The following is a 54,141-nucleotide window of genomic DNA, read 5'->3' as shown; positions in this document are numbered from 1 at the left end:
ATGACGCAGCCGTCGCCGATGCGGGCACCGACGCGCAGATAGCCCTTGACCAGCGGCGGCATGGCGGCGATCGCCGCCTTGGCGTTCACCGCCTCGATCGGCATCAGGTCCATCGAACAGTAGCGTCCCGGAACCGCGCGAACATCCCAGGCGGAGTTGGTGCGGCAATGATGGGCGAGATAGGTCAGCGCCTCGGCATGCGCCGCCGGCACGATGCCATGGAACGAGGCGCAGCCGGTCATCACGCCGATGTCGTAGTGGTTGATATAGGCCCAGATGCCTTGCCAGAGCGCCTCGATGGTGCGTTTGGAGCGGTATTCCGGCAGAACGCAGGAACGGCCGAGTTCGAGGAAGCGCTGGCCGGGATGCCGCGCAATCAGCTTGGTAAGCTCGAACTCGCCCTCGGAATAGAAGCCGCCGGCCGTCGCGGCGATTTCCTGCCGCAGCAGGCGGTAGGTGCCGACGATGCGGCGGTGCTCAGGGCCGGGAAGGGAATTGTCCAACACCAGAAGGTGATCGCAGAGCGGGTCGAACCGGTCGGCGTCGCGCCGGTCCTGCGCCTGGAACAGGTCCTTCCTCGCGCCGAGCTCGTCGTAGAATACCCGGTAGCGCACTTCCTGGGCGGCGGCGATCTCGGCCTCGTTGCGCGCGAGCCGCACTTCGAGATTGCCGATGCGGCCCAGCGGAGCGCCGCTTGCGACGGCGTCGGCGGTACGAGCGGCGAGCAGGGCGCCGCCGGCATTCGGCCGAGTGTCACATTCAGGCACGACTGTATGCACGAGTGATTCTCCTTCGAGCCATCCCTCTTGGCACGGGGATACGGTGTAGGTGCAACAGGATTGTGACAGTACCGTGATACGACGTGGCGGGCAATACTTTGTCGGCTGGGCAATACACTCAACCGGCTATCTTGTGATCGCGAAAGCCAAGCAAGCCAAGGCGTTCAACGGTTAGAAATTTCCTCAGGCGGCAACCTGGCCCTCGACCGCCTGGACGAGCGCGTCCGGGTCGAGCGGCTTGGTCACGAAACCGCTGGCGCCATGGGCAAGCACGGCATGCCGGGTCTTTTCCTGGCTGTCGGCCGAAAGCACCATGATCGGAATCGGGGGCATGGCCAGGGACTCTTCGTGGCGACGGATGGCGGCGATCGCGTCCAGCCCGTCCATGACAGGCATATGCAGGTCCATCAGCACCACATCGAAGCGGAACTTGAGGCCGGCATCGGTAACGGCATCGACCGCGGCCTTGCCGTTGCCGACGATCTTGACGCGGTGTCCGGCCTTGAGCAGCGTGGCGCGGGCGAGCATGGCGTTGATGTCATTGTCTTCCGCGATCAGCACCGACAGGCCCTGGTCGCGCTTGCGCACCGAGGGGGCACCGCGCGGCTTCGGCAGCGGCTTGGCTAGCGCCGAGCCATGGCTGGTCAACAGCACACGCAGCAGGGTCTCGCCCCGCACCGGCCGGGCCAGGAAGGTGGCATAGCCGCTGGCCCGGAATTCGCCGAGCATGCCGCGATCCGTCGGCGCAATCAGGGTGATGGCCTCGCAGTCGGTAAAGCCAGAATCGCGCAGCCGCTTGAGCAGCCTCCCGTCGCTGTTTTCGAGCGCAGCGTCGATCAGGAGCACGTTGCAGCCTGCAGCCCACGGGGTGGCCTGGCTCGGTGTCGCGGCAATCTCGACGATGCCGCCATGGGCCTTGATCGCGCGGGCGATGGCATCGGCCTCGATGGCGTTTTTCGACACGATTACGGCCCGCCGGTCGGCAAGGATGTTGTGGCGATGCGGCGGCGGCTCGGTCGCGGCGACCGCCGGAAGCTCCAAGACGAATTCGGATCCTTCGCCGAGCCGGCTCGAGACCGAGATCGAGCCGCCCATCGCCGTCGCCAGCCGCTTCGAGATGGCAAGCCCGAGGCCGGCGCCGCCATGCACCCTGGTCGAGGTGCCGTCGGACTGCTCGAATTCCTCGAAAATGCGCTCCATGTCCTCTTCGCGCAGGCCCGGGCCGGTGTCGGCGATGGTGAAGCAGATACGGTCAGTGGTTTCGCTGCGGGCGCGCGCCACGGTCAGCAGCACCCCGCCCGTGTCGGTAAACTTCACCGCATTGCCGATGAGGTTGAGCAGCACCTGGCGCACGCGGCCTGGATCGGCGGTGATCATCTGCGGCACATCGGGCTCGACATGGCAGCCGAGGCCGATGTTCTTGGCGAAGGCCTTTGCGGCCAAAAGCTCGATGATGTTGTCGGCGATCTCGCGCAGCGAGGTCGGCTGGGGCTCGGGTTCGAAGCGGCCGGCCTCGATCTTGGAATAGTCGAGCAGGTCCTCGATGAGCGCGAGCAGCGCGCTGGCCGAGGTGGAAACGGCGCCGACATAGGTGCGCTGTTCGGGCGAGAGGTCGGTATCGGCAAGCAGCTTCGCCATGCCCATGATGCCGTTCATCGGCGTGCGGATCTCATGGCTGACGGTGGCGAGGAAGCGTGACTTGGCCTGGCTGGCATATTCGGCCCGTTCGCGCGCGGTGATCAGCGAGGATTCGGCGCGCTTGCGGGCGGTGATGTCGCGGGCGATCGCCCGGTGCGAGACCGCGCCCGTGTCCTTGTCGCGCACCGACAATTCGATCCAGGAGAACCAGCGTGGTCCGTTCGGGGTGCGGATCGCGACATCGGTCGAGCTCAGGCATTCATGATCGGAGAAGGCGGCGTCGGGAACGATGCCGACATCGATGCCAAGCTCGGACAAGGTCTTGCCGGCAAGATCGCGCGCATCGAGCTCGACAAGCGAGGCAAAGACGCTGTTGGCATAAACGATGTGGCCGTCGCGATCGCGATGGACGACGAGGTCGCCCAGCGCGTCGATCAGGCCGCGGAAGCGCTCCTCGCTCTCCTGCATCTCCCACATGCGGTCGGCGAGGGTTTCGATCTCGGCGCGGCTGCGCGCGGCGGTCTCGTCGAGAAGCGCTGCGGTGCGCCGCTCGTCGCGGCGGCTGCGCAGATGCATGGCAAGGCCGGCAAAGGCTATGGCGGCGAGGCCGGCGGTGATGATGAGCGGCGCCCCGGTGAGATGCGCGAGCCCCGCCATAATGGCGATGGCAACGATCGTCAGGAACGGCAAGCCTTGGTGGCCGGCTGCGGGCAATTCGGGAGCCAACGGCGGCGCGACGAGCACCTGCCGCTTCGGCGCATCGGCGATGAGCCTGTGAGCGCCGGCGGCTTTGCTGTCCTGTCTGATGTCGGAGTCCGCGACCATGCGCAGATCATGCCAGACAGAAATTATGGAAGGCTGGGAGGGATCGTTCGAATTTTAGCTATTTGAGCGGATCCGGCTGTCCGCATGCGCGGGCGAAACCGAGCTTCGCGAGGTCGTTGCGAGCTACATATCGACAACGACACGACCCCTGACCTTGCCTTCGACGATATCGCGCGCGGCGGCGACAATGCCGTCGAAACCGATCGTGCGGGACAATGTCGACAGCTTCTTGGAGTCGAGGTCGGTGCCGATGCGGCGCCATGCTTCCAGGCGTACCGGCTTCGGCGCCATTACCGAATCGATGCCGAGCAGCGAGACGCCGCGCAGGATGAAGGGCGCGACGCTTCCGGGCAGATCCATGCCGCCGGCCAGGCCGCAGGCGGCGATCGCGCCGCCATAGGAGGTCATCGACAGCACATTGGCCAAGGTATGGCTGCCGACCGAGTCGACGCCGCCTGCCCAGCGCTCCTTGGCGAGCGGTTTCGGGGGCTGGCTGAGCTCTTCGCGCGAGATCACCTCGGCCGCGCCAAGGTCGATCAGATAGGGGCTCTCGGCGTTGCGGCCGGTCGAGGCGATGACATGATAGCCGAGGCTCGACAGGATCGAGATGGCGACCGAGCCGACGCCGCCGGCAGCGCCCGTCACCACCACGGGACCGCGGTCCGGCACGATTCCGTGCCGCTCCAGCGCCATGACCGAGAGCATTGCCGTGTAGCCCGCCGTGCCGACAGCCATAGCATCATGCGCGCTCATGCCCTCGGGCAGCGGCACCAGCCAGTCGCCCTTGACGCGGGCGCGGCCGGCATAGGCGCCGTAATGCGTCTCGCCGACGCCCCAGCCGTTGAGGATTACCTTGTCTCCCTTGCGCCAGTCGGCATGCGAGGAGGAGATCACGGTGCCGGCGAAATCGATGCCTGGAACCAGCGGCCAGCGGCGCACGACCGGGGCCTTGCCGGTGATGGCGAGCCCGTCCTTGTAGTTCACCGTCGTCGCCTCGACGGCGACAGTGACATCGCCTTCCATCAGGTCGGCCTCGGCGAGGTCGACGACATCGACGGACTGCTTCTTGTCCGCATCGCGCGACACGAGGATGGCTTTGAAGGTGTCGGGCATGATTTTCTCCTCGCCTCTGGCTGATGAGGAAGTCTGCGGTTTCAACAGCGTGAGGTCAATTGCCAAGGTCCTGGGACTTGGCTTCGCGCCGCCAGCCGATCAGTTCGTCGAAGACGACAAGCGCTGCGCCGACCGAGATGAAGGTGTCGGCGAGATTGAAGACCGCGAAGGACCAGACGGGCGTGTGGAACAGGATGTAGTCGATGACGTGACCGTAGACGGCGCGGTCGATGAGGTTGCCGAGCGCGCCGCCGATGATCAGCGCAAAGCCGATACGAGCGACGACATGGCCGGCCGACGTGCGCGTGGCGAGATAGAGCACGAAGGCGACGACGAGCACGGCGATGACTACCAGGCCGGTATCGCCGAAGGACTCGAACATCGAGAAGGCGATGCCGGTGTTGTAGGTGCGAAACAGCGCCAGGAAGGGCAGGAGGTCGACCTTCTCCTGAAAGGCGAGACCGTTCTCGACCAGCTGCTTGATCCACTGGTCGAGCGCAATGGCGATGACGACCAGCACGACGTAAGGCGACCAGGATTTCATTTGGCGGTCCTCATCGGATGTCATTGGCAGGCTCGAGCTTCAACGCGCCGCGCCGGATCTCGAACAACATCACGCCGGTGGCGACCGCCAGATTGAGCGAATCGGCCCGGCCTGCCTGGGGAATTCTGAGCAGCCGGTCGCAGCTTTCGGCGAGACTGTCCGGCAGGCCCTGCTGCTCGTTGCCCATCAGCAGCAGGACCGGTCCCCTGGAGAAATCGACCGAGCGATAGTCGACCGCGCCCTTGAGATGGGTTCCGGCGACAAGGCCGGAGAAATCGCGGCGCCAGGCGAGGAAGGCCTGCTCGGTCGCCCTGGCGACCGGCACGGCGAAGATCGAGCCCATGGTGGCGCGCACCGTCTCCAGCGAGAACGGGTCGGTGGTGTCGCCGACCAGGATGACGCCCTTGGCGCCGACGGCGTCGACGGTGCGGATCACGGTGCCGAGATTGCCGGGGTCGCGCACCCGGTCGAGCGCCACCCAGACATCGCCGTCCCTGGCGCGGATGTCCTTCAGCGGCACCGTCTGCTGCGCGAAGACGCCGACCACCATTTGCGGGTTCTCACGGCGGGTGACGGCAGCGAGCACCTTTTCGGAAACTTCGAGCACCATGCCGCCGGCGGCAACGGTCCGCGCGGCGACTTTTTCGACGGCCGGGTTGCCGCGTCCGGCCTTGGCGAAGACCAAGGTCCTGATCGACCAGCCGAGGTCGAGGGCATCGATGACCAGCTTCAGGCCCTCGGCCATGAAGGCGTTCTGCTGGTCGCGGAATTTTTTGAGCGCCAGCGCCTTGATGTCCTTGACCAGGGGATTGGCAAGGCTGGTGACTTCCTTGACCTGCCCGACAGGGCGAGCGCCGTCATGTGCCGTCATTCAAGCCACCCAGCGCGAGAACAGCGAGGTCGACAGCGCGCGGCCGGCGGATTTCTCGCGAATGATCAGCTCGCCGGATTCGACCGTGCCGCCCATACCGGCGAAGGTATCGCGCATCAGCGCATGGATGGCGAAGAAGGAAGCGCGGATCGAATAGGCGGTGAGGACGACGGCGAGCGGTTTCGGCGTCAGGATCGAGCGGCAAAGCTCGGTGAGGCCCGGCAGGTCCTCGAACAATTGCCAGACCTCGCCCTTGGGTCCGCGGCCATAGGCCGGCGGATCGAACAGCACGATGTCGTAGCGGCTGCCGCGGCGTTCCTCGCGCTCGGCGAATTTCATCGCGTCCTCGACGATCCAGCGGATCGGCTTGTCGGCAAGGCCGGCCATTTCCTGGTTCTCGCGCGCCCAGCCGATCGCCTTCTTCGAGGCATCGACATGGGTGACCTCGGCGCCGGCGCGGGCCGCCACCAGCGAGGCGAGGCCGGTATAGCCGAACAGGTTAAGCACCTTGACCGGGCGTCTCGCCGACGCGATCAGTCCCGCCATATGGTCCCAATGAGAGGCCTGCTCCGGAAAGACGCCGACATGGCGAAACGAGGTGAAGCGGCCGAGATAATCGATGCCGTCATGCTTCATCGGCCAGGTTTCGCCGAGCGGCGTTTTGGGAAACCGCCAGCGGCCGATGCCCTCTTCGTCGGTGTCGCCGGTGAAGATGGCGTCGGCGCGCTCCCATTCCTTCGCCGGAAGGGCCCGCTGCCAGATTGCCTGGCCCTCGGGGCGCACGATGCGGTACGGGCCGTATTGCTCGAGCTTCTCACCGGCGCCGCTGTCAAGCAGGGCGTAATCGGCGTTCGGCGCGACTTCGAGGATTAATGGCAGGCGCTCGGCAGGCAACGCGCCTTCGCGGCGCGCAAGCACGCGCGGCGCCGGCTTGGCTTCCTGCCGCTCCGCCGGCTTTGTTTCGCGGCGCTCGGCAGGTGCGGCCTGCTGCCGTCCGGCCGCGAACGCATCACGCGGGCGGGGCTGTTCCGCCCTTGCGGGATGCGGGCGGCCATCGCGGCGTTTGTCGCGAAAAGATTTCAAGAAAGGTCATCTCCGGCGGTTCGGCCCGCTTCTGCCACAGCTCAGCCCACCGGCGCAACAAAGCCTGGCTCATTCAATGGTGCTGTAATCAACCATGCCGGATACCGAGCAGGCCGAAACAAAGCGAAACGAAGCCAAGCGCCTTCGCCGCGGCCACCGCCATGTGGCCGGTCTCCCAACGCAGCCGGACGGCCTCGAAATTGTCCGGGATCGGTCCGGGCGCCCAGGTCGCAAGAATGTCGTTGGCCGGCTTGACCAGTCCGAACCAGAGCGCCAGCGAGACGGCATAAAGCAACGCGGCGACGAGCACGAGCCAGAAGGCTGTCGCTTGGCCGCGCAGCATCCAGGCAAGCAGCGCTGGACAGAGGATCGCAGCGACATCCAGCGGTGCTCCGATCACGGCAAAGAGCTGGAACTGCGCATTGAAGACCGTCGCCTCGCGCCAAAGCGCCGGCGACCATTTCGTCAGCCTCGGCAGCGATTCCAGCACATGGGCAAAGGACGGCCCAAGGCTGAGCGCCGCGACGAAAGCGGTCAGCACCGACCAGAACAGCAGGGTCCCGCGCATCTCCATTGTGGGAGAACGGGAACGGGACGCGGGCGTTCCGTGGCAGAAGGTCGCTTGCCGCGATGTGCAGGCCAGCCCTATTGTCCGGCACGCCGGTTAGCCATTCATGTCCCGTTCAGCCCGCCTGCTCGACCTCGTCCAGATCCTTCGCCGCCATCGCCGGCCGGTGAGCGGCCGCACGCTTGCGGACGCAATCGGCGTATCGATCCGCACCCTCTATCGCGACATCGCGACGCTGCAGGGGCAGGGCGCGCCAATCGAAGGCGAGGCGGGGCTTGGCTATGTGCTGAAGCCCGGCTTCATGCTGCCGCCGCTGATGTTCACCGACGAGGAGATCGAGGCAATCGTGCTCGGCTCGCGCTGGGTGGCTAAGCAGCCGGACAGAAGGCTGGCGGCGGCCGCGGCGGATGCGCTGGCCAAGATCGCGGCGGTGCTGCCGGATGATCTGCGCGACGATCTCGACGCTACGACACTGCTTGTCGGGCCGCGCTCGGAAAATGCCGAAGCGATCGACCTCGGCATCGTGCGGCAGGCGATCCGCGACGAGCGCAAGCTTGGCTTCCTCTACCGTGACGCCGGGGGAGCGGCATCGAAGCGCCTGGTCTGGCCGTTCGCGCTCGCTTTCTTCGACAAGGTGCGGGTGATGGTGGCGTGGTGCGAAACGCGCCAGGATTTCCGGCATTTCCGCGCCGACCGGATGTCCGGCCTGACAGCGACAGACATCCGCTATCCGCGCCGCCGACAGGCAATGCTGAAGGAGTGGCGGGCTACGCTACCCGCGCCCGGCCAGAACGGTACGAAAGGCGGCTCCGGCTGATCGCTGCCGCCAGAATCTGGGCAGTCGGTCAGTTTGAAATGGACCCTTTGAAGTCACTCCTTGCAATGCCATATTTGGCGCAATGGCTACATGGAGCGAAGGCACTGACATTTTTGCTTGCCCTAACTGCAAGGCGCGCTACCGCGCGCACTACAAGGATTTCCCTGAGAGGGACAAAGGGCAGTTTAATTGCACGGTGTGCAACGAGGTCGTTTACAGTTGGAAGGGGACGCGCGACTACATGAGATGGGAACTGATAGACGCTCAATGACAGCAAAGCGCCCGAAGCGCCCGCGTGACGTCAACCAGCCCGCCAACTACATGCCGACTTACCGAACACTGAATTGCCTCACGACGCTGAACAAATCGAGATGGCTAAGCGAGGTCGAGCCGACTGATTGATCGGTTGCAAAGCTCGCGCTGAATCACTTGATGCCGATGAAAGGTCAAAATGGCCAGACGTGCAGCAAATGCTCGCTCGTCACGGCCACCGAACAATTCGTAGGCCAGAGCGCGGCTTTTCAATTCCGTACATCGTGCAGATGTCGTCCGGCAAGAGCGCGAACAAGTCAGCCAAGTCGTCAAGTGAATAGCCCAACTCATTAATATGAGCGTCAATGAGGCGACGATTGAGCGTTGTAGGTTCGACGGGGAAATTCAATTCTTGCGGCTCACCACGACTTTTGTACCCCATGGCGCTGTATCGCTTCCACAGGAGCTGTTTCTGCCCCGGGCCGACATAGCCAAGCTCGTCTGCTGCATACAAAAGAGCCGCCATCGACACCCGCCACTCAGGCTTAAGTCGGGCTGCCAATTGCAGGTCGATACGGCGGCCCTTGAAGTATGGGCGGATATCATCGGCGGGGATCAGGAGGCCGCTGGCAAATTCGTTGGCTTCCTTCTCCATATCTGGCGATGGAACGCTGTGCATAACCAAGTGCGCGAGTTCGTGCGCCAACGTGAAGCGCATCCTATCAGCTGGCAAGTTGCCATTCAAAACGACTATTGGGGGAAGCCCAGCGAGCCGAAGTGTAAGGCCGTCGACATCGATCTTTTCCAAGTCACTGTGGAAAACGAAGATGCCGGCGCGCTCGACATAGTCGGTCAGGTTGACCAGCGGTCCGGCTGGTATGCTCCACGCTCGGCGTACGAGCTTGGCAATCTCCCGGCAGTTCCTGCCGTACTCTCCGGGTTCGTATTGTGGGATTTTCAGTTCGGGCTCGAAGATGATCGATGGCATCAGTTCTCGAAGATGCATCGCGCGAATGTTTGCTCCCGCCAATACCCGGTCGACCTCGCGCTGCGACACAGACTGCCTTTTGCGCCACATCGGGTGAAAGCTGAGCGGGATACCAGACGGATGGTAGTTCTTTTCGAAGAAAGGCGTACGGACTGATAGCGCCTCGGCGCAACTATCGATTACAGCCTGTGACGGCTGGAGTGCGCCATTCTCGGCGCGCGACAATATGGCTGCGTCCACGCCGATACGATCCGCCAGTTCCTTCTGGTGGAATCCTCGAAACTGCCGCGCCAAGCGCAGCATTGCTCCATTAAAGCCGGGCATGACTTACTTCTGCTGATCGTCCTTCCGGTCCTTATGGGCGACCGGAAGCTTGATGATAGTTGCTGCTGTGCCCGATGCCGGCGCCAGCGGCGGCGAAATCGTACCGACAACCGGGGCATCCCCGGCGTCATCATTGGCAACGTAGCTCCAGATCACCGACTCACCGAACCGGGCCGCGACGAGGATAGTCTCAATCTTGGTTTCCAGCTCGTTAAGGACATAGCCGAAATCGACAGTATGGATTTCGGGAAACTCGTCGTATGCGTACGGCAGCGAAGAGACGTTAGTGAAAGCCAAGGTCGCCTGCGTCGGCTGGGCGCGCGTATATCCGCGCTTATCCATCTTTTTCAGCCGCACAACCACCTGCTTTTTCAGCAGCAGGCGGATGGTTTCATGGCCTTCGAGCAAGCGAACTTCGGAGGAGCCGGCATAGGCGGACCGCACCGCGTTCATAACGTTCTGATGCATGTTGACCGCGACAGTGCGCTTCAGGTCAAAACTGCCGCGATCAGGATTGCGCGAAAGCTTGTCCCATGCGTCGTGGATGATCTTGCACAGCTCCGGCTCGTACGAGCCGATGACGTGGCGAATAAAGGGTTCTGTCGGAAACATGCGCGGACGATTCTCCGTTACCTTTGGTGGAGTATCGGCTCTCAAAATACCAAATTCAAGGGAAAAATTGACAAAGTTCTTGACCGATGTCGAACATCGTTGCGCCTATTGAGGCGAAGGAGCCGAAAGGCGGCGGTGCGCGGTCCTTATAAAAACGTTCCGCGTAAGGGCGCGAGTGCCGATCAGGAGCGGTATCGCATTTACCCTACGGATTTTCACCGTACCGCATCATGCTGCGGCTGGCTTTACCCCATATCAAGTCGCCATTGTCTGCCTGTCCAGACCCGGTGGCGTATGGTTTACCCTCTGGGTTTTCCGGTCGGCGTCATGTGGAGCTTAAGACGAAGCTTCATGACAACCTCCTTTCAGCAACCCGGCAAGATTGCCGGATGCCTATCTAGTTAAGATTGTCGCTGCGGACTTCAAAGCAATCCACTGCCAGAATCTGACAGCATGCCCGCGTATGGTCTCCAAGGTTCAGACACTTTGGAGATCAGATATGACCACGCCGAATTTCGTGATCCTCTATGTCGACAGCCCGGAAAAGAGCGGCGCGTTCTACGCTTCACTGCTCGGACGCGAGCCGGTCGAATCCTCGCCGACCTTCGTCATGTTCGTGCTCGACAAGGGGTTCAAGCTCGGCCTCTGGTCGCGCCACACGGTGGAGCCGGCTGCGGCGGCAGCGGGCGGTGGCGGCGAGCTCGTGCTTGCCGTCGAGAACGCGGCAGCGGTCGATGCCACCCATGCGGATTTGACTGGCAGGAGCCTCAACATTCTGCAGACCCCAACCGATCTTGATTTCGGCCGCACCTTCGTCGCGCTCGATCCCGACAATCATCGCCTGCGCGTCTACTGGCCGAATGGGCAGTAGGCAGTAGGCAGCAGGCCTATCTTCCCTATTGCCTACTGCCCAATCCCTACTGCCTATTTGAGCGCCTTGTAGACGGCGACGCCGGCGGCGAGATCCTCTAGCGCCGCGCCGACCGACTTGAACAGTGTGATCTCGTCATCGGTTTGCCGGCCCTGTTTCTCGCCGCGCGCGAGCTCGTGCAGGTCGGCGACAATCGCTTCCGGTTTCAGCACGCCGGAGGCCAGCGGCTGGACGATGTCGCCTGCCTCCTTGGTGGCGCCGGCGCGGGTGTCGACATAGACGCGGGCACGGACAATGGCGTCATCATCGCTTTCGCGCATCGTCGGCGTGAAGCCGCCGACGAGATCGACATGGGCGCCCGGCTTCAGCAGCGCGCCCTTGACCAGCGGCGTGTTCGAGATGGTCGCGGAAGCGACGATGTCGGCCTCGGCAAGCTCCGCATCGAGATCGCCGGCGGCACTTGCCGGAAGGCCTTCGGCGCGCAAGGCCGCCGCCACTTTTTCGGCATTGGCAGGCGTGCGGTTCCAGATGCGGATGGATGTGATCGGCCTGACTGCAGAATGCGCCTTGGCAAGGAAGGGCGACAGCGCGCCGGCGCCGATCACCAGAAGCCGCGAGGCGTCCTTGCGGGCGAGATAGGAGGCGGCGAGCGCGGAGGCGCAGGTCGTGCGCCACTGGGTCAGCCGCTGGCCGTCGATCAGCGCCTGCGGCTCGCCAGTGACGCCATCTAGCAAAAGATAAAGGCCCATGACCGCCGGCTTGCCGATGGCGTTGTTGTCCGGCGACACGGTGACGATCTTGACGCCGATATGGCCTCCCTCGGACGTGCCGGCGGCGTTGAAGTCGGTCCAGGCCGGCATCAAAAGCAAGGTCGAGGCGGCGCCGTCCGGCCGCTCGACGCCATGATGGTGGCGAACCGGCTGCACGGCGCCATCGCGGAAGGCGGTGCGCAGAGTCTCGACAAGGCCCGGAAAGGTCAGCGCGCGGTCGACCTGTGCGGCCGAAATGGTCAGCATTGAAAGCTCCGTGGTGTCGAAATGACGCTCGACTGTCTTCTACGCAATTCCGGACGGAAAACCGCTACGCACTTTGCCTGGAGTTGCTAAAGCGCGTCGCGCTGAAAACAGATTCAGGCGACGCGCTTTAAGCCTTTGTTCGATGCATGTCGTTGTCCCAGAACCGCTGCGCACTTCTGGGCGACATGCATTAGTTCGTCGGGCTGGGCAGCGCCGGTCCCTTGGGCGCTACGGGCGTGCGGCTCACCGCCTGGCGCAGACTTTCCGCCTCGAGGCCGCGCTGGCGCGCGAGCTTGCGATAGCGCCCCTGCTTCACCCAGGTGGCCAGGCTTCCGACGACCATGCCGATGGCCAAAGCCAGGAACAGGAAGATGAAAAGCGGCAGGCTCAGCGTCAGCGCGGGATTGCCGGGATGAAATGGATCGACCGTGAAGGCGACAGGGCCGCGGTTAGCGACGGCGAGCGCGATCAGGATGATAGCCAGCGGCACGAAAACCACGACGAGGATGAAGCGATTGAACATCAAATCTCCATGGAGAGGCTTCTGAAGCGCGCATGTCCTTGTCCCGAAACCGGTCTCCGCTTCCGGGAGACATGCCTTAGGCATCAAGACGCCGTCTCAACCCGCCGGCCCGGCGCCTATTTGCCGCCGTTCAGCCTTTCGCGCAACTCCTTGCCGGTCTTGAAGAACGGCACCCACTTTTCCTCGACCTCGACGGATTCGCCGGTGCGCGGGTTGCGACCGGTGCGGGCCGGACGGTTCTTCACCGAAAAGGCGCCGAAACCGCGCAACTCGACCCGGTTGCCCTCAGCAAGCGCGTCGGTGATCTCGTCAAAGATCGCGCCGACGATGTTTTCGACGTCGCGCAGGAAAAGGTGCGGGTTGCGTGCAGCAATGATCTGCACAAGCTCGGATTTGATCATAGAACATTCCCCGTAAAACCACTGCAACCGATTATCAGGATGATTTTATTGCTTTTTCGGCTCGTCCCAACGGCACCTTAAGGGTGCCAGACCGAAACGAGACCGTCAAGAAACAAGCGGTCGGCGCCGAGTTCGTGAATGATATCGCCGCCGGCATCCGGCAGGCCGAGCGCCTTGGCCGCCACTTTTGCCATCGACTGGGAAAACAGGAAACCGCCACGCCTGTCCTTGTCCTTCCACTCGACGACCTTGAGCTTGCTGTTCACGCCCTTCGTCGCCAGCCAGTCGATCGCCTCCTGCTCGCCGCCGACGGCGTCGACCAGGTGGTTGGCCAAAGCCTGGCGGCCGGTGAAGATCGAGCCGTCGGCAAGCGCCAGCGCCTGCTCATGCGTCATCTTGCGGCGATCGGCGACGATGCCGACGAACCAGTCGTAGCTGTCGAGGATCAGCTTGCGCACCATGGCGCGCTCGTCGTCATTGGTCGGCTTGAAGGGCGAGGGCGAAGCCTTGAGCGGCGACGATTTCACCTCCTCCAGCTTGATGCCGAGCTTGTCCATGAGACCGCTGACGTCAGGGTATTGGATCAGCACGCCGATCGAGCCGACGATCGACGTCTTGCGGGCGACGATGTGGTCGGCTGCACTTGCGATCATATAGCCGGCCGATGCCGCCAGCGTGCCGACTTCGGCCACCACCGGCTTGTCACCGGCAAGCTTGCGCACGGCGTCGAATGTGGCCTCGCCGCCGACCGTGGTGCCTCCGGGCGAATCGATCGAAAGGATGACGCCCTTCACCTCCGGCGACTTGCGGATCGATTCCAGCCTTTTGAGCAGCTCCTCGTCCTCGGTGATGGTGCCTTCGACCTTGACCTTGGCGATGTGGGGGACCGCCCGGCCGGTAAAATTGTCGTCATAGACCCAGGTCGAGAAAGCGATGATCGTTGCCGCCAGAACCAGAAACGCGACCACGCGCCAGAATGTCAGCTTGCGGCGCAAGCGGCGGCGGTCGATCAAGTCGTCGGCTCTCATTGCCATTGTCAGCCTCATGGGTGGTGGGAAAGCACGCTTTTAAAGCAAGCTTCTACACACGGCTACCGTTTCCTGGCGCGGGTCATCCGCTTCACAGAAGGGTGACCCCTCTACTTTCTTGTCCTGATGCAATTCCTGTCGGAAACCGCTCGCAGCTTTCCCGGAACTGTTCCGAAAGGCCCGGCTTCGGCCTCCGGCGGTGACGCCGGGCTCACGAAAAATTAACGCAAGCAGTCCTTATCTGCTATGAAGTACAGGCCGTCTCGCCGAATTCCTTTCGATTTTGCGCGCGGCAGCTGTCACATTTTTGCAGTTTTCCTCCGCTTGTGCTTGCTTGTAGGTGCCGGCATACCACCTATAGGCGGTGTTTGGGCGGGCAAAGGTCCATTAGAAAAGTCATGTTGGCGCGATCTGACGAAACGAGCGATGCCGGTGAGGCATCGGCTCCCGCGAACCAAGGCGGCACGCGTGGCGATGCGTTCAACCGCGCCCGGCGGCACTCGCGCCGCGTCCGCGTGCTGAAATTTGCGGTACCGCTGCTCGCGGTCGCGATCGCCGTCGCCTTTCCGGTCTATTCCTACCTCAAAGCGCCGCTGTCGGTATCGGTGCAGGCCGACGGCACGGCGTTTTCCGATGGCAAGCTGGTGATGGCCAATCCGAAGCTCAACGGCTTCACCAAGCAGAAGCTGCCATATTCGCTGACGGCGACCAGGGCGACGCAGGATGTTGGCCAGCAGGCCGTCATCGACCTCGAAGGCATCAACGCCAGACTGCCCGTCGCCACTGACAACATCGTCTCGGTGGATGCCGCGCACGGTATCTACAATCGCGACGCCAACACGATGGATCTGACCAGCGACGTCAGCGTGACGACGACCGACGGCCTGATGGCGAAGTTCAAATCGATCTTCCTAGACATGGGCAAAGGCTCTATGAAGACGAGCAATCCGGTCGACGTCAGCCGTGGGGGGTCGCGCATCACCGCGGACTCGATGTCGGTCGAGGACAATGGCAGGCTCGTGGTCTTCGAGAGCCGGGTTCGCGTCAACATAGATCCAACTGCGCTGAAGGCAGCGGGGGTAAACGGTGGAGAACAGAATGCGTCGCAGTAAATCCGCATGGCTTCCGGGCGCTGCTTCCGCATTGCTGTTTTTGGCAACGGCGCATTCGTTCGCGCAATCGAGCGCGACCAGCCAGATTCCCGGGCTCAAGCTGTCGGGTGACCAGCCGATCCAGATCGAAAGCGACAAGCTCGAGGTCCGCCAGGCCGACAGCATGGCCGTGTTCAGCGGCAATGTGACGGTCAATCAGGGGCCGACCCTGCTCAAGGCCGGCAAGATGACGGTCTACTATGTCAAGGATGCCAATGCCGGCAAAAGTGCCGCAGCAGGCGCATCGGCGATGACGGGCGCCGCCAATATCGACCATCTCGAGGTCGAGAACAAAGTCTACATCAAATCGAACGACCAGATCGCCACCGGCGACACCGGCAAATTCGACATGAAGACGCAGGTGCTGGTGCTTTCCGGCAAGGAAGTGGTGCTGTCGCAGGGCGACAATGTGCTCAAGGGCTGCAAGCTCACCGTGCAGATGAAGAGCGGCCTCGGCAATGTCGAAGGCTGTCCTCGCGTCATCATGATGTTCAAGCCGCAGAAACAGGACGCGCAGCAGGGAGCGTCGAGCAAGTAATGGCCGGCGTGACTTCGCTGCTGGCCCGTCTCCCGGGACGGGCAGCCGCACAACCCGCTGCGCCGGCGACGGTCGGCGCCGACAAGGCGAAGTTCAAGGGCACCCTGATCGCCAAGGGGCTGACCAAGAGCTACAAGGGCCGCAAGGTGGTGAGCGGTGTGACGCTCGGCGTGCGCGCCGGTGAGGCTGTCGGCCTGCTCGGCCCCAACGGCGCTGGCAAGACCACCTGTTTCTACATGGTCACCGGCCTTGTTCCCGTCGACGAAGGTTCGATCGAGATCGACGGCTTTGATGTCACCTCAATGCCGATGTACCGGCGGGCCCGCCTCGGCATCGGCTATCTGCCGCAGGAAGCGTCGATCTTCCGCGGCCTGAATGTCGAGCAGAACATCCGGGCCGTGCTGGAGGTGGTGGAAAAGAGCCGCAAGGAACGCGAGCGCACGCTCGACGAGCTGCTCGAGGAGTTTCACATCAGCCATCTGCGCAAGGCGCCGTCCATGTCGCTGTCGGGCGGCGAACGGCGTCGCCTCGAAATCGCGCGGGCGCTGGCGACGCGGCCTGCCTATATGCTGCTCGACGAGCCCTTCGCCGGCATCGATCCGATCGCCGTCGCCGACATCCAACAGCTCGTTCGCCACCTCACGGCGCGCGGCATCGGCGTCTTGATCACCGACCACAATGTGCGCGAGACGCTCGGCCTGATCGACCGCGCCTACATCATCCATGCCGGTCAGGTGCTGACGCATGGCCGCGCCGACGAGATCGTCGCCAACGCCGATGTGCGGCGTCTCTATCTCGGCGAGGGTTTCACGCTCTGACTGCGGGTTTCGACGCGGTTCGATGGCCGCGTCACGGCTTTCGGTCATTTTAGCGCTCGATAACGCTCCGGTAAGCCGCAACTGCTAGCGTTTTGCTTGACAAGCAAAAGCCGGGCCAGTTTCTATGCCCGACCGAAAAACAGTCGACGCGTAGACGAGGCGTTTGAAGTCCATCATGGCGCTGGCAGCCAAACTGCAGCTCAGACAATCCCAGTCGCTGGTGATGACGCCGCAGCTGATGCAGTCGATCCGGCTGCTGCAGCTCACCCATGTCGAGCTCGAGCGCTTCATCGACGAGGAGATCGAGCGCAATCCGCTGCTGGAACGGGCCGAGCCGCAGGACGATGCCGCCGGCGATCTATCCCAGAAAGGCGAGACATCGCCGGAAAAGGACAGAGAAGGCGACTGGTTCGAGGGCGAGATGGAGTGGAGCGCGGAAGCGATCTCGCAAAAGCTCGATTCTTCCCTGGAGAACCTGTTTCCAGACGACCCAGGCACCAGCGAGAGGCTGGGGCCGGATCTCACGGCGCAATGGAAGTCGGCCGCCGGGGGCGGCGCGGGCGCAGCATCGTCCGAGGGGTTCGACGTCGGCGACATGGCCGCGGCCGCCATCACGCTGCGCGAACATGTCGGCGAGCAGATCGCGCTTGCCTCCTTGAGCCCCGGCGAACGCCTTATCGCGGGTGAGCTAGCCGAAGGGCTCGACGAAGCCGGGTACCTGCGCACCGAACTCGACGAGATCGCGGTTCGGCTCGGCACGGACGGCGCGGCGGTGGCGCGGGTGCTTGGCGTGTGCCAGACCTTCGAGCCAGCAGGACTTTTCGCGCGCGACCTTGCCGAGTGCCTGTCGCTGCAACTGGCGGTGCGCGACCGGCTCGATCCGGCGATGAAGGCGCTGGTCGCCAACCTCGAGCTTCTGGCGCGGCGGGATTTCCAGTCGCTGAAACGCATCTGCGGCGTCGACGAGGAAGACCTGCTCGACATGCTGGCCGAGATCCGCGCGCTCGATCCGCGGCCCGGCCTGGCGTTTTCGGGCGGCGCGAGCGACGCGATCGTCGCCGATGTCGAGGTGCGCGCCGCCAATGACGGCAGCTGGGCGGTGGAGCTCAATGCCGATACGCTGCCTCGCGTGCTGGTGGACAATGTCTATTTCGCCCGCATTTCGAGCCATGCCAAGGACCAGGCGGAAAAAGAGTTTCTCGCCGAATGCCTGCAGAACGCCAACTGGCTGACGCGCAGCCTCGATCAACGGGCCAAGACCATTCTCAAGGTGGCGTCCGAGATCGTGCGGCAACAGGACGCTTTCCTCGTCCATGGCGTGCGCCATCTCAAGCCGCTCAACCTGCGTACGGTGGCCGACGCCATCGGCATGCATGAATCGACGGTCAGCCGCGTCACCGCCAACAAATATATGCTGACGCCGCGCGGCGTCTTCGAGCTGCGCTATTTCTTCACCGCGTCGATTGCCTCCGCGGAAGGCGGCGAAGCGCATTCGTCCGAGGCCGTGCGCGACCGCATCAAGCAGATGATCGACGAGGAAAAGCCCATCGACGTGCTTTCCGACGACGCCATCGTCGACATGCTCAAGGAAAGTGGGGTCGACATCGCGCGCCGCACCGTCGCGAAATATCGCGAAGGCATGAACATTCCCTCGTCGGTGCAGCGGCGGCGGGAGAAGCGGGCGCTCGCGAACGCCGGCCGCTAGGCCGATGCGAATCTCGACAAGTCCTGGCCGGTGCGAGACGGTGCTGATTTCCCACAATTCCCGAGTTTCATTGACAAGCCGCAATGAAGTGTCTAGAAGCCCGCCCGCATGGAGCAGGGCGGTGATGCCCGCTAGCGAATGGGTCCGTCAGACACGGCCATGGACGGCCAAGAAGGCGACTTGTGATCAACCGGAAAGTTCGGGTCTAAAATCGGCGCGCATGCCGCTGCAAAGCTTGTGCGCGCGCACCACGGGTATAAACTCGGGAACAGTTTGAAGCCTGAGCAAGGAAGGTCAGTTTTCAGATGAATCTACGCATTTCGGGAAAACACATGGACATCGGCGATGCGTTCCGCACACGCATCAACGACCGGGTCGGCGAGGCGATCGAGAAATATTTCGATCGGGGTTTTTCAGGACATGTCACGGTCATCAAATCGGGGTCGCGTTTCTCCGCCGACTGCATGGTCCGGCTCGATTCCGGCGCTTCTTTGCAGGCGACCGGCGACGCCCAGGACCCGACGCTTGCCTTCGAGGCGGCGGCCGACCGCCTGGAAACGCGGCTGCGGCGCTACAAGCGCCGGCTGAAGTCGCGTAACACCGGCAACGGCAATGGCGAAGAGCCGACCGACATCGCCTACACCGTGATGGCTCCCCTCACCGATGACGAGGAAGACATTCCGGAGGACTTCGCTCCGGTCATCGTCGCCGAATCAAGCTTGACGCTGCGGACCATGTCGGTGGCTTCGGCGGTCATCGAACTCGACAACAGCGACAGCCCGGTCTTCCTGTTCCGCAACGCCGGAACCGACCATCTCAACATCGTCTACCGCCGGCCGGATGGCAACATCGGCTGGATCGATCCGTCGACGACCAAAGTCGCGCAAGGATAAAAAGCCAGCCGCGCAAGGGGGCGACGACTGGCGCGGCAGGCGAGCAAGGGATTTTTCAAGCATGGATCTCAGCGATCTCATCAGCGTTCCGGCGATCATGCCGGCGTTGAAGGCGAATTCCAAAAAGCAGCTTCTGCAATTGCTGTCGGAGAGGGCGGCGGCGATTTCGGGGATTCCGGAGCGAGAGGTGTTCGACACCATCCTGCAGCGCGAGCGGCTGGGCTCGACCGGCGTCGGCAACGGCATCGCCATTCCGCACGGCAAGCTCGCCGGCGTGAAGCGAATCGCCGGCGTCTTCGCCCGGCTGGAAACGCCGGTCGATTTCGAGGCGCTGGACGACCAGCCGGTCGACCTGGTGTTTTTGCTGCTTGCGCCGGAAGGCGCCGGCGCCGACCATCTCAAGGCGCTGTCGCGCATCGCGCGCGTGCTGCGCGATGCCGACACGGTGGCCAAGATCAGGGGAACGCGCGACGCGGTGGCGATCCACGCGCTCTTGTCTGATACGCAGGCCTCGCACGCGGCCTGACGTTTTGGGATCGAACCTGGTTTTTGGGATGAAACCCTAGAGGGGCCGCCGGGAGCGGCCCTTTCCATTTCAGGCTGCCAGCAATCGCCTTAGTGAATGGCGACAGTGGTCAGGTCGTTCTCCAACGCACCCGCCAGTGCCCGGTCACGGGCGTCGGAAAGCAGAATCGGCTGGCCGTTGGCGGCAAACAGCGCCCACAGCTCCAGGCCGGGCGCGATCTCGCCGAGGCCGGGGAAGCGGCCGCGCAGGTCGTCGCTCGACACTTTCCTGAGATAAGCGACCGAACCTTCGCCGAGATGGGCGAGTTCGCCGCTGGTCATGGTGATCGTTTCGTCAGTTCTGGTCATTTCAAGCCTCCTTGGCGCGAGGACGCCAGGATCGGCCGCCTCGCATAGAGCCATCGGCAAAGGTCAGTCTTTCACCGATATGTTTATTTTCCGTACCATCCGCTCGGACTCCGGCCGATCGAGATCGATCGACAGCAGACCGTTCTTCAGTTCTGCCGCGATCACCCGCATGCCGTCGGCCAGCACGAAGCAGCGCTGGAACTGGCGCGCGGCGATGCCGCGGTGCAGGAATTCGCGCTCGGTGTCGTCGGTCTGACGACCGCGCACGATCAGCTGGTTTTCCTCCGTGGTGACATCGAGGTCGCTTTCTGCAAAACCGGCAACCGCCAGCGTGATGCGCAGCCTTTCGGCCTTGCCGTCGGCGGCATTGAGGCGCTCGATATTGTACGGAGGATAGCTGTCGCCGGACTTCGCCAGACGCTCAAGCGTCTTTTCCATGGCATCAAAACCCAGGAGAAGCGGGCTGGAGAAAGGCGTCATTCGACTCATTGTTACACTGTCCTCTGAAGAGCGACACAAACTGGAAAAACCCGGATGGCATTTTTCCCGATGGTCTTGATATGGTCCGTCGCGCGATCAAGTTCAAGCCGCCAAATCAGGATGGCGTTTCGTCGAACCGTCATCTTCATCCAGCCTTTCATTGGAGCATGATTTCGTCCGAAAACCGGTTCCCACCTTTCGGGAACCATGCTCTAAAACCCGCCCAAAAAGACTTCCCAAAAGGAATTGAAATGCCCCAGTCCAGAAAGATCATCATCGACACGGATCCCGGCCAGGACGATGCCGTCGCCATATTGCTGGCGCTCGGCAGTTCCGAGCTGGAGATCGTCGGCATCACCGCGGTAGCCGGCAACGTGCCGCTGAGTCTGACCCAGAACAACGCCCGCAAGATATGCGAGCTGGCGGGCCGGCCCGACATCAAGGTCTATGCCGGCGCCATCCGGCCGCTGGCGCGCGAACTCGTCACCGCCGAGGAAGTGCATGGCAAGACCGGCCTGAACGGCCCGCAGCTGCCCGAGCCGACCATGCCGTTGCAGGAACAATATGCCGTCGATTTCATCGTCGAGACGCTGATGCGCGAGGAAAGCGGCACCATCACGCTCTGCCCGCTCGGACCGCTCACCAACATCGCGCTGGCGCTGATCCGCGAGCCCAGGATCGCGCCGCGGATCAAGGAAATCGTCTTGATGGGCGGCGGCTTCTTCGAGGGCGGCAATGTCACGCCGGCCGCCGAATTCAATATCTATGTCGACCCGCAGGCCGCCGATCTGGTGTTCAAGTCGGGCATTCCGATCGTGATGATGCCGCTCGACGTCACCCACCAGGCGCTGACCACGTCCGAGCGCATCCAGGCCTTCCGCAAGCTCGGCACCAAGGTCGGCACCGCGACCGCCGAGATGCTGGAGTTCTTCGAGCGCTATGACGAGGAAAAATACGGCACCGATGGCGGGCCGCTGCACGATCCGTGCGTGATCGCCTATCTCGTCAAGCCGGAGCTGTTCAAGGGCCGCCACTGCAATGTCAGCGTCGAGACGACCTCCGAGCTCACCATGGGCATGACGGTGATCGACTGGTGGGGCGTCACCAAGCGCAAAAAGAACGCCATGGTGATGCGCGACATCGACCATGACGGCTTCTTTGCGCTGCTGGTGGAGAGGCTCGGGCGGCTTTAGCGCCTTTCCTTCCCCCCTTGTGGGGGAAGGTGGATCGGCGCGAAGCGCCGAGACGGATGAGGGGTGCTCCAGCGGAGTGAGACGTCGGCATTCCCTGGAACACCCCTCATCCGTCGCCTTCGGCGACACCTTCTCCCACAAGGGGAGAAGGTGAGGTGCTATTTCGCCTTCGAGAACGCCAGCCACAGTCCGCCGCCGACCAGGAAGCTGCCGCTGATGCGCGACATCAGCTTGACGCGGCTGGCCGACAGAACGCGCCCGGCGCGGCCCGCGGCAAGGGCATAGGTCGAATCCGACATGGCGGCGAAGATCATCGCTGTCAGGCCCATGACGACGATCTGCAGCGAATAGTCGCCCTGCGGGGCGATGAACTGCGGGAAGAAAGCGCCGAAGAACACCAAGGTCTTCGGATTGCTGATCGCCACCAGAAAACCCTGCAGGAAGAAGCCGCCGCGCGGCTTTTTGGCCGAGCCGTCGGGGTTCAGCGCGCTTTTGGAGCGAAACATCTGCACGCCCATCCAGATGAGATAAGCGGCGCCGAGCAGCCGCACCCATTCGAACCAGAGGCCCATGCCGGCGATCAGCGTGTTGAGGCCGATGCCGACGATGGCGATCATGATGGCAAGGCCGGCCTGGGTGCCGGCGACGTTGGCCAAGCCCGCGCGCGAACCATGGCGGATGCTGTTGGCGATGATCAGCGTGACCGTGGGACCCGGCACCAGGATGATGACGATGCAGGCGACGACGTAGGTGGCGTAGAGTTCCAGCGACATGATTTCCCTCGAACAGGACAGCGCCGACTTGGGCGGAGCGCGATCAATGCACGGGATCGACGCCGGCGCAAGCTGGCCGGGCAGGGCGGCCCGTCACGCGGCCCCCGCCGCCCATGGCAGTGTCGCCTCATAGGCGGCGCCGGCCTTGAGCACGGCGAGATCGCCGCGCGGGCGGCCGATCAACTGCATGCCCATCGGCCGGCCCTTCTCGTCGAAGCCGGCCGGCACGTTGAGCGCCGGGCAACCGCCCAGCGTGGCGAAAGCGGAGACCTGCATCCAGCGGTGATAGCTGTCCATGGCCCGCCCCGCGACCTCGCGCGGCCAGTGGGTGGTCACGTCGAAGGGGAAGACCTGAGCGGTGGGCAGCGCGATCAGGTCGAAGCGCTCGAACAGCGCAAGCAGCGTCCTGTGCCAGGAGGTGCGCCGGACGGTCGCGGCATGGATCTGCGGGGCGGTCAGGCGCATCGCCTGCTCCACTTCCCAGATAGCCTCAGGCTTCAGAAGCCCGCGTTTTGCCGGATCATCGTAATGCGCCTTCAGCCCGCAGCCGCTGCTCGCCTGGCGCAAGGTGACAAAAGCCTGCCACAGCGCCTCGAAATCGACACCCGGAACCAAGGCCTCGCTGTGGAAGGAAGCATCGGCGAAGCGGGCAAGCGCGGCCTCGCAAAGGTCGAGCACGCCCGGCTCCGTCGGCAGGTGGCCGCCGAGGTCGCCCAACCAGGCGATGCGGCCGCCTGACGCTTTGGCGCGCAAACCTTCAAGGAACGAGCCCGTCTTGTCGTGCGAAAGCGGTGCATGCGGGTGATAGCCGGCCTGCTCATCAAGCAGCAGCGCGATGTCGCGAATGTTGCGGCCCATCGGCCCTTCGACGCCCATCTGAGAATGAAAGACATCGACGTCCGGGCCGGCAGGCACAAGACCCTGCGACGGACGGAAACCGTAAACATTGTTGTAAGCCGCCGGATTGCGCAGCGAGCCGCCGAAGTCGCTGCCGTCGGCGACCGGCACCATGTCGAGCGCCAGCGCCACAGCCGCGCCGCCGCTCGAGCCGCCGGCGGTCAGCGCCGGGTCGAAGGCGTTGAGCGTCGGCCCGAAAACCGGATTGTAGGTGTTGGAGCCCAGGCCGAATTCCGGAACATTGGTCTTGCCGATGATGATAGCGCCGGCTTTGCGGATGCGCTCGACGAAGAAGTCGTCCGTGTCGGGAATGAAATCGGCAAAGATCGGCGAGCCGAAGGTGGTTCTGAGCCCCTTGGTCTGGGCAAGGTCCTTGATGGCGATGGGCAGGCCGTACAGCGATCCGGCCTCGCCGCCTTGCGCCAGATTGGCATCGGCCCTGTCGGCCTCGGCAAGGACATCGGCGCGCTCGCGCAGCGAGACGATGGCGTTGACCAGCGGGTTCACCGCCTCGATGCGGTCGAGGAAGGCGCCGGCCACCTCGCGCACCGACAAACGGCGCTGCCTGATCTCGCCTGCGAGCTCGACGGCGGAAAGGCGGCAGATATCGCCGGCCGGCGGCACTGCGTGCTTCGTTATCGGACGCATGGCCGCTACCGCGCCGCCGCCAAAGCCGCGTCGACATCCTTGGCCAGCGGGATCGCCGGTTGCGCCCCTGGCTTCAGGCAGGCGAGCGACCCGGCCGCGGCGGCGCGGGTGAGCGCATCCTGAAGTGAGAGACCGGACGATAGGCCGGCGCCGAAATAGCCGCAAAACGTATCGCCGGCGCCGACCGTATCGACCGGGGTGATCTTCAGCGCCGGAACGGCAAGGAAATCGCCCGGTGTGGCGGCCAGCACCCCGTCGCCGCCGAGCGTGACGACGATGATGCGGCCCGTCTTTTTGGCATAGTCGCGCATGCGGGCCGGGCGGTCGCGCCCCGAAAGCGCGAGCGCCTCGCCATAGAGATCGAACTCGGTTTCGTTGGCGACGGCATAGTCGGCCTTGCCGAGGAGGCCGGCGGCTTCGGCACGGAACGGGGCGGTGTTGAGCACGCTGACGGCGCCCGCCGCGCGCGCCGCGTCGAGTGTGGCCTCGACCGTCTGCAACGGGATCTCGTGCTGCAAGAGCACGACGTCGCCTTTCCTGAGATAGGCCTTGGCGACATCGCCCGGCACCACCGAATCATTGGCGCCCGCCACGACGGCGATGACGTTTTCCCCGTCGCCGCCGACCAGGATCAACGCCGTGCCGGTGGAGGCGAAGCTCTCGCCGACACCGGACAGATCGACAGCGCCAGCCTTGAGAAGGGCGAGTGCCTCGGCGGCAAAACTATCCTTGCCGACCGCGCCCACCATGCGCACTTGCGCGCCGGCGCGCGCCGCGGCCAGCGCCTGGTTGGCCCCCTTGCCGCCGGGCGCGGTGACGAAGCCGGAGCCGCGCACCGTCTCGCCGGGTTCCGGCAAGCGGTCGACATTGGCGATGAGGTCGAGGTTGATCGAACCGACAACGATAATCAAAAAACTGCCTCCCGGTGAAGCGGGTCAGCCTGTGCTGAAAGGCGGACCTGCTCCAAGACTTCTGCTTTCTTGCGCAATTCCAGGGGAAATACATGGCGTGTTTTTCCCCTGGAATTGCAGGCTGGGCGCGAAGCTAGCCGCAAAGCCCGCCGGTTGCCAGATCATGTCGTCGCTGGCGCGGTCTGGCCCACAGCATCATTCGCAACGGACAGTGACCTCCGCCTGGTAACTGCCCGCCGGGAAGATGCCCGGCGATTTCGTGGCAGTCAGATCGACCTGGATCGTATGGGTGCCGTTGGTCAGCTTTTGCGGCGAGCCGCCTGGGTTATCCAGCCCCGAGCCGTCGAGGCGGAAGACGGAGGCGAAAGAGACATCGGTGTCGCCGCCGCTCGGAGCCGAGGTGAAGGCGATCGGCGCCGGCGCGGAGACGGTATAGCAGTCTAGCAGGTTCAGGATCGAACACAGCGTCGAGTTCGCGATGATGGTGGCGCCGGCGCTCGACCCGCCCGCCTGCTTGGAACCGAATATATTGATAGAGGGGTTCGATTTCATCGTTCCCGAGGCACCGATCATGATGGTGCAGGTGCCGATGATCGCCGCCTGTGCCGGGAGACAGAAGCCGGCAAGCGCTGCCGTCGTAAGCAGCGCGCGGCTATTTCCTCTTCTTTTGCTTTTCATTGCCGGTCGTGCCTCTGATGCTCCAGCCTTCGTTGGCCCATCCTGCCGATGCGGCCGAGCGAGCCGCGGGAGCCTCGGAAGCCGTGGCAGCGGCGCCCGTCGTGCTCCCCGTTGTCTGACCATCGGCGCCAAGGCCCATTTTCAGGAGCTTCAATTCAAGCTGCAGGCGCTCGACTTCCAGCTCGTAGAGGCGGCTGCAATCGACGCGTTTCGGCGTCCGCCCGATCGGGATCACCACGCGGCCGTATGTTGCGATGTCGCTATTGGCCTGATTGCTGCTGTTGTTGCCCCGGATGACGCCGAGGTCGAGATAGGCGCCGCTGCCGGAGACGGCTGAGCGGCAGGTCGTGCCGTCGCTGGCATGAACCTCGTCCTGGCCCTGAGGCAGGCTGACGCCGGGCAGACTGAAACCGGTCTGGTTCTGATTCAGGTTCAGGATGTCCTCGGCAAGCCCCTGACTTGCGACAGCCAAGGCGGACAGCAGGGACAAGGTCAGAACCTGCGATGCCCGAAAAACTTTCCGCATATCTGTGCCCTTATCTGGGTCTGCTCGCTTGGAAAGGGGATACTCTCGGTACAGATACGCACCTTACGCTCGTTCCCGCCGTCGAACGGGACGACCACCAGAACCGCACGCGACGCCTGGCCGGCCAGAAGGAAGGCGCTTGGCGTGATCTTGGCGTCGACCGGCTGGAAATCCTGGTCATAGACATGAACCTCGACACGTATGCGCTGGTTATACGGGTTGCCTGGGAAGACACGAACGGCGAAGGCATCCGCGAAGGATCGCACCTCACCCCGCATCGGCGTCATCGACTGGCCGGTCGCGGCGATGGGAAACAGCACGGCAGTCAGGCCCGCCGCCAGAATTGCAATCGTTCTCAAGGATCACTCCCTTCGCGACAAGACTATTCGCAGCGCAGCGTCACCGTTGCTTGGTAGTTGCCGGCGGAGAAGCGGTTCGTGCCGCTCTTGGTGCCGGAAAGATTGACGGCGACCGTGGATGTGCCTGGCACCGTCAGGGCCGTCGCAGTGCCGGTTTCCGCAATCGTCTGGGCGCCGGAAGTGGCGAAGGTGGGGGTCCATGTCGTCGCCGTAACGTCCGAAGCCGGCACGGTCGTCGTGGTTACCGGGTCTACGCTGAGCGAGACGCCGCCCGTGGTATCGACCTGAGCGCTGCCGGCTGAGCCGCCGGCATTATGCGAGCTCAGCGACTGAAGATTGCTGCTGACGGTCATCGTACCGTTGGAGTTGATCGTGACCGTGCAGGTCGCGGTGATCGTACCATTGAACAGCACATTTCCGGTGGTGGCGGCCGATGCTGCCTGGCCGCCGCAGGCGGCGAGCACGCTCGCAGCCATGACGGCGCGAAAGAACTTCATTGAGACCCCGCTTTCGAGCCGGATAATGCGGCTCAATGTAGGGTTATCTTCTCTTATCGTGGTTAATTTAGCGTTAAGTGAAATAACAACGGAAAGCAACTTCAAAGAAAGCGGCGATAACCGAAGGTTGTCGCCGGTTGCATTTCATGAACAAGGCTGTTTATTTGTTTGGCTTGTGCCGCTTTATATTTGATGCGCGGTTTTTCGCAAGGAGGCGCGAAAAAATCGATTGTTTTTCAGGACGTCACTTGTCCCGCTTCCCAACCGAGGATGGCGCGCTTGCGCGTCAGGCCCCAGTGATAGCCGGTGAGCGCGCCGGACTTGCCCAACGCCCGGTGGCAGGGCACCACGAACGACATCGGGTTGGCGCCCACCGCCGCGCCCACGGCCCGGCTCGCGCTTGGCGCGCCGATGCTTGCCGCGATCGAGGAATAGGTGCAGGCCCTACCCATCGGGATGCGCAGCAATGCTTCCCAGACGCGAAGCTGGAAATCAGTGCCTATCATCACCACGCGCAGCGGCTGGTCGGCGCGCCATTGCGTCGGGTCGAAGACCCGCGCGGCGTAAGCCTGGGTGGCGGACATGTCCTCGACGTAAGTCGCGTTCGGCCAGCGGCCGGACATGTCGGCGAAGGCAGCCCGCTCGCCGCCGGCGTCACAGAAGGCGAGGCCCGCCAGGCCCCGGTCGGTGACCATGATGAGCGCGATGCCGAAAGGCGAGATGTGATAGCCGTAGCGGATGGTGAGACCCGCGCCCCGGGTCTTATAGTCGCCGGGCGACATCGCCTCATGGGTGACGAAGAGGTCGTGCAGCCGGCCGGGACCGGACATACCGAGTTCGAACGAGGTCTCCAGGAGCGGCATGCCTGAATCCAGCAGCCTGCGCGCATGGTCGAGCGTCACCGCCTGCAGGAAGGCCTTGGGCGACAGGCCGGCCCAGCGCGTGAACAGCTTTTGCAGGCCGGTCGGCGTCTCGCCGACTTCCTCGGCCAGCACCTCCAGCGAGGGCTGGTCGCGATAGTCGAGGCTGATCTTCTCGATGGCGCGGCGCACGACGTCATAGTCGCTGCCTTCCGGCGTGATGTCATTCTCAAGGATCGCGGTTGGTTTCATCCGCGTATTCATGGTCATCTGAGCGTTCATGGCAATATCTCCTTGACCGCGAATATCGGTCCTCCAGAGCTTTGCCACCACCCGAAACTTGCCTTCCCGCCATCCGCACCCAGATAGAGTCAGCTTCGGGCCGAAGAGGGTGATCATGGCCGTCGAAAAGGTTGATCTGACCGGGGCAAGGGAGACCTTGCTGATGACGCTCTACGGCAAGGCGCTGGAGAGCCGGCTGCCCAATTCGCTGCTCCAGGATCGCTTTGCCGACGAGGCGGTGCGCAGGATCGACTATGATTTCTCGAGGCTCAAGGTCGGCGGCAATCTCGGGCTGGGATTTGCAATCAGGGCGAAGACACTGGACGTATCAGCGCGTCTTGGCGGTCGCCAGCGCGCGCGAAAAGGCGGTGGCAAAACTTTCGCGGTCGTCGGGATTGAGGAAGCCGCCAATCGCGACACTCTTGCCTTGCGCCTCGACGGCCATCTTGGTGATGCCGATCTCGCTGTGGCGGGCGATCGAGAACCGCGTCCAGAACGGGTTAAAGCGATGGTTTTCCGAGCGGCCGGAAGGCGCTGTCTTGCGAATGTCGAGACTGGTGCGCGAGACCGAGATTTCCTCACGGGCGCGCGCAGCCCGGTAATTGGCGCGGAAAGCGATGTAGACGGCGACCACGTCGAGGCCGAAGAAGCCAAACACCGGCCAGGCGCCATGCGCCAGGAAGAACGCGCCGGTGACCGCCCAGCCGAACAGAAGCGCTCCCATCAGGATCAGGAAGCCGGTGCGGCCGAGCGAGCGGTGCGGCGTCAGCAAGGCCTGGAAAAATGGCTCGTCGGCCTGGAACGAGGCGTTTGTGTCGCTCATGAGGGAATATTATAGGAGGGAAATGGCGCCTCCCAAGTCGAAAAAATCCGCAGCTGTCAAAAAACCTCAGCCCGCTATCCCGGGCGGCGGACGGGCGCCTGGTCGACGGCCGCGAAAAGCCGCCACGCGGTCGCTCTACAGCCCCGCCGAGGTGCATGAGATATTCCGGCGCTTTTCCGTGCAGCGGCCTGAGCCGAAAGGCGAGCTCGACTATGTCAACGCCTTCACCCTGCTGGTCGCGGTGGTGCTGTCGGCGCAAGCGACGGACGCCGGCGTCAACAAGGCGACGAAGGCGCTGTTCGCCGCGGCCGACACACCGGCCAAGATGCTGGCATTGGGCGAGGCCAAGGTCGGCGACTATATCCGCACCATCGGTCTGTGGCGCAACAAGGCCAAGAACGTGATCGCGCTGTCCAAGGCGCTGATCGACGATTATGCAGGCCAGGTGCCGCCGGATCGCGACGAGCTGGTGAAGCTGCCGGGCGTCGGGCGCAAGACCGCCAATGTCGTGCTCAACGTCGCCTTCGGCCAGCATACCATGGCGGTCGACACGCATATCTTCCGCATCGGCAACCGTATCGGGCTGGCGCCCGGCAAGACGCCGGATCAAGTCGAACAGGGGCTGCTCAAGGTCATCCCCGCCGAATATATGCGCCATGCGCATCACTGGCTGATCCTGCATGGCCGCTATGTCTGCAAGGCGCGCAAGCCCGATTGCCCGGTCTGCGTCATCGCCGACATCTGCAAATCGAAGGAAAAGACCACCGACGTGCCCGCCCCGCTGGTGCCGATCGCGCCGCTGGATGAGACGTTTCCGGTCGAGGCCTAGGGTGGTGTTCTAATAACCGTAGCCGCGCGCCATCGCCGCGGCGAAAACCGGGATGAGCAGGAAGATAAAGCCCTCGGCGCGGACATAGTTCTTCACCGAGGCCAATTCCGCCGCCGGCACCGCGAAAGACGGATTGCCGCTCGCCTGCCTATTCCAGGAGAGGAAGCGCATAGTCGGCACAATCGACAGCAGGCCGACGATGACGAAGGCCGCCATCTTTGCCCAGAACACCCAATTGTAGACGTAGAATACCCAGCCCTTCAGACCGAAGAACACCCGGCAGATACCGACGATGATGATCAGCGCGGCGATAATGCCGTAGTGGCGGTCGATGCCGACAAGGCGCTTCAGCGTCGCCGCTGCCAAATCGCCGCGCACCAGCACGAACTCGGCGCCGATGATGCCGGCCAGCGAGAACACCACAAGGTGATGCGCGATCGCCAGCAACAGGTCCGTGGTGTCCATGGTTCTTCCTTCGGTCGACTTGCGTTTCCGGGTCGGCTTCGCGCGCAAACTAGCACCGCCGGACGAAAAGCCCATAGCGATGCAGCCGTGCCATGGCCGTTATGGCTGGAAGAGCCAACGCAATGGCCTGGCTCTTGATCGAGCGCGCTGTTTTGCTAAGCGCTGTCGCGTCAATGTAGGGCAATGCCATGAGCATCAAGATGGAAGCCGGCGTGCCGCTTCTCGAAACGGCGCGCACCGTTTTGCGGCCGCACAGGCTGGACGATTTTGAAACCTATGCCGCCATGTGGGCGGAGCCCGCCGTCACCCGTTTCATCGGCGGCAAGCCGCGCACGCGCGAGGAGAGCTGGATGCGCTTCCTGCGCCATGCCGGCCTATGGTCGCTGATCGGCTATGGATTCTGGGCGATCGAGGACAAGGCGACGGGGCGCTTCATCGGCGAGGCCGGCTTCCACGACCTGAAGCGCGAGATCGTGCCGTCTCTCGAAGGCGTGCCGGAGGCCGGCTGGGCGCTGGCCTCGGAGGCGCATGGCCAAGGGCTTGCGAGCGAAGTGGTGGGGCGGATCGTCGCCTGGAGCGATGAAGCGTTCGGACAGGCAAGAACGGTCTGCATCATCGATCCGGAAAACGGCGCTTCGCAGAAGGTGGCCGAAAGGAACGGCTATAGAGAGACTTTGCGGACCACCTATCACGAGAAGCCGACGATCCTGCTGGAACGGCAGGCCGGATCCGTAAGGGAAGCGCTTTCATGAGTTATTGCTAAGCAACGGAAGGATGCTTACGCCGCGTGGTGGCGACATTTGGCGCATAGCATCGACTCACGATGCAAGGGCGCGGAAGAAAAGCCGGCAACATCAATCCGATAGCGCCGCGCGACAGTCTCGTCTCAGCGCCTGGTCTTGGATTTGTTGAGCGCAACGGCCTCGCGGACGAGCGCCTTCAGGGCGTCGGCGTCGATCTTGTCGCCTTCCTTGAAATCGATGGCGCGCCGGGTGTTGCCTTCCAGGCTGGAGTTGAAGAGCTTCTTGGGATCGGGCAGCGCCGCGCCTTTGGCGAAGGTCAGCTTGACGACGGCCTTGTAAGTCTCGCCGGTGCAGATCATGCCCGCATCCTCCCAGACAGGGACGCCGCGCCATTTCCATGTCTCGACGGCTTCGGGCGCCGCCTCCCTGATAAGAGCGCGGAGTCGGGCAAGCGTCTCGCCCCGCCAGTCGCCCAGCTCCTTGATCCGTCCGTCGATCAGTTCGGACGCAGACTTGCCGTCCTGTACGTCGCCTTGTTGCATGTCCGGTTCTCCTCGATGCTGAATAAGAGATCGCCACCATGGCCCTTTCGGGGAGATGGCGCTTGATTTTTCGTGCGCTTACATCCGTTCGCCGGGCAGCCGGCTTGCCTGCTTCACCCAGGAGACGAACTGCTCCTCGTCGATCGGCTCGTTCTCGTGGATGTGGAAATAGCGTGTGTCCTTGCTCTTGGATTCGACAGGCGGCACGGGCTTCAGCGACAGGCCGCGGAAGAACGCCACCTTGATGTATTTGGCGAAGCAATGGATGCCGAGGAACCAGCCTTCGCCTTCCATGCCGTAGAAGGGAGAGTTCCATTTGACAGCCTTTTGCACACCAGGGACGGCCTGCATGATGAGCTGGTCGAGCCGGCGCCCGACCTCGCTCTTCCAGCCCGGCATCGCCGCGATATAGGCCTGCACCGGAGCATCGCCATGGCCCTTGGCGATCTGCGGGTTGCCGCCCGAAAGCAGGACAGGTTTGGCGTCCGCGGATCCGGCAGCCTTCGATTTCGTCTTTGCCATCAGGCCGATCCCGTGCGCTCGCCCGCCGGCTCCCCGCGCCATCTGGCGGCATAGGGCAGCACGAACATATAGAGGCCGCTGAACAGCAGCAGGAAAAGCGGAATCAACGGCGAATAGACGATCCAGGCGGGCGGCGGGCCCATGGCCATGGCAGCGAAATTGGCAATGACGGTGACGGTGAAGATGATCGAAAGCCAGCGGTGAAGCTGCCTGATCCACTTGCTCCAGTTCAATATAACCTCCCTTGCGAATGACGATACGGATCGAGCTCTCTACCAGTGCGCCAGTTGCGAAAGCTGAATGAGGTTGCCACAGGTGTCGTTGAGCTGCGCGATGGTCGCGCCGGTCACCGCGGTCGGCGGCATGGCAAAACTGCCGCCATTGGCCTTGATGCGCGCATGGTCGCTCTTGATGTCGTCGGTGAACAGCATCAGCGCCGGCTGGCCTTGCTTAAAGATGGCCTGCTGATAAGTCTTTGCCGCCGGATTGTCGTTGAGGGCCAGCTGCAGTTCGGTGCCGTCCGGATCGTCAGGCGAGACGACAGTCAGCCAGCGAAACGGCCCATTGGTGAAGTCGGCCTTCTTGGTGAAGCCCAGAATTTCGGTATAGAAGCCAAGAGCCTTATCCTGGTCGTCGACATAGATGCTGGTCAGCTTGATCTTCATTTTGGTGTCTCCATTGCTTACGCCTGCGGTTTGCCGCCCCGCCGGGACCGTGTCTGTCTTTTGAGGCTTCGGCGGACGTCAATCGATCCGCGAAAGTAGCTGCTCCAGGGCCGTGAAGTTGCGTTTCCAGCCCACTGTGGCGCCGCGGTAATACGGCTCCTGGTCGGTGCGGAAGCCGACCTGCTCCATGCGCAAATGCGTGCCCTTGCCCGTCGGGGTGAGCGTCCAGGTGACCACGCTCTCGAGATCCTTGGTGTCCCAGCTGTAGGACAGGGTCCGGTTGGGCTCGACCGTCCGCACCTGGCAGTCGACGCCGCCCCATTCGGCGCTCATGTTGAAGCGATGGTCCACGACCGGCTTGAAGCTATTCTTCATCAGCCACTCCTCGATGAGATGCGGTTGGGTGAGCGCGCGCCAGATCTTTTCTGGCGGAAAAGGTATCTCGCGCTCGACGATGACGGAGCGCGTTGCGGCCTCATTCATTGATCCATCCTTTTGAGCAGGTCTTCCAGATCGTCGAAGCGGCTTTCCCAAAACCCCGCCATGTGGCGCGTCCAGTCCATCAACGGCGCGAGCGCCTTGAGCTGGGCACTGTAATGGGTCTGGCGACCCTCATGGCGGTCGCGCACCAGTCCCGCTTCCTTGAGGACGCCCAGATGCTTCGACACCGCCGGCTGCGACACCCCGGCCTGGGCGGTCAGGGCCCCGACCGTCTGCTCGCCCTGACGGCAGAGGCGTTCGAAGATGGCGCGTCGCGTCGGATCAGCGAGCGTCCTGAACAGCCTGTCATGCGCGGTCGTCATTTTTAACCGATAACCCGTTGGCTATTGATTGACGTATAACCATTGGGATATGCATGAGTCAAGCAGCGAACGAGGACGCGCACCTGAAGCCGCGGCCGTGGGCCGGCACGCCGGTACGGCCGGACGGCACTGAAAAGATGGTTGCTTATGCCGCGTTTGCTGACGGAACGGTCAAATCCCTCAGCAGCGTGGAAAGGTCCGGTTCGTCGATGAGCAGGGCGGCGTCGACCGCCGGAAGCCATGCGCGCTGCCGGTTTGCGGCTTCCTGCCAATCGGCAAGCTCCTCGGCGACCTCGAGCAGATAGACCACAACGTCGACGCGAATGAAGCCGTTGGGCATGCGTTTCCAATAGGAATAGGTGCCGGCAGGCTGCTTCAGCGTCCTGCCGAGCACGCCGGCTTCCTCGCGGGCTTCGATCGTTGCCGCCTTGCGCCCGCTCTTGCCCTTCATCGGCCAGCCTTTTGGCACGATGAAGCGCCGCGTCGTGCGTGAGGTGACCAGCAACACTTCGAGATTGCCGTCTTCTCGCACCCGATATGGAATGGCCGCCACCTGGCGGATGCGTTGGCCTTTCCTGGCTCTGCGGACTGCTTTCTTCTTGGTTGTTGCCATTCCAAATTCCGTCAGAGCAGCATCCCTGCCATACGCTATCCGCGCGGGCAAAAACCTGTCCTCCTGCAAACTCTAGAGCGTTTCACCGTTTCACGGAAACGGCGACCCGCTCCATCTCTTTAGTTTTGACCCAATTCCTGACGGAAAAACGTGTCACACTTTTCCTGGAATTGCTCTAGAACCACCGCCCTTGCAATCCGGCATTTTGCCGGCAAGTAAGTCGGCTAATAAACTGAAAAAAACAAAATGTCAGCGGCAAACCCTGGAAATCGTGTTGCCGACCGCTTCCATCCGGCATGTCTTGTCAAATACCGGCACATCGGGCTGGCTCCTGGGCGGGGCCGGCCGGTCGAGCTCGCGATAGATTTGCTGCTGCTGCTGGTATTGCTGCCGCTGCAAGCGGTTCTGCAACTGCTGCAGCTCATTCTGCTGCACCAATGCATTGCGGTTCGTCGGGATGACGATCTGCGCATAAGACGGCGCAATCAGATAAACCGAGGCCGCCAGCACTGCGCCTGCAAGAACAGCCAGACTGTGACGAAGCATCCGCGCGGCTCCCATACAAAAAACCATGCATTTCATATAATGCGGGCAGCCAATAACGCCATGGGTAACCGCGAAACGTGATGCGGCTCACCGACGCCGGGCGATTGGCTATGCCGGGACGCCGGCGCTGGAGATCGGGGCCGACATCCCGGTCAGCGCCATCGCCAGTTCCCGCATCTGCGGAAAGGCCGGCGTCGAGTTCTCCACCAAGCAGTGGATCGAGAGGCATTTCGCCGCCGCCGAGAATCTGCCCGGCAATCCGGCATTGCACTTGACGGAAGCCATCGATTCGCCCCTGTATCGGGTCGGCGCCGGGCTGGAGCTCGATGGCGTCAACGGCGTCGGGTTGCCGTCAGGTACGACGACGCCTTTGGGCAAACGGTCAAGCAGAATGCGGTCAGCGTGTCTCTGAAGGTCAGCTTTTAGCTGACGCGGGCGGCGGCTAAGAAGGGATCTCATGAGGACGAAATACGCGTATCTCGCGGCGATGCTGGCAGCCGCCTGCATTGCCGGTGTGCCGGCAGCGGGAGTTGCCGCGCAGAACAAGGCCGACAAGGTGGCGCCCGCGGCCGCTCAGTCAGGCGACGCAGCGGCCAAGCCGCAGCTGCCGGGCGGCGCCTCGGCGCTGTCGGAGACGCATGGCGACTGGACGGTCAACTGCCAGGTCACCGGCACCAACAAGGTCTGCAGCCTGTCGCATCAGCAGTTCAACAAGCAGAGCGGCCAGCGGCTGCTGGCGATCGAATTGACAACCAAGACCGGTCAGGACGCCGCCGGCACGCTGGCGCTGCCCTTCGGGCTTGCCTTGGCCAACGGGATCTCGTTCGAAATTGACGACAAGAAGCTGGATGGCACGTTGCAGTTCAACACCTGCCAGGCGGTAGGTTGCCTGGTACCGGTGACGTTCGACGCCAATATCACGCCGTTGCTGCAGAACGGCACCACGCTGAAGGTCAACGCCACGGCGGCCGACACTGCGCAGCCGATTTCCTTCACCATCTCGCTCAACGGCTTCGGCAGCGCGCTGGCGCGGACGGCGGACCTGTCGGCGGACTAGGTTGTCGAAGACCGGCCGGCTGAACGCTTCGTCATCCACGGGCGGAGCAAGGAGCGAAGCGACGCGCGCAGACCCGAGGATCCATTCCTTGACATAGGAGCGCTGCTCACGGTGCAGAATTCTGCGCCGCTGCGCTCTACAATCCAGGTAACGGAATGGATCCCAGGGTCTCCGCGACGCCGCTTCGCGGCTGCTCCGCCCAGGGATGACGAAGTTGGAAGGTTTCGGCCAACCAGCACGGCTTGCCTCAGCTACTCAACCTCGCGCAAACGATACCCCACTCCCGTCTCGGTGATGATGTAGCGCGGTTGGTCCGGCGTCTTCTCGATCTTCTGCCGCAGCTGACGCACATAGACCCTGAGATACTGGATGTCGGTCGAGTCGTTCCATATCTGCTTCATCAGGAACTGATGCGTCAGCACCTTGCCGGCATATTGCACGAGCATGCGCAGGATGTCGTATTCCTTGGGCGACAGTTTCACTTCCTTGTCCTCGATCTTGACGATGCGCTTCACAAGGTCGACCGAAAGTTCGCCGGTATGGAACACTGGCTTCTCGCCCTGTTGCTGGAATTTGTGGCGCAGCGCCACGCGGATGCGCGCGACCAGCTCGTTCATGCCGAAGGGCTTGGTCACGTAGTCATCGGCGCCGAGCTCGAGCGCTGCGACGATACCGGCCTCGTCGGTGCGGCTGGAGAGGATGACGACCGGAACATCGAGCCCGTCGCTTCGCCATTTGTCGAGCAGCTCGAGGCCGGTCATGCCGGGCAGGCCGAGATCGAGCAGGATAAGGTCGGGCTGTTCCGCCTGTATGAGTTCGAGGGCCGCCTTGGCATTCGGCGCCTCGGAAACCGCATAGCCCTGGCTGCCGAGGCCGACGCGCAGCAATTTGCGGATCGGCGGCTCGTCGTCGACGACCAGGATGGAGACGGTCTGATTTGTCATGCCGCATCATCCGTAAGGGGTGCGTCGAGCGCCGGCAACTCAGCCGGCACCGGCATGCGGATGGTGAAGATCGCGCCGGGACGGTCGGTGCGGTTGGCCGCGGCGACCGTGCCGCCCATCGCCTCGATGAAGCCGCGGCTGATCGACAGTCCGAGACCTGTGCCGGCGCGCACCTGGTCGCGCTTGCGCACGCGGTAGAAGGTGTCGAATATCCGCTCAAGGTCGTCAGGCGGGATGCCCGGTCCCTCATCCATCACCTGCAGGATGACGGCGCCGCTGTCCACCCAGGCCTGCAGCCGGATGGCCGAGCCGGGCAAGGCGTATTTGGCGGCGTTGTCGAGCAGGTTGAACAATGCCTGCTCGAACAGCACGGGATCGAGCCGCAGCATCGGCAGGTCGGCCGGGATGTCGGTCTCTATTTTGTGCTCGGCGGTGATCTTCTGCGCCCGGTTCAGCGCCGAGCCGACGACATCGCCGACATAATGGAGCGCATAATTCGGCTCCATCGCGCCCGACTCGATCCTGGTCATGTCGAGCAGATTGGCGATGAAGCGGTTCAGCCGCTCGGACTCGCTGACGACGGTCGCCAGAAGCTCCGCGCGATCCTGTTCCGGCAGCGCCGGCGCGAATTCCTTCAGCGTGCCGGCCGCGCCCATGATCGCGGCAAGCGGCGTCTTGAGATCATGCGAGATCGAGGTGAGCAGCGCCGAGCGCAGCCGGTCGGCTTCAGCCGCAAGTCTGGCGCGGTCGACGTCGGCGACGAGCTGGACGCGTTCGATGGCGACGGCGGCCTGGTCGGCCAAGGCGTCGAGCAAACGTTGCTGCTCGGGCGTCAGTAGCGGACCCTGCTTGTCGTTGTCGAGGCCGACGACGCCGATCGCTGTCCGGCCCGTCCGCAAAGGAAGATAAAGGCGCTTTGCTCCCGGCAGAGTGTCGGCGCCGCGGCCGGCCGGCCGATTGTGCTCCCAGGCCCAGCGGGCGGCGGCGATATCGGCTTCGGCCAAGGTGTCGTCCGGCGGATAGCCCGCTTTCACGGTGATGGTGCCGTTTTCCGGCAAAAGCAGCACGACGCGGACCTTCAGCATCGAAGCGATCTGGAAGGCGGTGGCCCATAAGACGTCGTCGAGCGTGCCGGCGCCGGCGAGCTTCCTGGAAAAGGAATAGATGTCCCCGGTGGCGCGCGCCCGCGAGCGGGCGACGACGGCCTGGCGCTGCACGCGTGCCGTCAGATTGCTGGCGATCACGGCCACCACGAGGAAAACGGTAAAGGCAACGATGCTCTCCGGCTCCCTGATCGTCAGCGTGTAGCGCGGCTCGAGAAAGAAGAAATTGAAGGCAAGCGCGCTGAGGAAACAGGCATAGAGCGCCGGCCAGAGCCCGAACGTCACGGCCGAGGTCAGCACGGCCAGAAGCAGGACGCTGGCGAGATTGCGCACGTCGAGGAACTGGTCGAGGATCGAGCTGACGGCCAGCGCGCCGGCGACATAGGCCGTCGAGAACAAATAGGGCCAGATCTGGAAAGGCTTCTGCTCGGGCGCGGCCTTCACCCGCGCCGACGGCGCGTCGCCATCGCGCCCGGCGCCAGAAATGACATGGACGCTGATGTCGCCGGCATTGCGGATCAGGTCATAGGTGAGCGAGCCCTCGATCAGCTCGCGCCAGCGCGAGCGGGTCGGCCGGCCGACGACGATATGGGTGAAGTTGTTCGCCGTCGCGTGACGCACGATGTCCTGGGCGACATTCTGGCCGGGAATGGTGGCGATCTCGGCGCCGAGCTGCTCGGCGAGACGCAGGTTCCTGGCCAGGCGGTCCTTGTCTTCCTCGGACAGTCCGGCGAGCCGCGGCGTGTCGACATGCAGCGCCGTCCAGGGCGCGCGCAGCCGGTCGGCGAGCCTGCGTGCGTAGCGGATGCGGACCGCTCCGCCAGGCTGCGAGTCGACGCAGACGAGCACCCGCTCGCCGGCGGCCCAAGGTCCCGGAATGGCGTGCGACTGCATGTGGTTGAGCAGTTGCTCGTCGACGCGCTGGGCCGTGCGGCGTAGCGCCAGCTCGCGCAGCGCCGTCAGATTGCCCGGCGAAAAATAATTCTCGATCGCGCGCTGCGCGGTGTTGGGGACATAGACCTTGCCCTCCTGCAGACGCTTGAGCAGGTCGTCGGGGGTGAGATCGATGATCTCGATGTCGTCGGCCTCGTCGATGACGGAATCGGGAACCGTCTCGCGCACCCTGACCCGGGTGATCTGGGCGACGACGTCGTTCAGGCTTTCGACATGCTGGATGTTGAGCGTGGTGTTGACGTCGATGCCTTGCGCCAGGATCTCCTGGACGTCGAGATAGCGTTTGGGATGCCGGCTGCCGGGCGCGTTGGTGTGGGCAAGCTCGTCGACCAGGACGAGTGCGGGGCGCCGCTTCAGGACGGCGTCGATGTCCATCTCGTCGAGGGTCTGGCCGCGATAGTCGACCAGGCGGCGCGGGATCACCTCATAGCCGTCGACCAAGGCCTGCGTTTCCTTGCGGCCGTGGGTCTCGACGATGCCGATCACGACGTCGATGCCGTCGGCGCGGCGCGCGCGGCCGGCCATCAACATCTCGTAGGTCTTGCCGACGCCGGGCGCGGCGCCCAGAAATATGCGCAGGCGGCCACGGCCCTCGCGCTCGGCATGCTCCAGCAGCGCGTCGGGGGAGGGTCGGTTCTTGGGGTCGGTCCTGTCGTCCGGCATCAGGTCCAATCATGAATTGCGCCGGGGATCGTGTCGACCCCGGGCGCGGGCGGGCTATTTCAGGTCGTCCAGCGCCAGGTTCAGCACCAGCACGTTGACCGCCGGCTCGCCGAGGACGCCAAGCTCGCGCTCCTCGACATGGCCGTCGACGAGCGCCTTCACCTTGGCCTCGTCGACGCCGCGGGCCTTGGCGACGCGCGGCACCTGGAAATAGGCGGCGTCCGGGCTGATGTCGGGATCGAGACCGCTGCCCGAGGTGGTGACGAGGTTCATCGGCACCGGCGCATTCGGGTTTTCGGCCTTGAGCTTCTCGGCGTCGCCCTTGACGCGCTCGATGAGCTTGGGATTGGTCGGGCCGAGATTCGAGCCGCCGGAGGCGGCGGCGTCGTAGCCTTCACCGGCTGCCGACGGCCGGCCGTGGAAATAGCGGTCGCCGGCGAAAGCCTGGCCGATCAGGCTAGAGCCGATGACCTTGCCGTCTTTTTCGACAAGGCTGCCATTGGCCTGGTTCGGAAACAGCGCCTGGGCGATGCCGGTCATGCCGATCGGATAGATGAGGCCGGTCAGCACCGTGAAGAAGACGATCATGACCAAAGCGGGTCTGAGTTGCTTGAGCATCGCGGAAATCCCTATGCGAGGCCGAGGGCCGTGACGATCAGGTCGATCGCCTTGATGCCGACGAACGGCACGACGATGCCGCCGAGGCCGTAGATGAGCAGGTTGCGAGTGAGCAGCGAACCGGCGCCGATGGCTCGGTATTTCACGCCCTTCAGCGACAGCGGGATCAGCGCGATAATGATCAGCGCGTTGAAGATGATGGCCGACAGGATGGCGCTCTGCGGCGTCGCCAGATGCATGATGTTGAGCGCCTGCAGCGGACCGGTGGACTGGCCGGGCGCGACGTAGAAGACCGCGAACATCGCCGGGATGATGGCGAAATACTTGGCCACGTCGTTGGCGATCGAGAAGGTGGTCAGCGAACCGCGCGTCATCAGCAGCGCCTTGCCGATCTCGACGATCTCGATCAGCTTGGTGGGATCGCTGTCGAGGTCGACCATGTTGCCGGCCTCGCGCGCGGCGACGGTGCCGGTGTTCATGGCGACGCCGACATCGGCCTGGGCCAGCGCCGGCGCGTCATTGGTGCCGTCGCCGCACATGGCGACCAGCTTGCCCTTGGCCTGCTCCTCGCGGATCAGCGACAGCTTGTTTTCCGGCGTTGCCTGGGCGAGGAAGTCGTCGACGCCGGCTTCGGCGGCAATTGCCGCGGCGGTGAGCGGATTATCGCCGGTTATCATCACCGTGCGGATGCCCATCTTGCGCAGCTCCGCGAAACGCTCGCGGATGCCGCCCTTGACGATGTCCTTGAGATGGACGACGCCGAGCAGGCGGCCGTCGCGCTCGACCGCCAGCGGCGTGCCGCCGGCCTTGGCGATCTCGTCGGCGATCGCCTGCAGGTCGCGGATCGTTTCGGTCGTCGGGCGCGCTCCGTGGGTGGCAACCGTCGACCGGTTCACATGACTGAGCACCGCATCGACCGCGCCCTTGCGCACCGACGAGCCGTCGATGTCGACGCCGCTCATGCGGGTCTGCGCGGTGAATGGCACGAAGGTCGCGTGCAAGGTTGCCATGTCGCGGGCGCGGATGGCGTATTTCTCCTTGGCCAGCACGACGATCGAGCGGCCTTCCGGGGTCTCGTCGGCCAGCGATGCAAGCTGGGCCGCGTCGGCCAGCTCCTGCTCGGTGACGCCCTTGACCGGGCGGAACTCGGTGGCCTGGCGGTTGCCGAGCGTGATGGTGCCGGTCTTGTCGAGCAGCAGCGTGTCGACGTCGCCGGCGGCCTCGACGGCGCGGCCGGACATGGCAAGAACGTTGAAGCGCACCAGGCGGTCCATGCCGGCGATGCCGATGGCCGACAGCAGCGCGCCGATCGTGGTCGGGATCAGCGTCACGAACAGCGCGACGAGGATCGTCACCGGGATATAGCCGCCCGAGTAGGAGGCGAAGCTCGGGATGGTCGCGGTCGCCAGCACGAAGATCAGCGTCATGCCGACGAGCAGGATGTTGAGCGCGATCTCGTTCGGCGTCTTCTGGCGCTCGGCACCCTCGACCAGCGAGATCATGCGGTCGAGGAAGGTGTGGCCCGAGGCGGCGGAGATGCGCACGCGGATCCAGTCGGAAAGCACCTGCGTGCCGCCGGTGACGGCGGAGCGGTCGCCGCCGGATTCGCGGATGACGGGAGCGGATTCCCCGGTGATCGCCGCCTCGTTGACCGAGGCAACGCCTTCGATCACCTCACCGTCGGAAGGGATGATGTCGCCGGCTTCGACCAGCACGACGTCGCCGACCTTCAGGCTGGTGCCGGGAACCAGCTTGAATTTCGAGCGGTCCTCGCCGTTGGTGAGCAGCTTGGCCTGGGTCTCGGTGCGCGCCTTGCGCAGCGAGTCGGCCTGTGCCTTGCCGCGGCCTTCGGCGACGGCCTCGGCGAAATTGGCGAACAGCACGGTGAACCAGAGCCAGATGATGATCTGCAGCGTGAAACCGAAATCGCCGCCGCCGGCGATCAGGTCGCGGATGAAAAGCACGGTGGTGAGAGCTGAGACGACCGCGACGACGAACATCACCGGGTTCCTGGCCAGCGTGCGGGGATCAAGCTTGCGGAAGGCGCCGCCGAGGGCTGGCACCAGAATGCGCGCATCCATGATAACAGCGGATTTGGACTGGCTCATTTTTGCGTTCCGGTATCGGTTATGTTGGACGGCGCCGGGTGTTCGCTCTTCGGGAGCAGGTGCGGCAGGCCGGTGGCCAGCAGCCACAGCACGAACAGCGCGGCCGCCATGCCGAGAAAGGTTGAAAGCGTCGGGAAAGGACGAGGCTTCTCGTCCCTTCCGTCGTCAGGCGCTCCGTCACCGGTCGGGGGACGGTCGTTGCGTCGTATGTCGTTGAAGCGGGGCATGGTCACCTCAGAAGGTCTGTCCATGAATCATCGCCAGATGCTCGACGATCGGACCGACGGCGAGCGACGGGAAGAAGGTGAGGCCGCCGACGATGACGATAACGCCCACCAGGAGGCCGACGAACAGCGTGCCGTCGGTCGGGAAAGTGCCGGCGGAGGCGGGCACGGTCTTCTTGGCGGCCAGCGAGCCGGCGATGGCCAGAGCCGGGATGATGACCAGGAAGCGGCCCATCAGTATGCCGATGCCGATGGTGATGTTGTACCAGGGCGTGTTGCCGGTGAGGCCGCCGAAGGCCGAGCCGTTGTTCGCGGCGGCTGAGGTGTAGGCATAAAGCACCTCGGTGAAGCCATGCGGGCCGCCATTGGCCATCGAGGCCACGGCGCCCGGCAGGACCATGGCGATGGCCGTGAAGATCAGCATCGCCAGCGGCAGGCACAGGATCGTCAGCATCGCCATCTTGACCTCCTTGGCCTCTATCTTCTTGCCGAGATATTCGGGCGTGCGGCCGACCATCAGGCCGGCGACGAAGACGGCGAGGACGACGAACATCAGGATGCCGTAAAAGCCGGCGCCGACACCGCCGACGATGACTTCGCCGAGCTGCATGTTGATCAGCGGGATCATGCCGCCGAGCGCGGTGAAGCTATCATGCATGGCGTTGACCGCACCGCAGGAGGCGGCCGTGGTGATCACGGCGAAGAGAGCCGACAAGGCGATGCCGAAGCGCGTCTCCTTGCCTTCCATGTTGCCGCCGTCGACGCCGAGCGCATGGACGAGCGGGTTGCCGGCGGCTTCCGCCCAGTAGCAGACGGCAACGCCAACGACGAACAGCACGCCCATCGAGGCAAGGATCGCCCAGCCCTGGCGCTCACTGCCGACCATGCGGCCGAAGACGTTGGTGAGACCGGCGCTGAGCGCGAAGATCGACAGCATCTGGATCAGGTTGGAGATCGCGCCCGGGTTCTCGAACGGATGCGCCGAGTTGGCATTGAAGAAGCCGCCGCCATTGGTGCCGAGCATCTTGATGGCGAGCTGCGAGGCCACCGGGCCAAGCGCGATCGTCTGCTTGGCGCCTTCCAGCGTGGTGGCGTCGACATAGGCGCCGAGCGTCTGCGGTACGCCCAGCCAGACATAGGCAATCGTCAGCACAATGCAGATCGGCAGGAGCACGTAGAGCATGCAGCGGGTGAGATCGACCCAGAAATTGCCGATCGACTTTGCGGAAGCGCGGGCAAAGCCGCGGATCAAGGCAATGGCGATGGCAATGCCGGTGGCGGCCGAGACGAAATTCTGAACGGTGAGGCCGGCCATCTGCACGAGGTAGGACATCGTGCTTTCGCCGCCGTAGTTCTGCCAATTGGTATTGGTGATGAAGCTGGCGGCGGTGTTGAAAGCAAGCTCAGGGTCGACCGCGGTCATCCCGGCCGGATTGTACGGCAGCATGCCCTGCAGCCGCTGCAGCGCATAAAGAACGAGGAAGCCGGCGAGGTTGAAGAGCAGCATGCCAGCCGCGTAGACGGTCCAATGCTGTTCTTCCTTTTCGCTCGTCCCTGCGAGGCGATAGAGCCCGCGCTCGATCGGCACGAGCAGCGGCGACAGCACGGTGCGGTCGCCGCTGAAGACGCGGTGCATATAGAAGCCGAGCGGCTTCACGAGCAAAGCCAAGATCCCGCAATAGACGAGGATCTGTATCCAGCCATTTACAGTCATGATGGGCTCTCCGCGTGCCGGTCAGAAACGCTCTGGGCGGATGAGCGCATAGGTAAGGTAGGCAAGCAGGAACAAGGTCACCGCGCCGCCGAGGATGTAGTCGAAAAGCATGGTACGGTCCCTTGCTCAGATTCTGTCGCAGGCTTTGACGTAGGCTAAGGACAAGGCGAAGAATAAAATCCCGATCCCGAGAACTATGAGGTCCATGGCAGGCGTTCCTTGTTTTCCACCTTGCGCCTCCGGCTCGCAGTGGCGGGCTCAAACCTGTACGCGGACGCTCGTCGCCTTGTCGGCGACGGCGGTTCGCAGGTGTTTTTCGAAGGAAAATATGGACCCGATCGCCATAAAGGTTCGAGACGGATCGGGTGGGAAAGATATAGGAATTCTATAGGGGTTTTGACTCGGCGCGCTTTGGGCGCAGGAGCGCGCTATGCGTTTCCGGAGTTCCGTCTGGCCGCGAAAATCCGCCTGTAGCTATACAAAAAAGGGAACGAAGAAAATGCTCGACATCGCACCATCGCAACAGGCGGCAACCTGGTTCGGCTCATTCGGCCGAGCGCTCGAGGCCGGCGATATCGAGGCGGCGACGAACCTCTTTGCGCAGGATTGCTACTGGCGCGATCTCTTGACCTTCACCTGGAATATCAAGACCATGGAGGGGCAGGCGGCGATCCGCGAAATGCTCAAGGCCACGCTCCACTTGGCGCAGCCCTCGCACTGGCGGCTGTCCGGAGAGCCCAGCGTCGACGACGGCACCGTCGAGGCCTGGTTCACATTCGAGACGACGGTGGCTCGCGGCGAGGGAATCCTGCGGCTCAAGGATGGCCGCTGCCGCACGCTGTTCACGGCGATGAGCGAGCTCAAGGGGTTCGAGGAACGGAAGGGGCCGGCGCGGCCGCTCGGCATCCGCCACAAGGCCGACCCGAACCGCGAGACCTGGGCGGAAGCACGGGCACGCGAGGCGCGCGATCTCGGCGTGCATGAGCAGCCCTATTGCCTGGTGATCGGCGGCGGGCAGGGCGGCATCATGCTCGGCGCCCGGCTGCGCCAGCTCGGCGTCCCTACGCTCATCATCGAGAAAAATGCGCGCGCCGGCGATTCCTGGCGCAACCGCTACCGCTCGCTCGTGCTCCACGATCCCGTCTGGTACGATCATCTGCCCTACATTCCGTTCCCGGAAAACTGGCCGGTCTTCACGCCCAAGGACAAGATGGGCGACTGGCTGGAGATGTATACCCGCGTCATGGAGCTGAACTACTGGGTCGCCACCAAATGCATCAGCGCCGCCTATGACGAAGCCGAGAAGATCTGGACCGTGGTGGTCGACCGGGTCGGCCAGCGCGTCACGCTGAAGCCCAAGCACATCGTCTTCGCCACCGGCGCCTATGGGCCGCCGCGGCGGATCGAATTGCCGGGCGCCGACAGCTTCAAGGGCGAGCTTCTGCATTCCAGCCAATATTCCACCGGCGAGAAGTTTCGCGGCAAGCGCGTGGCGGTGATAGGTGCTGCAAGCTCAGGCCACGATGTCAGCGTCGATCTGTGGGAAGCGGGCGCCAAGGTCACCATGGTGCAGCGCTCGCCGACGACGGTGGTGAAGTCCGACACGCTGATGGATATCGGCTTCGAGATCTTCTCGGAAAAGGCGCTGGCGCGCGGCATCACCACCGACAAGGCCGACATGATCGTCGCCTCAACGCCCTTCGCGCTGGTGCCGAAGGGCCAGCGGGCCATTTATGATGTGATCCGGGCGCGCGACGAGGATTTCTACCAGCGCCTCAGCAACAGCGGCTTCGCCATCGACTTCGGCGAGGACGAGACAGGACTGTTGATGAAAGCCTATCGGACAGGCTCCGGCTACTACATCGATGTCGGCGCCTGCGAGCTGATCCTGAACGGCGAGATCAAGGTGAAAAGCGGCGTCGGCATCAAGTCGCTGACGCCGGACGGCATCCTATTTAAGGACGGCAGCGAGCTCGCCGTCGACGCAATCGTCTGCTGCACCGGCTATCAGTCGATGAACGAGACGGTAGCGGGAATCGTCTCGCGCGAGGTCGCCGACAAGGTCGGCCCGTGCTGGGGCCTTGGCTCCGGCGTGAAGGGCGATCCGGGTCCATGGCAGGGCGAATTGCGCAACATGTGGAAGCCGACGGCGCAGGAAGCGCTATGGTTCCACGGCGGCAATCTGGCGCTGTCGAGATTCTACTCGAAATATGTGGCGCTGCAGCTCAAGGCGCGGATGGAAGGGATCGCGACGCTGGTTTACGGCGAGCCGAGCAACGCTGAGTAAGATCGACCCCCACTCCGTCGAGCTTCGCTCGACATCTCTCCCCCGATCGACGGGGGAGAGGAAGGCGCTGTCCGAACCGGATAGATAGGTAACAGAATGGACCGATTAGATGGGTGACAGTTTTCTTGTCCGCCGGAGGACCGGCGATGGTTTGGCGAGAAACTGGCATCATGGACGAGCGGCTTCGATTTGTTGTGGAGTGCCTTTCGGGCGAGGAGACGATGACGCAGCTTTGCGCGGCCTTCGATATCTCGCGCAAGACCGGCTACAAATGGCTTGGTCGCTACCGAGAGCATGGCCCGGAAGGTTTGCATGATCTGCCGCGGGCGCCGCTCAACCATGGCCGGGCTACGGCCTTTGATTTGGTTGAGCGGATTGTGGCGGCGAAGGAGGCGCATCCGCTGTGGGGGCCGAAGAAGATCATGGCCAGGCTGAGGCGGAGCGATCCCTCATGCGGCTGGCCGGCGGTTTCGACAGCGGGCGAGATCCTGAAGCGGCATGGTCTCGTGGGACGCCGGCGCCGGCGCTGGAAAGCGGCGGGCAACGGCCCATGGCCGGAGCCCGAGGGACCGAACGCGGTGTGGACAGGAGATCACAAGGGCTGGTTCCGGACCCGTGACGGCTGGCGCTGCGAGCCGCTGACGGTGATGGATGCCTCGAGCCGCTATCTGCTGGGGCTCGAGGCGACGGGCTCGACGGCCGATGAAGAGGCCTGGCCAGTGTTTGAGCGGCTGTTTGAGGAGAATGGCCTGCCGGATCGGTTCAGAAGCGACAACGGCCCACCATTTGCGTCGGCCGGCATCAGCGGGCTGACGCCGCTTGCGGTGCGCTTCATCAAGCTCGGCATCGCCCTGGAGCGCATCCAGCCGGGCAAGCCGCAGCAGAACGGGCGCCATGAGCGTTTCCATCTGAGCATGCTGCCGATGGCCTCGGCGCCCGAAGCCGACAGGGCGGCTCAAGCCCAGGCCTTCGAGGTCTTCCGGCGCAGCTACAATGAGGAGCGTCCGCACGAGGCGCTTGGCATGGACACGCCGGCACAGCACTACCGTCCATCAACCCGACCCATGCCCAAGACGATACCCGAACCGGACTACCCCGCCGAGGCGGCGGTGCGCAGCGTGCGCCAGAACGGCGAGATCAAGTGGAACGGCGACTTCATCTACATCTCGAAGACCCTGGCCGGGGAAGCGGTTGCCGCGACCGAGACCGAGGAGGGTGAATGGGCCCTCCACTTCTATGCCCACCGGCTCGGCTTCATCGACGGTCGACACAAGAAACTGGTCCGCCGCAGTGCCGTTCAACCCCGACCAGACGGCACCGCGGCGGACAACAACTTAGGGGGAAAACTGTAACCCATGTATCCGGTTCAAAGTGTTACCCATCTATCGGCTGGACAGCGCGCACTTATTCCAGCTGGCTCCCTTCCTCTCCCTCCGGAGGGGGGAGAGGTGGCGCTGCGAAGCAGCGACGGAGTGGGGGAAGCCATTCGTCAAACGCGCCGCCGCCGCAATCCTGCCGGCCATCTCCCCTCAAGGAGAGATCAGCTAATCATACCCCCGCCCAAAATGCCTCGCCGCCACATCCACATGCGTATGTTGCGCATGGGCCTCGAAGTGCTCCGTCTCGTTGTAATCCGTCGTTTCGTTCGGCCACCATTTGCCGCCGATGACGATGCCGTTGGAGACCAACCGCTGGTCCGCGACCAGTGACGCTCCAACAGCATCGACGAAGGTGAAGCGGCCGGGCTGCAGCTTCAACACGGCGACGTCGCCGGTGCCGCCGGCCTTCAGCGTGCCGAGTTCCGGCCTTGCGATCGCCTCCGCCGGCCGCTGCGTCGCCGCGCGCAGCACCTCGACCAACGGCATGCCGAGCGCCATGAGCTTCGACATGCACACCAATATGTCGAAGGCGGGACCGTCGACGCAGTAGAGATGCACGTCGCTGGAGATGACGTCGGGCGCGAGGCCTTCGGCAAGCATCGTCTTCGCCACCTCGAAGTCGAAGGAACCCATGCCGTGGCCGATGTCGAAGATGACGCCGCGCTCGCGCGCCAGCCGCATGTCCGGCCGCACCGCTCCGGAGGCGAAGACCGGCGCGTTGGGGAAAGGCCGGAAGCAATGGGTGAGAATGTCGCCGCGGCGCAGCCTGGGCAGCACTTCCGAGCGGCCGGGCGGCGGCTCGTCGATATGCGTCATCAGCGGCAGGCCGGCCTTGTCGGCGGCTTCGAGCGCGAGGTCGACAGGCGCGATGCCGCTCGAGCCGCCGGCATGCTTGCCGGAACGGACCTTGACGCCGACGACGACATCGGCGTGCTCGCGCACCGCCGCCACCGTCTCGCGCGGCTCGCAAAGCCTGAGATCGCCGCATTCGCCGACGGATACGGTTTTGGCGAAGCCAAATATGCCGGCAAAGGAGATGTTGACGTAAGCGAGGATGCGGACCTTCGAGCGCTCGATGACATGGCGGCGGAAGCCGAGGAAATTGCCGGCGCGGCGCTGCCGGCATCGACGAAAGTGGTGGTGCCGCTCTTGGCGGCGAGCCGGTCGGCGTCGACGCCGAGCGAGGTGCCGCCCCAATAGACGTGGCTGTGCAGGTCGATCAGGCCGGGCGTGACGATGCAATCCCTGGCATCGACGACTCCACTCGCCGCCTCGGCATTGATGGCGGCGTCGATCGCGGTGACGCGGCCATCGGCAATGGCAACATCGCGTGGCGCGTCCAGGCCCGATGCGGGATCGATGAGGCGCCCGCCCTTGATCAGGAGATCGAACTGCATCGGTGCCCTCGCTTTGTTTGTTCGTTTCACGCAATTCCGGACGGAAGGCTACGGCGAAGTCGCCGAACTAACCGCTAAGCACTTTTCCTGGAATTGCTTCAACCGATCCGACCGGGCGATCAGACCGGCCGATAGGCGACGGCTTCGACCTCGATCTTGATGTCGATCATCAGGCGCGATTCGACCGTGGTTCGCGCCGGCGGATCCTTCGGGAAATGTTTTGCATAAACGGTGTTGAATGTGCCGAAATCGCGCGCGTCCGCCAGCCAGACGGTGGTCTTCACCACATCGTCCATGGTGCAGCCGGCGAGCGCCAGGGCCGCTTTGACGTTCTGCAGCACCTGCTCGGCCTGCTCGGCGATGCCGCCCTTGATCACGAGCCCGTCGCTGCCCACCGGCACTTGACCGGAAATATAGACGAAATCGCCAGCGCGGACGGCGGGCGAGAGCGGAACGTGGGATTTCCCAAAGCACTGCTTAGACAAGGGGAGCCTCCTTCAATCGACGACGGGAACCGGGGTTACATAGCCGTCTACGCCTGTCGGCACGATCCTCCTAGAGCCAATGTCGGAAAGCAACATTCTTTCGAAATCCATGTTGCTTTATTACAGAACCCTGAGCATCTTGCGCTCGACGCCGCTTGAAATCGGCCGCGCATATGAGGGAGATCGGCATGACCTTCGACAAGAATCCGTTTCCGGAAGGCGATGCCGACCGCTACGCGTTGTGGGAAATGCTGGTGCGGCGCGACATCGACGCCTTCCTCGGTCAGGACTGGTCGATGGTCGAGGACGATTTCATTGCGGAAAGCTTCTTCGGCATGCATGCGCATTTCCTTGCCAACGCAGATGCCTGGCGGCTGCAGTTCCCCCGGCTGGACGTCTATCGCGACGAATGGCTGCGGCAGGCCGAGGAAACCGCGGCGACGAAATTCGCCGAGCCGCTGCGCGAAGCGCTGTTTCGCGTCACCAACCTGCGTGACATCGACGTCGACGGCGATCGCGCGGTGCTGCACAAGAAGTTCGACGGCTCGGTCGCCAAGGCCGACGGCGGCGTCGACCGGCTCAAATGGCAGACGCTCTACTTCTGCCGCAAGGTGGGCGGACGCTGGAAGATTGCCGGCTTTGTCGGCTATATGCCGCATCCGCTGGGCAGCTAGCAAGGACTATCGGTCGCCGCCTGCGTTGGCAAATCGTTCCATTGTGGAGCTCAGCCGAAGCGCCAGTTGGCTCGTCATTCTAGGGCGAAGCAAGGAGCGAAGCGACGCGCGCAGACCCTGGAATCCATTCCGTGACGACTGTCGAAGAGCGGGATGGTCCAGAATATCATCGCAACGGCGCAACCCCGAGTGAAGTTCTGCACCGCTGCGACACTTCGAAGTCGCGGAATGGATCCTCGGGTCTGCGCGCGTCGCTTCGCTCCTTGCTCCGCCCGTGGATGACGACGTTAGGGAGGCTTCAGCCGACGAGCTCGCTAGGACAGAAGCGGCAACCGCTCATCGGGCGAGCGGTGGTCGAACACGACGCCCATGGTCTTACCAACGGCGGCCATGACGATCAGTTCGATGAGATGGTCGTCACTGTCCTGGCAAGCCGGGTCGGATCGGCGTATGGCGTCGAGCATCGCCCGGGTCGAGATGGTATCGCCGGCGCGAAATTTCGAAAGAGCAGATGAAACAAGGTCTTGCACCGTCGGATCTATGACGGGCACTTCCGCAGCGACGTTCATCGGCCTCCTCCTGCCATGAACCCTCCCGCAAAAGATGATACGCCAACGGTTGGAATGTGCCAGCAAAATGGTGGTCCGACCAGTGTGGCTGGCGACAGCCTGCCGTGAGATGTGGACACCTGCTGGCTAACGGCAGCGTAAGCTCGACGCACCGCGCTCGGGTTGATAAGCCCGTCGCGCGCAGGGAGACGATCCGAGTCGAAATATGACCGTTGCAATCGAGATGGGGCAGACGAGCGCAGGCGCGTCGGCGGCCCTCGACCTTGAGGAGTTGCTGGCGACCCGCCTGCTGGTGCAGGGCAATTCGGGCTCGGGAAAGTCGCATCTGCTGCGCCGTCTTCTGGAGCAGAGCGCGCCCTGGGTGCAGCAGACCATCATCGACCCCGAAGGCGACTTCGTGTCTCTGGGTGAACGCTTTGGCCATCTGGTGATCGACGCGGAGGAACATACCGAGCGCGGCCTGCAGGCGGCTGGCGAGCGGGCGCGCATCCACCGCGTCTCGACGGTGCTCAACCTCGAAGGGCTCGATGCCGAGAACCAGATGCGGCGGGCCGCGGCCTTCCTCGGCGGGCTGTTCGAGGTCGCGCGCGACCATTGGTACCCAATGCTCGTGGTCGTCGACGAGGCGCAGCTCTTCGCGCCCGCCGCCGCCGGCGAGGTTTCGGACGAGGCACGCAAGCTCTCGCTGGGCGCCATGACCAATCTGATGTGCCGCGGCCGCAAGCGCGGGCTTGCCGGCATCATCGCCACGCAGCGGCTGGCGAAGCTCGCCAAGAACGTCGCGGCGGAAGCCTCCAACTTCCTGATGGGCCGGACCTTCCTCGACATCGACATGGCGCGCGCCGCCGACCTGCTCGGCATGGAACGGCGCCAGGCCGAAGCTTTCCGCGACCTGGAGCGCGGGCATTTCATGGCGCTCGGTCCTGCCTTGTCGCGCCGTCCGCTCGGCGTGCGCATCGGCCAGACCGAAACCAGCCCGCGCAACGGCACGCCGCGGCTGATGCCGATGCCGGGAGCCGCGCTCGAAGATGCGCGCGCGATCATTCTTGCCGCGCCGCCGCCGGAGACGGTCAGGCCGCAGCGCCGGCCTTCGCCCGACCTGCTCGACCAATTGATGGCGGCCAAGGCCGCGCCGCTGGACATCCGCCCCGAGCCGATGGAACCGCAGCCAAGCGCCGAGGACCTAGCAGAGCGGCGCGAGCGGATGGACCGCATACTGCGCGCCATCCTGGCGGAGCCGGATGCGGGGTTCCGCGTCATCGGCGTGCTCTACCAGGAGTTCGTGGTCCGCTGCCGCATCGAGGGCCTCGCTTCGGTCGTGCCCGACCTTTCGGAGTTCCGCCGCATGCTGACGCGCGCCCGCGCCGGCGTCGGCTCCGACATGGCCGAGGACGACGCCTGGCGCGACGTTTCCGTGCGCGCCTCGCTGCTGCCCGAAGACATGCAGGGCGTTTTCATGATGATCGCGCGCGCCGCCAAGGAAGGCTGGCCTTGCCCGAGCGACGCGGCGATCGCGCGGGCTTACGGTTCGCATTCGCTGCGCCGCGCGCGCCGGCTGCTCGATTATATCGAGGAGCAGGGCCTCGTCGTCTGCCAGGTCGACGGAGCCGGCCGGCGCACGGTGACGCTGGTCGAACTCGCCTGGGCGACGGCGCCGGGCGACCCGAACGCCGTGGAGCAGGACAGCCTGGCTGGCTGACATCGGAAGACGCTGGCGACCGCGCTCTGGCAGCCTTTGCGCCATTGGTTGACGGCGAGCCTGCTTTGTCGGTGGCACGCAGCACTACATGTACCGATAAAATTTCCAACAGAAATGCCAGCGACCGAGCGATGGCGAAGTCAACGCTGCGCCATCAAATGGCGCTGCGCCGAAACGGACTCGGGCCGTGCACTTTAAGTCTTTGTTTTGTGCATATCATTCCCTCCAAATCGCAGCCCACTTTGGGAGACACAGGCATCAATCGATGGGGTGGCGGATTTGTTAAATGTTTAATGAATCGTTAACATTACGCGGGGATATATATTCCGTTATGGTTTCCAAATCGTAAAAAGCTAATATACCTGAATATAGGTATGCTTGTCCCGCGATTGCGGCGACCGAGGGGGGCACGCCAGCTAGGAACGTTTTGGGGCACGAGTGCGCAAACGCGCTCTGGGGTGGGGTTTTGTCTCTCGGCGAGAGAAGTCTTTACGTTCAATCAGAGTGGCTTGGTCCTGACCAACCGCCGCGGGCGGAAGCATCCGCTTGCGTCGTCCGCACCAGGATCAGCAGTAACCGTTGGGGCGAACGCCTTCCTCGTTCGCAAGGGGATCACAGGGGATAATCGGCTATGGCAACTACAACAACGACTTCGGGCTCGACCGTCACGTTTTCGAATTCGGGGGCAGCAGCCAATCTGACGCAATCCGGCACAGAAGACGGCGGCCTTCAGTTCACCTTCGACGTCCTCGCGGCAAGCGGTGGCGGCGCCAAGACGACGATCTATTCGGTGGATGACGGCATCAAGAACGATGACGGAGGGGCCAGCATCACAGTCACGAACAAGGCCTTCGCGGACTATAACAAGGATCTCCTAATACAGGATCAAGCGGGAATTCAATTCGCCGAAACCAGCACAAATGGCGCGAAATTCTGGATCGGAAGTGACAACAAGATTCATTACGACGCGACTGGGTTGAGTGGGCAGATCAACGCACTTGCGGCCGGACAGACATTCATCGATACGATTCAGTACACCATCAAGATGTCAAATGGCACGCTCAGCGTGGGTACGCTGTCAGTGGTGATCACCGGCGCCAACGATGCGCCGACGGTGTCGGCGGCGGTCACCTCGACGGCCTCGGAAGACGCCGCCGCCTACACGATCGACCTGCTCACCAACGCCGCCGATGTCGATCACGACGCGGTGCTGCACATCGCCAATCTGACCGCTCCGCTGCCGGCCGGGCTGACGCTCGATGCCGACGGCCACACGCTGCACATCGCTCCGAACGCCTATGATGCGCTCAAGCAGGGCGAGAACGCGGTGCTCAACCTGAGCTACGACGTGGTCGACGAGCACGGCGCGTCGGTGGCGCA

60 protein-coding genes and 1 pseudogene (1 of these 61 only partly in view) are annotated in these 54,141 nt (G+C 63.7%); 17 read left to right on the top strand and 44 right to left on the bottom strand.

The window, feature by feature from the left end:
• The 7 genes from LB535_RS21775 to LB535_RS21745 all read right to left on the bottom strand — a co-directional run.
• On the bottom strand, positions 1-779 hold the 5' portion of the coding sequence (locus tag LB535_RS21775) for a GNAT family N-acetyltransferase (protein WP_095769253.1). The gene continues 109 nt to the left of window position 1, outside the view; only the first 779 of its 888 coding nucleotides appear in the window; its start codon is at positions 777-779; the stop codon falls past the left edge of the window.
• Between the two features lie 183 nt (positions 780-962).
• Positions 963-3,242 carry a PAS domain-containing hybrid sensor histidine kinase/response regulator gene (locus tag LB535_RS21770; protein WP_224633643.1) on the bottom strand — a complete coding sequence of 760 codons (2,280 nt, stop codon included), beginning with the start codon at positions 3,240-3,242 and terminating at the stop codon, positions 963-965.
• Positions 3,243-3,365: 123 nt separating this feature from the next.
• Positions 3,366-4,355, bottom strand: a complete 990-nt coding sequence (locus tag LB535_RS21765; protein WP_224633642.1) for an MDR family oxidoreductase — start codon at positions 4,353-4,355, stop codon at positions 3,366-3,368.
• A 55-nt stretch (positions 4,356-4,410) separates the two neighbouring features.
• Positions 4,411-4,899, bottom strand: coding sequence for a signal peptidase II (lspA, locus tag LB535_RS21760; protein WP_224633641.1), 489 nt, complete (start codon positions 4,897-4,899; stop codon positions 4,411-4,413).
• A 10-nt stretch (positions 4,900-4,909) separates the two neighbouring features.
• On the bottom strand, positions 4,910-5,770 hold the full coding sequence (locus tag LB535_RS21755; protein WP_224633640.1) for a TrmH family RNA methyltransferase: 861 nt from the start codon (positions 5,768-5,770) through the stop codon (positions 4,910-4,912).
• On the bottom strand, positions 5,771-6,853 hold the full coding sequence (locus tag LB535_RS21750) for a class I SAM-dependent rRNA methyltransferase (RefSeq protein ID WP_224610870.1): 1,083 nt from the start codon (positions 6,851-6,853) through the stop codon (positions 5,771-5,773).
• A gap of 88 nt (positions 6,854-6,941) precedes the next feature.
• Positions 6,942-7,427: a DUF1772 domain-containing protein gene (locus LB535_RS21745; RefSeq protein WP_224633639.1), complete on the bottom strand. Its 486-nt coding sequence runs from the start codon at positions 7,425-7,427 to the stop codon at positions 6,942-6,944.
• Positions 7,428-7,527: 100 nt separating this feature from the next.
• Between LB535_RS21745 and LB535_RS21740 the strand changes: the two genes are divergently transcribed.
• Positions 7,528-8,238, top strand: coding sequence for a helix-turn-helix transcriptional regulator (locus LB535_RS21740; protein WP_224633638.1), 711 nt, complete (start codon positions 7,528-7,530; stop codon positions 8,236-8,238).
• A 481-nt stretch (positions 8,239-8,719) separates the two neighbouring features.
• On the opposite strand, the gene LB535_RS21735 is transcribed toward LB535_RS21740, so the two are convergent.
• Both LB535_RS21735 and LB535_RS21730 read right to left on the bottom strand, forming a co-directional pair.
• On the bottom strand, positions 8,720-9,802 hold the full coding sequence (locus LB535_RS21735) for a helix-turn-helix domain-containing protein (RefSeq protein WP_224633637.1): 1,083 nt from the start codon (positions 9,800-9,802) through the stop codon (positions 8,720-8,722).
• Between the two features lie 3 nt (positions 9,803-9,805).
• Positions 9,806-10,414: a hypothetical protein gene (locus tag LB535_RS21730; RefSeq protein ID WP_224633636.1), complete on the bottom strand. Its 609-nt coding sequence runs from the start codon at positions 10,412-10,414 to the stop codon at positions 9,806-9,808.
• Between the two features lie 499 nt (positions 10,415-10,913).
• Between LB535_RS21730 and LB535_RS21725 the strand changes: the two genes are divergently transcribed.
• On the top strand, positions 10,914-11,285 hold the full coding sequence (locus LB535_RS21725; protein WP_224633635.1) for a VOC family protein: 372 nt from the start codon (positions 10,914-10,916) through the stop codon (positions 11,283-11,285).
• Positions 11,286-11,338: 53 nt separating this feature from the next.
• On the opposite strand, the gene LB535_RS21720 is transcribed toward LB535_RS21725, so the two are convergent.
• The 4 genes from LB535_RS21720 to sppA all read right to left on the bottom strand — a co-directional run bounded on the left by LB535_RS21720 (position 11,339) and on the right by sppA (position 14,259).
• Positions 11,339-12,301 carry an ornithine cyclodeaminase family protein gene (locus LB535_RS21720; RefSeq protein ID WP_224633634.1) on the bottom strand — a complete coding sequence of 321 codons (963 nt, stop codon included), beginning with the start codon at positions 12,299-12,301 and terminating at the stop codon, positions 11,339-11,341.
• 190 nt (positions 12,302-12,491) lie between these two features.
• The gene (locus LB535_RS21715; RefSeq protein ID WP_224633633.1) at positions 12,492-12,824 is read right to left on the bottom strand and encodes a LapA family protein; all 333 of its coding nucleotides are present in this window, start codon (positions 12,822-12,824) and stop codon (positions 12,492-12,494) included.
• 116 nt (positions 12,825-12,940) lie between these two features.
• Positions 12,941-13,225: an integration host factor subunit beta gene (locus LB535_RS21710; RefSeq protein WP_027165368.1), complete on the bottom strand. Its 285-nt coding sequence runs from the start codon at positions 13,223-13,225 to the stop codon at positions 12,941-12,943.
• Between the two features lie 77 nt (positions 13,226-13,302).
• Positions 13,303-14,259, bottom strand: coding sequence for a signal peptide peptidase SppA (gene sppA / locus LB535_RS21705; protein ID WP_224633632.1), 957 nt, complete (start codon positions 14,257-14,259; stop codon positions 13,303-13,305).
• A gap of 392 nt (positions 14,260-14,651) precedes the next feature.
• Here sppA and lptC point away from each other — a divergent pair, with 392 nt between their 5' ends.
• The 6 genes from lptC (at position 14,652) to ptsN (ending at position 19,884) form a co-directional block, all read left to right on the top strand.
• Positions 14,652-15,365, top strand: coding sequence for an LPS export ABC transporter periplasmic protein LptC (lptC, locus tag LB535_RS21700; RefSeq protein ID WP_140710212.1), 714 nt, complete (start codon positions 14,652-14,654; stop codon positions 15,363-15,365).
• The gene (locus tag LB535_RS21695; protein ID WP_095769265.1) at positions 15,352-15,942 is read left to right on the top strand and encodes an LptA/OstA family protein; all 591 of its coding nucleotides are present in this window, start codon (positions 15,352-15,354) and stop codon (positions 15,940-15,942) included. The genes lptC and LB535_RS21695 overlap by 14 nt, the downstream gene beginning before the upstream one ends.
• Positions 15,942-16,760: an LPS export ABC transporter ATP-binding protein gene (gene lptB, locus LB535_RS21690; RefSeq protein WP_095769266.1), complete on the top strand. Its 819-nt coding sequence runs from the start codon at positions 15,942-15,944 to the stop codon at positions 16,758-16,760. The genes LB535_RS21695 and lptB overlap by 1 nt, the downstream gene beginning before the upstream one ends.
• Before the next feature lie 175 nt (positions 16,761-16,935).
• Positions 16,936-18,465 (top strand): RNA polymerase factor sigma-54, encoded by a 1,530-nt coding sequence (gene rpoN, locus LB535_RS21685; RefSeq protein WP_224633631.1) that lies wholly within the window; start codon positions 16,936-16,938, stop codon positions 18,463-18,465.
• A 305-nt stretch (positions 18,466-18,770) separates the two neighbouring features.
• Entirely contained in the window at positions 18,771-19,358 is a 588-nt protein-coding gene (gene hpf / locus LB535_RS21680; RefSeq protein ID WP_095769268.1) for a ribosome hibernation-promoting factor, HPF/YfiA family, read from the top strand.
• Between the two features lie 61 nt (positions 19,359-19,419).
• Positions 19,420-19,884 (top strand): PTS IIA-like nitrogen regulatory protein PtsN, encoded by a 465-nt coding sequence (ptsN, locus tag LB535_RS21675; RefSeq protein WP_042641064.1) that lies wholly within the window; start codon positions 19,420-19,422, stop codon positions 19,882-19,884.
• An 89-nt stretch (positions 19,885-19,973) separates the two neighbouring features.
• Here the strand turns inward: ptsN and LB535_RS21670 are convergent, their stop codons facing one another.
• The gene (locus tag LB535_RS21670) at positions 19,974-20,231 is read right to left on the bottom strand and encodes a DUF1150 family protein (protein ID WP_036257920.1); all 258 of its coding nucleotides are present in this window, start codon (positions 20,229-20,231) and stop codon (positions 19,974-19,976) included.
• Between the two features lie 63 nt (positions 20,232-20,294).
• Positions 20,295-20,720, bottom strand: a complete 426-nt coding sequence (locus LB535_RS21665; protein WP_095769269.1) for an Hsp20 family protein — start codon at positions 20,718-20,720, stop codon at positions 20,295-20,297.
• 242 nt (positions 20,721-20,962) lie between these two features.
• Between LB535_RS21665 and LB535_RS21660 the strand changes: the two genes are divergently transcribed.
• Entirely contained in the window at positions 20,963-21,904 is a 942-nt protein-coding gene (locus tag LB535_RS21660) for a nucleoside hydrolase (RefSeq protein ID WP_224633630.1), read from the top strand.
• Between the two features lie 158 nt (positions 21,905-22,062).
• On the opposite strand, the gene LB535_RS21655 is transcribed toward LB535_RS21660, so the two are convergent.
• From LB535_RS21655 to LB535_RS21615, 9 genes are all read right to left on the bottom strand, one after another.
• On the bottom strand, positions 22,063-22,677 hold the full coding sequence (locus LB535_RS21655) for a LysE family translocator (protein WP_224633629.1): 615 nt from the start codon (positions 22,675-22,677) through the stop codon (positions 22,063-22,065).
• A gap of 93 nt (positions 22,678-22,770) precedes the next feature.
• Positions 22,771-24,222 (bottom strand): amidase, encoded by a 1,452-nt coding sequence (locus LB535_RS21650; protein WP_224633628.1) that lies wholly within the window; start codon positions 24,220-24,222, stop codon positions 22,771-22,773.
• Positions 24,223-24,227: 5 nt separating this feature from the next.
• The gene (locus LB535_RS21645) at positions 24,228-25,133 is read right to left on the bottom strand and encodes a ribokinase (RefSeq protein WP_224633627.1); all 906 of its coding nucleotides are present in this window, start codon (positions 25,131-25,133) and stop codon (positions 24,228-24,230) included.
• Positions 25,134-25,328: 195 nt separating this feature from the next.
• Entirely contained in the window at positions 25,329-25,811 is a 483-nt protein-coding gene (locus LB535_RS21640; RefSeq protein ID WP_224633626.1) for a hypothetical protein, read from the bottom strand.
• On the bottom strand, positions 25,786-26,337 hold the full coding sequence (locus LB535_RS21635; RefSeq protein WP_224633625.1) for a hypothetical protein: 552 nt from the start codon (positions 26,335-26,337) through the stop codon (positions 25,786-25,788). The genes LB535_RS21640 and LB535_RS21635 overlap by 26 nt, the downstream gene beginning before the upstream one ends.
• The gene (locus LB535_RS21630; protein ID WP_263490882.1) at positions 26,304-26,696 is read right to left on the bottom strand and encodes a hypothetical protein; all 393 of its coding nucleotides are present in this window, start codon (positions 26,694-26,696) and stop codon (positions 26,304-26,306) included. The genes LB535_RS21635 and LB535_RS21630 overlap by 34 nt, the downstream gene beginning before the upstream one ends.
• A 23-nt stretch (positions 26,697-26,719) precedes the next feature.
• Positions 26,720-27,193 carry a hypothetical protein gene (locus LB535_RS21625; RefSeq protein WP_224548052.1) on the bottom strand — a complete coding sequence of 158 codons (474 nt, stop codon included), beginning with the start codon at positions 27,191-27,193 and terminating at the stop codon, positions 26,720-26,722.
• A 236-nt stretch (positions 27,194-27,429) separates the two neighbouring features.
• On the bottom strand, positions 27,430-28,335 hold the full coding sequence (locus LB535_RS21620; RefSeq protein WP_176477139.1) for a methylated-DNA--[protein]-cysteine S-methyltransferase: 906 nt from the start codon (positions 28,333-28,335) through the stop codon (positions 27,430-27,432).
• A gap of 328 nt (positions 28,336-28,663) precedes the next feature.
• Complete coding sequence (locus LB535_RS21615; protein ID WP_140636934.1) at positions 28,664-29,158, bottom strand: DUF2244 domain-containing protein; 495 nt, start codon at positions 29,156-29,158, stop codon at positions 28,664-28,666.
• 22 nt (positions 29,159-29,180) lie between these two features.
• Here LB535_RS21615 and nth point away from each other — a divergent pair, with 22 nt between their 5' ends.
• The gene (gene nth, locus LB535_RS21610; RefSeq protein WP_224633624.1) at positions 29,181-29,987 is read left to right on the top strand and encodes an endonuclease III; all 807 of its coding nucleotides are present in this window, start codon (positions 29,181-29,183) and stop codon (positions 29,985-29,987) included.
• Positions 29,988-29,996: 9 nt separating this feature from the next.
• Here nth and LB535_RS21605 read toward each other — a convergent pair whose 3' ends face one another.
• The gene (locus tag LB535_RS21605; RefSeq protein ID WP_224633623.1) at positions 29,997-30,452 is read right to left on the bottom strand and encodes a DUF2214 family protein; all 456 of its coding nucleotides are present in this window, start codon (positions 30,450-30,452) and stop codon (positions 29,997-29,999) included.
• 188 nt (positions 30,453-30,640) lie between these two features.
• On the opposite strand from LB535_RS21605, the gene LB535_RS21600 reads away from it, so the two are divergent.
• On the top strand, positions 30,641-31,204 hold the full coding sequence (locus LB535_RS21600; protein ID WP_224633622.1) for a GNAT family N-acetyltransferase: 564 nt from the start codon (positions 30,641-30,643) through the stop codon (positions 31,202-31,204).
• 134 nt (positions 31,205-31,338) lie between these two features.
• Here the strand turns inward: LB535_RS21600 and LB535_RS21595 are convergent, their stop codons facing one another.
• The 9 genes from LB535_RS21595 to LB535_RS21555 all read right to left on the bottom strand — a co-directional run bounded on the left by LB535_RS21595 (position 31,339) and on the right by LB535_RS21555 (position 35,171).
• Positions 31,339-31,737 (bottom strand): DUF1801 domain-containing protein, encoded by a 399-nt coding sequence (locus LB535_RS21595; protein ID WP_224532207.1) that lies wholly within the window; start codon positions 31,735-31,737, stop codon positions 31,339-31,341.
• Positions 31,738-31,815: 78 nt separating this feature from the next.
• A complete protein-coding gene (locus tag LB535_RS21590) occupies positions 31,816-32,259 on the bottom strand; it encodes a DUF1801 domain-containing protein (protein ID WP_224532206.1) in 444 nt (147 codons plus the stop codon).
• The gene (locus LB535_RS21585) at positions 32,259-32,492 is read right to left on the bottom strand and encodes a hypothetical protein (RefSeq protein WP_095769283.1); all 234 of its coding nucleotides are present in this window, start codon (positions 32,490-32,492) and stop codon (positions 32,259-32,261) included. The genes LB535_RS21590 and LB535_RS21585 overlap by 1 nt, the downstream gene beginning before the upstream one ends.
• Positions 32,493-32,531: 39 nt before the next feature.
• Complete coding sequence (locus LB535_RS21580) at positions 32,532-32,924, bottom strand: VOC family protein (protein WP_224633621.1); 393 nt, start codon at positions 32,922-32,924, stop codon at positions 32,532-32,534.
• Between the two features lie 78 nt (positions 32,925-33,002).
• Positions 33,003-33,407, bottom strand: coding sequence for an SRPBCC domain-containing protein (locus tag LB535_RS21575; protein ID WP_095769285.1), 405 nt, complete (start codon positions 33,405-33,407; stop codon positions 33,003-33,005).
• Entirely contained in the window at positions 33,404-33,727 is a 324-nt protein-coding gene (locus LB535_RS21570; protein ID WP_224633620.1) for an ArsR/SmtB family transcription factor, read from the bottom strand. Before LB535_RS21570 ends, LB535_RS21575 begins: the two co-directional genes overlap by 4 nt.
• Positions 33,728-33,872: 145 nt before the next feature.
• Positions 33,873-34,340: an NUDIX hydrolase gene (locus tag LB535_RS21565; RefSeq protein WP_224532205.1), complete on the bottom strand. Its 468-nt coding sequence runs from the start codon at positions 34,338-34,340 to the stop codon at positions 33,873-33,875.
• Positions 34,341-34,589: 249 nt separating this feature from the next.
• On the bottom strand, positions 34,590-34,886 hold the full coding sequence (locus LB535_RS21560; protein WP_095769288.1) for a hypothetical protein: 297 nt from the start codon (positions 34,884-34,886) through the stop codon (positions 34,590-34,592).
• A gap of 108 nt (positions 34,887-34,994) precedes the next feature.
• Complete coding sequence (locus LB535_RS21555) at positions 34,995-35,171, bottom strand: hypothetical protein (protein WP_224548010.1); 177 nt, start codon at positions 35,169-35,171, stop codon at positions 34,995-34,997.
• Positions 35,172-35,343: 172 nt separating this feature from the next.
• On the opposite strand from LB535_RS21555, the gene LB535_RS21550 reads away from it, so the two are divergent.
• Positions 35,344-35,943 carry an invasion associated locus B family protein gene (locus tag LB535_RS21550; protein ID WP_140688351.1) on the top strand — a complete coding sequence of 200 codons (600 nt, stop codon included), beginning with the start codon at positions 35,344-35,346 and terminating at the stop codon, positions 35,941-35,943.
• Between the two features lie 251 nt (positions 35,944-36,194).
• Here LB535_RS21550 and LB535_RS21545 read toward each other — a convergent pair whose 3' ends face one another.
• The 7 genes from LB535_RS21545 to LB535_RS21515 are packed head-to-tail and all read right to left on the bottom strand — an operon-like array spanning position 36,195 to position 44,382.
• Positions 36,195-36,887, bottom strand: coding sequence for a response regulator transcription factor (locus LB535_RS21545; protein WP_224633619.1), 693 nt, complete (start codon positions 36,885-36,887; stop codon positions 36,195-36,197).
• The gene (locus tag LB535_RS21540; RefSeq protein ID WP_224633618.1) at positions 36,884-39,607 is read right to left on the bottom strand and encodes a sensor histidine kinase; all 2,724 of its coding nucleotides are present in this window, start codon (positions 39,605-39,607) and stop codon (positions 36,884-36,886) included. Before LB535_RS21540 ends, LB535_RS21545 begins: the two co-directional genes overlap by 4 nt.
• Before the next feature lie 54 nt (positions 39,608-39,661).
• Positions 39,662-40,225, bottom strand: coding sequence for a potassium-transporting ATPase subunit KdpC (kdpC, locus tag LB535_RS21535; RefSeq protein ID WP_224633617.1), 564 nt, complete (start codon positions 40,223-40,225; stop codon positions 39,662-39,664).
• Between the two features lie 11 nt (positions 40,226-40,236).
• Entirely contained in the window at positions 40,237-42,333 is a 2,097-nt protein-coding gene (gene kdpB / locus LB535_RS21530) for a potassium-transporting ATPase subunit KdpB (RefSeq protein ID WP_224633616.1), read from the bottom strand.
• Entirely contained in the window at positions 42,330-42,560 is a 231-nt protein-coding gene (locus LB535_RS21525; protein WP_224633615.1) for a hypothetical protein, read from the bottom strand. The genes kdpB and LB535_RS21525 overlap by 4 nt, the downstream gene beginning before the upstream one ends.
• 7 nt (positions 42,561-42,567) lie before the next feature.
• Complete coding sequence (gene kdpA, locus LB535_RS21520; RefSeq protein WP_224633614.1) at positions 42,568-44,271, bottom strand: potassium-transporting ATPase subunit KdpA; 1,704 nt, start codon at positions 44,269-44,271, stop codon at positions 42,568-42,570.
• Positions 44,272-44,292: 21 nt separating this feature from the next.
• Positions 44,293-44,382, bottom strand: coding sequence for a K(+)-transporting ATPase subunit F (locus tag LB535_RS21515; protein WP_036257910.1), 90 nt, complete (start codon positions 44,380-44,382; stop codon positions 44,293-44,295).
• Positions 44,383-44,770: 388 nt separating this feature from the next.
• Here LB535_RS21515 and LB535_RS21510 point away from each other — a divergent pair, with 388 nt between their 5' ends.
• Together LB535_RS21510 and LB535_RS21505 are read left to right on the top strand one after the other, a co-directional pair.
• Complete coding sequence (locus tag LB535_RS21510; RefSeq protein WP_224633613.1) at positions 44,771-46,558, top strand: NAD(P)/FAD-dependent oxidoreductase; 1,788 nt, start codon at positions 44,771-44,773, stop codon at positions 46,556-46,558.
• A gap of 146 nt (positions 46,559-46,704) precedes the next feature.
• Positions 46,705-47,910 carry a helix-turn-helix domain-containing protein gene (locus LB535_RS21505; RefSeq protein WP_224633757.1) on the top strand — a complete coding sequence of 402 codons (1,206 nt, stop codon included), beginning with the start codon at positions 46,705-46,707 and terminating at the stop codon, positions 47,908-47,910.
• Between the two features lie 192 nt (positions 47,911-48,102).
• On the opposite strand, the pseudogene LB535_RS21500 reads toward LB535_RS21505, so the two are convergent.
• Both LB535_RS21500 and LB535_RS21495 read right to left on the bottom strand, forming a co-directional pair.
• Positions 48,103-49,334 (bottom strand): annotated as a pseudogene (locus LB535_RS21500) (amidohydrolase/deacetylase family metallohydrolase).
• Positions 49,335-49,453: 119 nt separating this feature from the next.
• Complete coding sequence (locus LB535_RS21495) at positions 49,454-49,819, bottom strand: RidA family protein (RefSeq protein WP_224633612.1); 366 nt, start codon at positions 49,817-49,819, stop codon at positions 49,454-49,456.
• Between the two features lie 188 nt (positions 49,820-50,007).
• Between LB535_RS21495 and LB535_RS21490 the strand changes: the two genes are divergently transcribed.
• A complete protein-coding gene (locus LB535_RS21490) occupies positions 50,008-50,493 on the top strand; it encodes a hypothetical protein (RefSeq protein WP_224633611.1) in 486 nt (161 codons plus the stop codon).
• Between the two features lie 314 nt (positions 50,494-50,807).
• Here LB535_RS21490 and LB535_RS21485 read toward each other — a convergent pair whose 3' ends face one another.
• Positions 50,808-51,062: a hypothetical protein gene (locus LB535_RS21485; protein WP_224630332.1), complete on the bottom strand. Its 255-nt coding sequence runs from the start codon at positions 51,060-51,062 to the stop codon at positions 50,808-50,810.
• A 205-nt stretch (positions 51,063-51,267) separates the two neighbouring features.
• Here LB535_RS21485 and LB535_RS21480 point away from each other — a divergent pair, with 205 nt between their 5' ends.
• Both LB535_RS21480 and LB535_RS21475 read left to right on the top strand, forming a co-directional pair.
• Entirely contained in the window at positions 51,268-52,761 is a 1,494-nt protein-coding gene (locus LB535_RS21480) for an ATP-binding protein (RefSeq protein WP_224633610.1), read from the top strand.
• 631 nt (positions 52,762-53,392) lie between these two features.
• Positions 53,393-54,141: cadherin-like domain-containing protein (locus LB535_RS21475; RefSeq protein WP_224633609.1), on the top strand; the 749-nt coding region annotated here is incomplete at its 3' end.

The sequence above is a fragment of the Mesorhizobium sp. CA10 genome (assembly GCF_020165285.1).
Taxonomy (GTDB): domain Bacteria; phylum Pseudomonadota; class Alphaproteobacteria; order Rhizobiales; family Rhizobiaceae; genus Mesorhizobium.
This window is presented reverse-complemented; position numbering and strand designations above follow the sequence as displayed.

What these genes read in the sequence shown, in the direction of transcription:
- lptB (WP_095769266.1), top strand. Translation starts at nt 15,942, where the DNA reads ATGGCCGGCGTGACTTCGCTGCTGGCCCGTCTCCCGGGACGGGCAGCC.
- LB535_RS21605 (WP_224633623.1), bottom strand. Translation starts at nt 30,452, where the DNA reads ATGGACACCACGGACCTGTTGCTGGCGATCGCGCATCACCTTGTGGTG.
- LB535_RS21555 (WP_224548010.1), bottom strand. Translation starts at nt 35,171, where the DNA reads ATGGCTTCCGTCAAGTGCAATGCCGGATTGCCGGGCAGATTCTCGGCG.
- LB535_RS21710 (WP_027165368.1), bottom strand. Translation starts at nt 13,225, where the DNA reads ATGATCAAATCCGAGCTTGTGCAGATCATTGCTGCACGCAACCCGCAC.
- LB535_RS21570 (WP_224633620.1), bottom strand. Translation starts at nt 33,727, where the DNA reads ATGACGACCGCGCATGACAGGCTGTTCAGGACGCTCGCTGATCCGACG.
- LB535_RS21510 (WP_224633613.1), top strand. Translation starts at nt 44,771, where the DNA reads ATGCTCGACATCGCACCATCGCAACAGGCGGCAACCTGGTTCGGCTCA.
- LB535_RS21620 (WP_176477139.1), bottom strand. Translation starts at nt 28,335, where the DNA reads ATGAACGCTCAGATGACCATGAATACGCGGATGAAACCAACCGCGATC.
- LB535_RS21600 (WP_224633622.1), top strand. Translation starts at nt 30,641, where the DNA reads ATGAGCATCAAGATGGAAGCCGGCGTGCCGCTTCTCGAAACGGCGCGC.
- LB535_RS21740 (WP_224633638.1), top strand. Translation starts at nt 7,528, where the DNA reads ATGTCCCGTTCAGCCCGCCTGCTCGACCTCGTCCAGATCCTTCGCCGC.
- LB535_RS21765 (WP_224633642.1), bottom strand. Translation starts at nt 4,355, where the DNA reads ATGCCCGACACCTTCAAAGCCATCCTCGTGTCGCGCGATGCGGACAAG.
- LB535_RS21745 (WP_224633639.1), bottom strand. Translation starts at nt 7,427, where the DNA reads ATGGAGATGCGCGGGACCCTGCTGTTCTGGTCGGTGCTGACCGCTTTC.
- LB535_RS21515 (WP_036257910.1), bottom strand. Translation starts at nt 44,382, where the DNA reads ATGCTTTTCGACTACATCCTCGGCGGCGCGGTGACCTTGTTCCTGCTT.
- rpoN (WP_224633631.1), top strand. Translation starts at nt 16,936, where the DNA reads ATGGCGCTGGCAGCCAAACTGCAGCTCAGACAATCCCAGTCGCTGGTG.
- LB535_RS21770 (WP_224633643.1), bottom strand. Translation starts at nt 3,242, where the DNA reads ATGGTCGCGGACTCCGACATCAGACAGGACAGCAAAGCCGCCGGCGCT.
- LB535_RS21550 (WP_140688351.1), top strand. Translation starts at nt 35,344, where the DNA reads ATGAGGACGAAATACGCGTATCTCGCGGCGATGCTGGCAGCCGCCTGC.
- LB535_RS21635 (WP_224633625.1), bottom strand. Translation starts at nt 26,337, where the DNA reads ATGCGGAAAGTTTTTCGGGCATCGCAGGTTCTGACCTTGTCCCTGCTG.
- LB535_RS21560 (WP_095769288.1), bottom strand. Translation starts at nt 34,886, where the DNA reads ATGCTTCGTCACAGTCTGGCTGTTCTTGCAGGCGCAGTGCTGGCGGCC.
- LB535_RS21670 (WP_036257920.1), bottom strand. Translation starts at nt 20,231, where the DNA reads ATGACCAGAACTGACGAAACGATCACCATGACCAGCGGCGAACTCGCC.
- LB535_RS21625 (WP_224548052.1), bottom strand. Translation starts at nt 27,193, where the DNA reads ATGAAGTTCTTTCGCGCCGTCATGGCTGCGAGCGTGCTCGCCGCCTGC.
- kdpB (WP_224633616.1), bottom strand. Translation starts at nt 42,333, where the DNA reads ATGAGCCAGTCCAAATCCGCTGTTATCATGGATGCGCGCATTCTGGTG.
- LB535_RS21755 (WP_224633640.1), bottom strand. Translation starts at nt 5,770, where the DNA reads ATGACGGCACATGACGGCGCTCGCCCTGTCGGGCAGGTCAAGGAAGTC.
- LB535_RS21540 (WP_224633618.1), bottom strand. Translation starts at nt 39,607, where the DNA reads ATGCCGGACGACAGGACCGACCCCAAGAACCGACCCTCCCCCGACGCG.
- LB535_RS21480 (WP_224633610.1), top strand. Translation starts at nt 51,268, where the DNA reads ATGACCGTTGCAATCGAGATGGGGCAGACGAGCGCAGGCGCGTCGGCG.
- nth (WP_224633624.1), top strand. Translation starts at nt 29,181, where the DNA reads ATGGCGCCTCCCAAGTCGAAAAAATCCGCAGCTGTCAAAAAACCTCAG.
- LB535_RS21615 (WP_140636934.1), bottom strand. Translation starts at nt 29,158, where the DNA reads ATGAGCGACACAAACGCCTCGTTCCAGGCCGACGAGCCATTTTTCCAG.
- LB535_RS21595 (WP_224532207.1), bottom strand. Translation starts at nt 31,737, where the DNA reads ATGCAACAAGGCGACGTACAGGACGGCAAGTCTGCGTCCGAACTGATC.
- ptsN (WP_042641064.1), top strand. Translation starts at nt 19,420, where the DNA reads ATGGATCTCAGCGATCTCATCAGCGTTCCGGCGATCATGCCGGCGTTG.
- sppA (WP_224633632.1), bottom strand. Translation starts at nt 14,259, where the DNA reads ATGGCAATGAGAGCCGACGACTTGATCGACCGCCGCCGCTTGCGCCGC.
- LB535_RS21580 (WP_224633621.1), bottom strand. Translation starts at nt 32,924, where the DNA reads ATGAAGATCAAGCTGACCAGCATCTATGTCGACGACCAGGATAAGGCT.
- LB535_RS21650 (WP_224633628.1), bottom strand. Translation starts at nt 24,222, where the DNA reads ATGCGTCCGATAACGAAGCACGCAGTGCCGCCGGCCGGCGATATCTGC.
- LB535_RS21725 (WP_224633635.1), top strand. Translation starts at nt 10,914, where the DNA reads ATGACCACGCCGAATTTCGTGATCCTCTATGTCGACAGCCCGGAAAAG.
- LB535_RS21590 (WP_224532206.1), bottom strand. Translation starts at nt 32,259, where the DNA reads ATGGCAAAGACGAAATCGAAGGCTGCCGGATCCGCGGACGCCAAACCT.
- LB535_RS21575 (WP_095769285.1), bottom strand. Translation starts at nt 33,407, where the DNA reads ATGAATGAGGCCGCAACGCGCTCCGTCATCGTCGAGCGCGAGATACCT.
- LB535_RS21545 (WP_224633619.1), bottom strand. Translation starts at nt 36,887, where the DNA reads ATGACAAATCAGACCGTCTCCATCCTGGTCGTCGACGACGAGCCGCCG.
- kdpC (WP_224633617.1), bottom strand. Translation starts at nt 40,225, where the DNA reads ATGCTCAAGCAACTCAGACCCGCTTTGGTCATGATCGTCTTCTTCACG.
- LB535_RS21695 (WP_095769265.1), top strand. Translation starts at nt 15,352, where the DNA reads ATGCGTCGCAGTAAATCCGCATGGCTTCCGGGCGCTGCTTCCGCATTG.
- LB535_RS21525 (WP_224633615.1), bottom strand. Translation starts at nt 42,560, where the DNA reads ATGCCCCGCTTCAACGACATACGACGCAACGACCGTCCCCCGACCGGT.
- LB535_RS21640 (WP_224633626.1), bottom strand. Translation starts at nt 25,811, where the DNA reads ATGAAAAGCAAAAGAAGAGGAAATAGCCGCGCGCTGCTTACGACGGCA.
- LB535_RS21730 (WP_224633636.1), bottom strand. Translation starts at nt 10,414, where the DNA reads ATGTTTCCGACAGAACCCTTTATTCGCCACGTCATCGGCTCGTACGAG.
- LB535_RS21485 (WP_224630332.1), bottom strand. Translation starts at nt 51,062, where the DNA reads ATGAACGTCGCTGCGGAAGTGCCCGTCATAGATCCGACGGTGCAAGAC.
- LB535_RS21490 (WP_224633611.1), top strand. Translation starts at nt 50,008, where the DNA reads ATGACCTTCGACAAGAATCCGTTTCCGGAAGGCGATGCCGACCGCTAC.
- LB535_RS21505 (WP_224633757.1), top strand. Translation starts at nt 46,705, where the DNA reads ATGGTTTGGCGAGAAACTGGCATCATGGACGAGCGGCTTCGATTTGTT.
- hpf (WP_095769268.1), top strand. Translation starts at nt 18,771, where the DNA reads ATGAATCTACGCATTTCGGGAAAACACATGGACATCGGCGATGCGTTC.
- kdpA (WP_224633614.1), bottom strand. Translation starts at nt 44,271, where the DNA reads ATGACTGTAAATGGCTGGATACAGATCCTCGTCTATTGCGGGATCTTG.
- lspA (WP_224633641.1), bottom strand. Translation starts at nt 4,899, where the DNA reads ATGAAATCCTGGTCGCCTTACGTCGTGCTGGTCGTCATCGCCATTGCG.
- LB535_RS21660 (WP_224633630.1), top strand. Translation starts at nt 20,963, where the DNA reads ATGCCCCAGTCCAGAAAGATCATCATCGACACGGATCCCGGCCAGGAC.
- LB535_RS21565 (WP_224532205.1), bottom strand. Translation starts at nt 34,340, where the DNA reads ATGGCAACAACCAAGAAGAAAGCAGTCCGCAGAGCCAGGAAAGGCCAA.
- LB535_RS21665 (WP_095769269.1), bottom strand. Translation starts at nt 20,720, where the DNA reads ATGAGTCGAATGACGCCTTTCTCCAGCCCGCTTCTCCTGGGTTTTGAT.
- lptC (WP_140710212.1), top strand. Translation starts at nt 14,652, where the DNA reads ATGTTGGCGCGATCTGACGAAACGAGCGATGCCGGTGAGGCATCGGCT.
- LB535_RS21720 (WP_224633634.1), bottom strand. Translation starts at nt 12,301, where the DNA reads ATGCTGACCATTTCGGCCGCACAGGTCGACCGCGCGCTGACCTTTCCG.
- LB535_RS21715 (WP_224633633.1), bottom strand. Translation starts at nt 12,824, where the DNA reads ATGTTCAATCGCTTCATCCTCGTCGTGGTTTTCGTGCCGCTGGCTATC.
- LB535_RS21655 (WP_224633629.1), bottom strand. Translation starts at nt 22,677, where the DNA reads ATGTCGCTGGAACTCTACGCCACCTACGTCGTCGCCTGCATCGTCATC.
- LB535_RS21735 (WP_224633637.1), bottom strand. Translation starts at nt 9,802, where the DNA reads ATGCCCGGCTTTAATGGAGCAATGCTGCGCTTGGCGCGGCAGTTTCGA.